Consider the following 56,409-nt stretch of genomic DNA (forward strand, 5'->3'; position numbering starts at 1 on the left):
GAGGAGGTTCTCCAGAGCACTGGGGGTGAAGGAGGGGGGTGCCAGGGGGGCTTTCATCCCCCTCTCCCTCTCTACGCGCACCTGGGCGAGGAGGGTCCTGCTGGTGGGGGATGCGGGGGGCTTCGCCGATCCCCTCACGGGAGGGGGGCTCAACGCCGCCCTCTTCACGGGCTGGCTGGGGGGGAAGGTCTGCGCGGGGGCCCTGAGGAGGGGGGAGGAGAGACTGAGGGAGTACGAAAGGGGTTGGAGAAGAGAACTTTACCTCCGTCACTGGAAGTCCTCTTCCTTGGCCCATCTCTTCTACTATTTTCTTATAAGGCGGAAAAGACTATTTGTCTCTTTGGTGCAACCTTTACTTGAGCCACACTAGCATATTGGCCTTATATAACAAACCGCGAAAGCATCTAGCTCAGTCTTTCTATTCCAGAAAGCATCGTCCCCCACGACGTAAAGCTCAGCAAGTGAGAACGCGTCATCTTTCGACAAATCTAGTCCGAGATTTCTACTTCTTGATAGTATACGGTTTTCTCCAGGACTGAGATTCCCGAAGCTCCAACCTATTATCGATGCATCTTCGAAATAGAAAGCCCTCCCCCCATCCCCAGTATAGGGAGCGGAGGTCGGTAAGTTGTAGTATTTGCGGAAAAACTCTATTATGGGATGATTGTTTTCGCTGAGGTCGTAAGTCAATCCCCATCTCTTAAACCTCTCCACCAGCTCATGCTCGTCCACCCACCAGTACTGCCCCTCGCACTTGGTGGGATAGGGGAGCGTAGGCCAGCCGAAATTCCACATTATATGCTGCCACATGGTCATGGTCGTATCTTGCATGGGGAAGAGCGGTTTAGAAATAAACTCATCCTTCACTTTTATCTTGTAAAAATCTCCATCTACCTCGTCTGTTTTATCAAAAAACCTAGAGGGCCAAAAATTAGTATCGCGGGGTGTCGGTTCAGGGTTTTCCGAGTTGTCTAGCCACATGTACATATTAGCCACAACGTTTTCCACCCTAGTGGTACCTAGGTTGGCAATTCCCAGCGTGACATTCAAGACACCCCCTATGTCTGGGGGGATTATGTCGATACTAATACCAATACTTTCTACCCACGGGGTCAAGAAAGGCAAGTACAGGTCCCTGCCTAAATCTTGGATAAAACCCCCTGGTATGGCCTTGAGGATCTCCATTCTCCTTATCTTGCTCTGAGGAGAGTCTTTGTTTTCTCCGGGAAGGGGAGTATAGTACTTGCTGCTCCACCTTAAATTCTCTACCATACTGATGTTCCAGTTGATTATTTTGGAGTTTTCTACGGCAAATCTCATGTTAGTTTTGGCCATAATGTAGAGAAGAGAAGGGTCGTTTACATGCAGGCACCTATAAATGATGTTATCTATTGCCTCCAGCGCGTTGATGAGGTGGGGCAAGCATCCCTCGTAAATCACGATGAGGGTCTTGCAAAGGTTCTCCGGGACCAGATCTGGCATGTACCGGTGCAGTTCCCAGAGGTTGTTCTCCAGGTACTTGCTGCGAGCCAGGTAGTTGTCGTGAAGGTCCCTCGCTATGGCCTGGAGCTCGTAGGCCAGCCCGCGGGCCTCCTGGAAATTCTTTTTCTTCATGGCCTCCACCGTTGCCTCCTGCCTTCCCAGCATCCTGGCCGCCCTGAGCTGGATGGCCGTATCCACGTACGCCCTTCCAGGAGTGGGCTCTGGAACGATAGCTTCAGCTATCTTGTACCCTATGGGAGTGTAAATGAGCTCTACCTTGTCTCCTACCTTCAGGTTCTCTCCCCAAAAGGAGAGAACTAGGGCCTCCCCTGGGCCGGGGAGGTCGTTCATTCCTCGCTTTACGGGTCCTGTGGCCAAAGCTAGGTCGATCTCGTTCTCCACCCTCACCCCGTTCACCCTCAACTCTATGTTCTGCCACCTGATGTTTTCCAACAAGGTTCCCATGGGTGTTTCCTCCAAGATGTCTGCTCTATAGGCCTTGGTTATTCCCTCTCCGCTGGCATGAACTATAGCAATCCCTCCGTATCCTGGATAGTTGGTCCAGAGTTGCACCACGGTTTGGGGTGGCATGGGGGGAGCCCCCAGTTTCCCCAGACCTTCAATTAGGATTCCACCGGTTAGGAGGGTGGCCACGATGAGGAGGATGGTGGCTATGAGTGGAGAAACGCTTTTGTGACCAAGTTCACTCCTGAGGCACATCTATCAACATCCTCCTCCCCCACCACTTCCGCCGGGTGGAGGTCTTCCAGGACTCCAGTGGATGTTCCAGAAGTACTGCCATTCCCATTCTCCTGTCTTGGGATGCTGGTAGAAGAAATAGTAATCCTCTAACCATATGCGGTTGTCAGCAGCTTTGGGAGGGGTGATTCTTATGTTGTCCACCCAATAGGTCCCTGGGGCGAGGTTTAGTTTATCGGCAGTTCTATGTTCCGGCCTATTTTCTAAACGGGCATAGAGTACAACGTTTCCGTTGTCGGGATAATAAGGAACTTGCAAACCAAAGAAGACCAGCTCCGGACTCAAGTTCTCTAGGTATTTTCTTCCCTGGAGACCAGGCCTGGTCGCCCACCAGTTCTCTAACCTTAGCCTGGCTGTGTACCGATAGGTGTTGTGGTAGCTGTTGTCGTAAACCCTTGTACCCCAAGTGGCTATGAATTTGTTCTCCATCGGAACCAGCCAATTCTCGGGAAATACATATAACATGTTTTCTACACTGCCTGTATATCCTAAATCTTTGGCTCTCTTGAAGTATTTGGAAACCCACCATGCGTTGTCCGTGCTGTACCAGAGAGTGGCGTATCTGGTGAAGTTGTTGGCGTTTTCCCCTCCTACATTGTATACATGAATGACAAACTCAAAAGTCGTGTTGTCTACCCATCGGTAGCTTTTAAGAACAGGGACAATGGCAGGGCGGTAAAAGTCTTCATAAAGATCGTCCATTTCTGGAGAGACCCCAAAGTATGTTAGGGCCTCCACGGGTATTCCAGGATAAGGAGGTTGGGTGAGTAGGTTCTCTATGGTACCTATGAGAGGGAGCAACTGTTTCTTGGTTATATTTTCTGCCACATTTTCTATGGTCCCCTTTCGAGGACCCGTGGTTTGCCAAGTACTCACATAGGAAGGATCCCAAGCCCTTATGATGGGATTTTCCATGTTGTAAATGAGCTCCAGTCCATTCACGACTAAATAGAGGAGCCTGTTTTCCTTAGGTATCCCCCTTCTAGCTTGGTCCCAGCTCTTGTAGGCTATGCAGAGTTTGTAATAGTCACGCTCGCTTACCATATCCAAATAGTAATCCAGCACCCTCATGTCGTTATCCAAGTACCCGCCGGTGCCCTTGCAGGAATTCAGGAGAAGTTGAATTTCTCCAGCTAAATTTTCGATTCTTGGAATATAGCTTCTAGCTCGGTCGAAGTCCTCTTTATACCATCGATAGTTTTCGTTATATCTGACTTCGATGCTGGGAGAGAGGGCATTCACCATTTCCCTCTCCAACGTGCGAAGTTGGAGGGCCCTGAGGGAAATACAGGAGTCCACTAGGTTTTGTCTTATCCAAGTGCTTCCTATTTCAGTACATTCCCAAGGGGGGGCCATGATGGTATTGGCAATAGTCCATGTGCTCGGTTTGTGTATTATGGTCACCCTATCCCCCTCCTTTAGGAAACCTTGCCTGTACGAAAAGACTACCATCCCTCCCCCAGAGGGGAAGGGAAGAAGGGAATTCTTTACCTTCAAACTTGGGGTAAGGGGAGAAACGTAAAGAACGTATTCTAGGTCGTTTTCCGCTGTTAATCCATTTATCCTTACTTCAAGGTTTTTCCATTTTACATTCTCAAAGAGACTACCTAGTTCTGTATCCATCAGGAAGTCTGCGTAGAAAGCTTCTCCTATTTCTTTTCCCGTTACGTTGACTACTCCTATGGCACCCCTTCCAGGAAAATTCCTCCATATTTGAAGTAAGACGTCCGGTAGGTTTTGGAGGTTGGGTCCCCCCACCCTTTCTGCGATCATAGAAACACCTATCCCCAGCACAAAGACCATGGAAACGAGCAAAACGATTCCCAAAAGGGGGGAGACTCCCAGTTTCCTCCTCATCAATTAAAACTTTCTTGTATCTTACTTAATCCCCTTTGCTAGACCGTGAATGGCATAGAGGGCTAGCTCTTCCGCAAAGATTTCCGGTTTCCAAGCCCTTTTCCTCAACTCTAGGAAATTGGTCCTTCTTTTTATCCTTCTAACGGCTAGAAATCTTACACAAGAAGAGAAAACACCTATCAAAAAGAAAGAATCCCCCAGCGAAAATAAAGAGGAAAGGAGAAAGTGTGGAAAGGGCGGGATTTTTAACCATCTGACACTTTTTACTCTCCCCACGTCCAACAGATGTAGGATTTCCAAGTGGAGTTGAAAGAGGAAAAGAAGAGGAAGGAGGAGAAGAGCTCTCCGAGAGGGAGGAAAGGCGAGGGCGAGATGTGCCTGAAGGAAAAGCAGGGGAGAACAGAGGGGAGGTATTAGAAAACCCCATCTCCTCTCTTTGAGTCTGAAGGGAGGTGCGGAGTAGGAAAGGGTGAGGAAGAGAAGGAACAAGAGAGAAAGGAAAGTGGGGAGAGTGGTAAACAGGGCCAAGGGAAGAAGAAGGAGGGGGAGAAAGGCCAAAATGAGAGTCTTCTTTTCACCCATTTTTTTCGTCATTCTTGAGGAGAAGTTCTTCTCACCCTTTAGTTTGAAATCAAAATAGTCGTTGATGGCGTAAGCAGACATGGATCCTCCGGCCACGACTAGAGTATCTATTGTTATGTTCAACGGTTTGAAAGGAGAAAGGGCAAAGCCGAGTAGAGGATAGACCATGAATCTAAGGCAGCTGAGTTTGTTTTTCCACCCTTTAATCCTATAAAAGAGAAGGAGTTCCTTCATCCATCCACATCCTCTTGAGCACGGGCAGGACTTTTTTCCTTCTCTTTCCTGCGACCCAGAAAAGGAGTGAAATTGCGGAGAAGTATATCGTCCAGAGAGCATATCTCAGAGGTCTGGAAGTATGAAAGGCCTTGCGGGTTAGGAAAAGAAAGGCACCCTTGCCTCCAAAATAGAGAAGGGGTAGAAGGAGAAGGGAGAGAAAGAAGGAAGAAACACGCCCGAAACCGAAGGACCTGAAAATTCTGAAGGATATAATCGTTCCCAGGATACCAGTAAGCAATACTCCTGTGGGTATTCCCATCCAGTCCTCATAGAGCTCCAGATAGATCCAATCCCTTAGATTCAGGGAGTAAAAAAGGAAGGCGGGAAAAAGAGGGGTTAGATAAAGGAACATACACGAAAAAACCACATGCTGGATTCTATCGTATGAGATCTTCTTTCCCAAAAGGTTCACACCGTAGTACCCAAGTACGCTGGCATAATAAAAGAGGGCCACCGCACCCATTCCCCCGGAAAGATGGTGGAGCCAAAACTGAAGGTCGGGTTTGTAAACTATTACACCGTCGTGATAAGCGCAGCCCGGGTAGATGAAGTAGTGAAGGGCGTTGTAAGCAAAGCCGAAAAAGAAGGAAAAAAGTACCATAAAGGTTTCGGTGAACTTTCCCCCTTTGAGTTGCTCGGGATGGAAAAGGACCTTTCTCCAAGAGTTTAGGATGGCTCGTAGGGCACTCACAGGTAAACCCACCATCCTGCAAAGAAAAGCTGGGAAGTTAGGGCCCAAAGCCTCACCAGCCAGAAAGGATCGTTGCGTAGTAGACCTTCTGAAAAAAAGAGGGTGGGTAAGAGAAAGGTGACTGTGCAGATCAAGTAGCTTAGGAACCATTCTGGTCCTTTAGGATTGAGAAAGAGAAAAGAGAGAAGAGTGAGGGAGGCTCCGGAGAGGGAAAAAATTAGAGTCCTTTTGGTTCCCAGCTTCGAGGGGAGAGTGGGCTTCCCACTTTTCTTGTCACCCTTCCTTCCCTTCAGATCCTTGAGAGGAGAAAGGAAAAGGGAGAGGAGGGTGAAGAAAAGGGCTATTCCTATGGCTTCACCTGTTAGCGGGGAAAGAGAGAGATATCCGGCGAGGAAGGGAAGAAAGACGTAACCCAAGGAAGAAACCGGATAGGAGGTATACCATCTACCTAGGGGGAAGGGGGGTAGGGAATACAATAAGCCCAGCAGAACCCCCAGCAGGCTTAGAAAGAAGAGAAAGGGACCCAAAAGGAGGGAAAGGGCAGAAAGGGAGAAAAGGAGGATTGAAAGGAGAAGGAGCCCTTTTCCCCCAACTTTTCCGCTGGGGAAGGGTCTCTCGGGATGGCTGATTCTATCCCATTCTACATCACAGTACATGTTGAGGGCCTGTGCTCCTCCCGAAATCCCTATTCCCACCGCGCAGAGAAGAAGGAACTCAGGAAGAGGTACGGCGAGGTTCCTTCCTCCAAGAGCCATTCCTAGGTAGAGGGAGCTGAGTACTATCAGCGAACTGCCCAATTTTAGACACCGGAGGTATTCGCGCACATCTTTCTAAAGGATTTGTAGCATTTAGAGAATGGGGTAATCTTTGATTCTGGTTTTTATCTTAATCCGAGAAAGAGAAAATTGATGTCTTCGAGTCGAGGAATTTCCCCTCTAGTGGCCACCATTTTACTCCTTACGCTGGCCATAGCCTTCGGTATCACCATTTTGGCCAGCTATCTGGCTGCCCTCGCCCCTGCTGGTCCTCCCCCGAGGAGAGTTTCTCTTTCTCTTATATACGAGAACTCTCCCCCAAAACTGATTCTCAAGCATCAATGGGGGGATTATCTCTTTGGAGCCTTCTTGATGAGACAGGAAAACAGAGTGGATGCTAGAACGGCTAAGGGAAAGTTGGAAAATTGGAAGGCAATAGAAGTTAGAGTGAATGGGGCGAAACTTAGCAAGGATAGGGTAGAAGATATGGTGTTAATACAGGAGAACCTCTATTACCAACCCATGGCTCCTATCGTCGTCAACTTGGGTCCAGGAGATGAGGTGAGGCTGGAAAACTGGAAAATCCCGCTCAAGACTGGGGAAATAATAGCAGTAGTATATCTTCCTACTGGGCAAACACTGGTGGAAATGGTAGTGGTGTGAAAGCCAAGTAACGTTGTTTGGATCGGGATAGACTACTCCAGACTGAAATTGAAAAAAGAAAAGAGAGATTAAAGAGATTAGTAAGTTATCGTTTTCTCCACAAGACTCTGATCTTTGGGCACCCACTTGAGTAATACTGTGTCACCAACTGCTAAGGATTTAGAAAGCCTTACCTTTACAATATCACCCACCACAAGGGCGTAGGTTTTACCTATCTTTTTGCCAAGGTCTAGTTGGTTCTCTAAGTTTTCCCACTTCCCTTCTGAGACCAAGTAGATGACCTTATTTTCGATTACCCCATTTACTCTGAGTTCAAGATTTTTCAGAACAGCTATGTTATCCCCATTGTCGAGCTTAACGATTTCAACCGCGTTGATAGCCCTCTCTCCGTAAGTGTGTTTGATAACTATGACATCTCTTCCCGATTGCAGATTGTCCAGCGCCAGTTGTCCGCTGAAGATTACACTTGGCTGTGGAGCCGAGGCAAGAGAAAGCGCTAGGATGGCTGCAACGGCGAAGACTATGGCTATCAGCACGATGGTTGCTATCATGGGTGAGACTCCCTTTTGGTCCATTTTCCACCTCCTTTTTTCTAAAATATTTTAAAGCGGAGAGCTTAAAAAGGTTGGGAAAATTATTCATGGTGGCATGAAAAGGTAACACATGTGGTCCCTCCCACCTTTTAACTCTCGAAGGGGAAAATTGAAAGATGGGGGATTCCAAGGGAGTTTCAGTAATGGTGAGCGTGGTACTCATTTTGTTGGTACTCCTGTTAGCGGGCTCTGCTCTTTTGGTTCTTTATGGGCGCTTGGCCACAAGGAGCTCGGAAGGTAGGCTGCTCAGCTTTCTCCAAACCGAGTTTTTAAATTTACAATCCTCCCTTTGGAAAATGGAAAAGGGAGAAGAATTAGAAGTAAACCTTAGGCTTAGTATTGAAAAACCCCTTCTTTCGGCTTGGGGTGGAAGAGCAGGAAGACTCCAGTTGGTTCCTTCCGGTCCTTTGTATATGAGGAGGATCACCATCACCAACCAGAAGAACTATCCCTTGTCAGACTTCCCGGTAAAAGTGGAACTCACTTCAACCAATTTCGATTTCAGCAAGGTGAAGCCCGATGGAGGGGATATAAGATTCTACAGGGGGGAGGTTCCCCTGAGATATTATATTGAGAGTTGGACTCCATCGAACGCGGTAATATGGGTGAACGTTCCCTATCTCCCTGCTTCTGGGACCGAGAGCATAGAGATGTACTATGGGATGGAAGGTGTGGAGAGTGCCAGCGATCCCTCTGCCCTCTGGTTGATTATGGAGGACATGAGTTCCCCTCCAAAGGGGACTTTGAAAGGCGTGGCGGAATACATTCCGAGTAGGGGATATGTGAGGCTCACTCCCAATAAAGGTAGTCTTAACGGACAGCTGGAGTATAGGCTCAATCCGGGAGAAGGCTTTTTGGCAAAATTCGAGCTTTGGGCGGGACTCTTTACAGAATTTCCTGGAGGGGAGGGGGGAGACGCTACATGGCTTTATGCGTACTGCACCTCGACCCCCACTGACGAGGACAGAAATGCGGGTGGCTATCACTTCATTTTCGATGAATACGATGATCAAATACAAATTAAGTGGGCGGGAAGCACAGTTTTCACAGTGCAGATAACAGATATAGATAACTTAACATGGCATTCCATCGAGATAAGACATTGGAGGAAAGCAGCGGGAGAAAACGAGAACACCGAGATTTGGTATGATGGTGTAAGGGTTTGTTCCCTACAGGATTCTCCTAGATCCAAGACAGGTACTTTTTTTGGTTGGGGAGCTAGAACGGGTGGTACCAACAATGAACACAGGATCAGAAACTTGTATGTGAGAAAATATACTGACCCAGAGCCCTCGGTCGTTTTGGGTTCTGAGGAGAGGATTTTGGAGAGACCTTTTGTGGGCTTGGGCTTTGGTTCCTTGGAGGTGGAAACGAGAGGATGGTTTACCCCCACTACCCGCTTTGTTCTGGAAGGGGGGGCAGTACTGGTAGAAGATGTAAAGGGATGTCGTATGCTCTCTCCCCCTCTCCTTCTGGAGGGAGAAGGAAATACCCTCCTTCTGACTTACTTGCTGTTGGAAGGTCCTTTTTTGGAAGTTTCTTCCCTTGGGGAGAGGAAGCTCAGTTTGAGATGCATCAATATCGGTTATACAGAAATGCCTGTAGGAGGACCTAACAGAGAGAACGTGGTGGTGGATTTGAGTAGCATGGTGAGACCCAAGTACCGGAAGGCCTGGCAAGTGTACTTAGAAGATCTGAGGAATAAGCTCAATTCTAGGGGACTTAATGCCAGCTTGGACACTTTAAATCCACTCAGATTGACCATCTTGGGGACAAATACCTCAGCTGGAATTAAGGATCTCTATTATTACGAGAGGATAATGGAGGTGAAGGTTGAAGCAGTGGCTTAGGCAAGAAGGCCTTTCTCCCATCGTGGGGGCAGTACTGGTGATAGGAATTTTCACGGGCTTAGCCATAACCGTCTATTCCTCTTATTCGAAGGCGGCTTCAAGGAACGAAGAAACGGAGACCCTGAGTTCTCTTCTCAAGAGTTTTCTGCAGTTGAAGGAGGGAATGGAGAAAATGGAGAACGGGACTACCTTGATTTTGCCTTTCAAGCTAAATGTGGGTGGAAAAACAGGTGGTACCCTATGGGTGAGTGGTCCCCCCGCTTGGTGGAACTACAGCTGGACACGCAGGATGCCCATCACCATACAGGGCTATCATCCAGCAGATTATCAGATAAAACTAGTTATCCCCAGGGCCCCCGAGATGAAAACGGATTATGGGGACCTTCGTTTCTTCGAGGAGGAGTGGGGCCTTCCCTTGCCCTACTGGATTGAGAACCGGACCCCGGACAAAGTCATAGTCTGGGTACGCAGATTCAAGGCGAACGACGGAAGAGACAACTTGATATACGTTTACTATGGGAATCCAGACGCGACGGATGCCAGCAACGGGGAGGCTACCTTCCTTCTTTTTGAAGATTTTAATGGTACGGCTTTGGATACCAGCAAGTGGACCTGGCACAATCCTAGGAATGCCTTTGGCTATTCGGTTTCAGGCGGAGAGTTCAGAATATGGACGGTCCAGAAAGGATCATATGCGGATGGTTACAGGGCAGGTATAACTTGTGCCAATGTTTTCCCACAGGATATCGTGGTCGAGAAGAGGTACAAATTTTTATCAGCATATCGTGAGGGTACGCAGTTTTCGCGCAACGATGATAACATGACGGATCTTGGGGGAAGATTCGGAAGCGGGGCAATTTATATTTCTACAGTTCAAGCTTCCATGTGGTACGCTACTGGTACTTCCAGTCAAAACTTTGAGAATTTTGGTATCCTTTCTTCAAACACTTACTACATCCACCAGCTGAGGGTGAGGACCGGATTTTACATCAAGTCCTCCTATCTAGACTCAGCCAGGAACACGTTGTTGACGTCAAGCGAGTATCAGGTCACCTATCTCAGCTGGGATAATCTCAAAAGGTTTGTGGGGGTCTCGGTCTGGCATGATAGCTCGGGAGACGCTACCAACAACGATTTCTATGTAGATTGGATTCTCGTTCGAAGGTGGACTTCTCCTGAGCCCACCGTGAGCTTCGGCTCCCCGCAGAAGGTGGAGTGGGGAGAGTGGGCTGGGAGGATGGGGTTTACCCCCCAAGGTCTTGACATTGGTGATCTGAATTTGGTGGTGGAGGGTGGGGGATTGTTCAGGGTATCGGGAGGAAGCGCTGAGATGCTCTCCCCTCCGGCGCTCCTCAGGATAAGCGAAGTAAGGGAGGAAAACATGGTTAGGTGGGTGAGGGTGGATGTACGCCTTTGCTTGTTTGAGAACCGGGTATTTCAGCTGGCTGCCAATTCACCCGTTTCTCTGCGCTTTGTGTGTACCTCCGATGAGTATTCGATTTACCCTGAGGGCGGAAGGCCCAACAAGGAAAGGGTGGTCTTGAGTCTAGAGAACTGGGTCTCTCCCAATACCAGGCAGGCTTGGAGAAAGTACTTGGAATACTTGGTATCCGTTTTTCCTCCCTACTACGGGCTTTCTCTCGACCCAACCAAGCTCGAGTTAACGGTGGAGGGTTTTGACGACACTCCGGGGGTAAAGGACATCTTGTACTACGAGAGGTATACTAGGATCGGAGTTGGGGTGGTGTGATGGGGAGGGGGGTAATAACGGTGGTGGCGGCCACAGTGCTGGTGCTCCTAGTGGTTATGGCCCTTTTCCTCTTCCTCCCCCCTTTTCTCGAATCCCAGACCAAGAGTGGGGAGATGGCCCAAATGGAGGAAGTGAGGAGAACTTTTTCCGTCCTCCAGAGCTCGCTATATCGGATGGCGGAAGGGGACTCCCTTAGTTTCGTTTTCCCCATGTCTTCTTCTTCCTTTTTTCTCTTCCCCACTGGAAAGGCAGCCTGTTTTTCCTTTGGGGTAAAATGGGAAGAAAATGATTTGGGGAGATTGAAGTACTCTATGGACACCCGTTTTTTCCCCGCCTATACCCTAAGCCTGGAAGGTGGAGGGATATTGCTGGAGCAGAGCGGTTCTTCCGTCATGACCTTTCCGCCTCTCTTGATCAGGGCCTTGGAGATTGGGGAGAATAAGGTGAGGGTGGATGTGGAGTGGATTTATCTGGTAGGGGAGAACATCAGGCTTTCCAAGAGGAGTCCGGTTACCCTTACCTTGACCTGTTTGGAGGAGAGGTATTTGGTATGGGCGGAAGAAAATTGCAATGCGGAGAATGTGGTGGTGGATTTGACGGGAAGGGTTGAGTATGAAAATGTTTGGCAAAAGTATCTAGTGGAATTGAGGGACGAGTTGAATTCGAAGGGTCTAAACGCCACCCTCTCCGGTCTAAAGCTTACCGTTTTGGGCAAAGTCACGTCCCCCGGGATAAAAGATCTTTACTATTTTGAACACCTCAGGAGGGTGGCTGTTTGGTTGGCGTAAGGGGAGTTTCGGTGATGGTGGGGATAATAACCCTCATAGGAATGGCAGTTCTCCTGGCTTCCTCCCTTTCCTTGGCCCTACGAAGCTGGGAAATAAAAGGTCCCCTTCAAGCCTTGTTGGAACTCAAGATGGAGAAGGATAAGTATGGAAGGGAGAATCTCGTTCTCAAGCATTTAGGAGGAGACCCCTTTCCGGAAGCCTTCAGCCTCTCCAACGGGGCCATTTCTTGGAACAACTTGGAGGTGAGAGTGAATGGGGTGAGGGTGGAGGTGGAAGGAGAGGCCCTTTTCAACGGACAGAGTTCCACGCAGGGCAAGGTGAAATTCTCCAGAGGGGATGAACTCTCTTTCCCCCTTTCAGGGCTGAGGGAGGGAGATTCCCTTTCCGTGATTTATAGACCAGGAGGACAAATGCTCTTGGAAATCAAGGTAAGTTAAACTCATTCCTCGGGAAGCTTGTAGGGCATCGTCCCCAGCATGATGGTCTTCCCGTACTGTCCCAGCTTCCTGTCGGCCAAACAGCTGTAGTGGAGGAGGTCCTTCCCCGAACCATCATAGCCCTCCTCCACCATGATCTCCATCTTCTCCCTCGTGATGTCCAGGGGCCAGACCTGTCCCTTCGACCAGTCTATGGGTGGGAAGTCCTTTGGCTTCAGCCACTCTATCGTGGGATCGAAGAGCCACTTCAGCCTCGGCACTTCGTCGTAGGGTGGGACCCTTCCCGTCTTGAAGTCCACACCAGCCTCGGCCTCTAGGAGTTCCTTGTATTCCTTGGGCAGGTTTTCGGGATTTTCCCAGAGGTTTAGCTCTTTCAGCGTGGTCTCTTTGTAGATGGGGGCCGGCATGGCCGTGAGCAGGGCTCTGGGAGGAGGTATTCCATCGTCGAAGGGACGGGCGAACTCCCTGAACATCTTTCCCTCGAGTGTGAGCTTGCGAATGGAATGTAGGAGCGGAGTCTTCTTCGGTGGACTGGAATTCTTCCCCACAGCGTCGCATAATAAACCTTTGGGTCCCCTCAAGTAAAGGCCAGACATTAACCTCACGAAACCTTCCCTAGTGATGATCTTGATGAGATGTTGTTCGGGGACAGGTGGTCCATCGTAGCCATAGTATAAAAATGGCCATCCAAGCCTGTAGTTTTGATTGGCCAGCCATACCTCGGAGATGAAACCGGAAAAGCTCCAGCAGCTCTGTTGGCTTCCTATACCGCTCACACCAGGTGAGAGGGAGAGCACCAAGGGAAACTTAGACCAGCAGGGAAGCATCTCATCCAGGAAATCCCTTACGATGTTTCTGGCAGCGGGGAACCATTCCAGTGGGTTGATTGAGTACTTCTTGGGAAGTTCGAAAAGTCTAAGACCGGTCGTCAAATCTTTGCGGTAGGGCAAATAGGTAAAATTGGTGGGAGAAATGGTGTAGGAGCGCGGGAAGTTCATCCTCTCCTCTTCGGTCATGTGGGAAGCGAGATCCTCACTGACTCCTATGGCCCAATAAAAGGAAGGTTTTCTGTTTCTGAAATGTATACCTTCTGCCCAGTCAAATTCCATCTTCCAAAAGTCCAAATGGAACCAGACAAAGGTAGCGGGATAATCAAAGGGGAAGTTTTGAAGGACGAGGTCGGGTCTCGTGATGAAACCTGGAGGAGCTCCTAGATATCCGAGCCATTCGGTGGTAATGAGTTCTTCCGTTTTTGGATTTTCTTTCAACATCCTTCTCCAAAGGTTGATTCCTTCCCAAACTCTGTAGGCCCATTCCATGAATTCTTCATATGCTAGTCGGTGATAGACCCCTTCTTCCCATCTGTACTTTTCCTTCACCCAATTAGCCATCCATGGTTCTAGCTCCCAGAGCTCGGGAGGAACAAAGCGATTACCCATGCTCAGATGTTTTAACTTTTCAGAAATCTCATCTTGGAGGTAGATTACTTCACTTTTTTTCAATCTGGCAAAGCCCTCCGGACTGAGCGCCAGTTCGAGATGATCTAGGTAAGCCAGGTTACCCCCCCACCCGAACTCCTTATAATAAATGTAAAACTAAAATATATCCCTTTCGGAACATTGAAATTTTGGTACACGAAAAAATGATTCTGTGCACGAAGGATTGAGGCTGGCTCTTGTACAGTTCGCTAGGGGAGAAAAAAGGGAAGAGAACCTCCGTCGTATGGTGGATCTTCTTTCCACGATTTCAAGGGTGGATTTGGTCTGTCTTCCTGAGAATTGGTTGGGAAGGGAAGTGCTAGAGGAGAAGGAATGGGAGGGGGTTCTGGAGGTCTTGGCGGAGATCAGCAGGGACGGAAAATTTTTCCTCCTCACGGGAGGGACCTACTTGAGAGAAGGGAAGAAAATTTTGAGCAAATGCTATGCCCTGAACAACGAGGGAAAAATAGTGGGGCGTTCCGATAAGCTCTTTCCCTCAAAGTCTACGGGAGAGAGGAGCTTTTTGAGCAGGGGGGAAATCTTTGGTCCCCTCAAGCTTGCTGGGACTAAAGTTGGCGTGGTGATTTGTGTGGATGTTCTGTATCCTGAGGTATGTAGGGTACTCTGTTCGAGGGGAGTCCAACTCCTCCTCAACCCCTCCAACATTCCGGAAAACAGGGTGGAGACTTGGAAATATGTGGGGGTGACCAGGGCGTTGGAAAATGGCGTTTTCTTCGCCTTCGTCAACAATACCAGCTCGTATTATCCTGATGGAAGGAGGGTGGTGGGACACAGTTTTGTGGTTTCTCCTAAGGGGGAACTCCTGACAGAAGCTGGTGAAGAAGAAACCATTCTGAAGGTTGGACTCAATTTTTCCCTATTGAAAGAGGCAAGGTCTAGATGGCCTTTCCTTGAGGATACGAGTAAGTGGTGGAGGAGGGAATTTTTTGGCAGTGGATAATTTTTTATACTTCACCCCCTCGTTTTCTTGATATCTTGGACCCGCGCGTCAAAGCGGAAGAAATCTTCGAGAGGGTAAGGGCGGAGGGAAGAAGGGAACTGATGGAGCACGAGGCTAAGGGAGTGTTGGAAGTCTATGGTATTCCTGTCAACTCCACCCTTCTCGCTAGGAATAAACAAGAGGCTCTGGAGTTCGCTAGGAAAATAGGTTATCCCGTGAACCTGAAGATTTGTTCTCCAGATATCCTCCATAAAAGCGATGCCAGAGCGGTGAAAGTGGGTCTTTCCTCCGATTCGGAGGTGGAAAGGGCCTTCGAAGAAGTAATAGCCAATGCCAAAGCCTACCGTTCCGATGCCAGAATTCTGGGCGTAACGGTTTCCCAGTATGTTCCCCAAGGAACGGAGGTCATCATAGGGGGGATGAAGGACCCCACCTTTGGACCGGTCGTGATGTTTGGGCTAGGAGGGATCTGGGTAGAAGTTCTGAAGGATGTAAGCTTTAGGCTGGCCCCCCTGGAAAGAGTGGATGCGGAGGAGATGATAGAGGAAATCAAGGGTTCTTCGGTGCTGAAGGGGCTGAGGGGAAAACCCAAGTCAGACTTGAATGCCCTAATCGAGATGCTGTTGAGGGCGGGAAAACTGCTTTCGGATTTCCCAGAGGAAATCGAGGAGATGGACATAAACCCCATTTTCGTGTTTGAGGAGGGGAAGGGAGCGAAGGCCGTGGATGCGAGGATCATCCTTTCCAGCTGAGCCTACTCCTCAGGAAGCTTGTAGGGCATCGTCCCCAGCATGATGGTCTTCCCGTACTGTCCCAGCTTCCTGTCGGCCAAACAGCTGTAGTGGAGGAGGTCCTTCCCCGAACCATCATAGCCCTCCTCCACCATGATCTCCATCTTCTCCCTCGTGATGTCCAGGGGCCAGACCTGTCCCTTCGACCAGTCTATGGGTGGGAAGTCCTTTGGCTTCAGCCACTCTATCGTGGGATCGAAGAGCCACTTCAGCCTCGGCACTTCGTCGTAGGGTGGGACCCTTCCCGTCTTGAAGTCCACACCAGCCTCGGCCTCTAGGAGTTCCTTGTATTCCTTTGGAAGCAGGGAGGGATCGTTGATGAATTCTCTAAGATTCGCCGGCAGGTAGTTCACACCGGGGGGAAGGGCGGTGAGCATGGCTCTGGGGGGAGGTATTCCCTCATCGAAAGGCTCAGCAAATTCTTTGTACATTTTCCCTTCCAGGATCAGATCCCTTATTCCGTGGAGGAAGGGAGTTTTCCTCCTAGGGGTAACTAGCTTGGTCACAGCATCGCATAGAATTCCACCGGGTCCGGTCAAGAAGAGTTCGGCCATTCTCCTCAGCCAGTTTTCCCTGGGGAGATCCTTCATTTCCTCCAGTTGAGAGGGGAAGGGAAGATAGGTGAAAGGGGAAAAGGGTACACCCCACCTTTCCGCATTGAAGGAAAGCCAAGGATCCCCCCAGAATTGGGAAATGGCCCAGAAGTTTTGTTGGGTGCTTGTACCCAAATTTCCGGGAGAGATGGCAACGTAAAGGTCAGCATGTACCCACTTCTGGAACTTTTCCCATCTGAGGTCCAGCAGCAAGTCTCGAAGGGGCCTCAACCATTCCGTGGTATTGTAGGGGCATCCCTTGGGTAGCTCCCTCAGTCTCAGCCCCGTGGTGATTTCTCTCCTTTCAAGGACATAGGTGGGGTCATCCGGTGCCGATACGAAGTCGCTGGGCTTGGCCAATTTTTCCCTATCCTCCAAGTCGAAGTGTTCGTAGATTTCCTTAGTTACTCCCACCAACCAGCACTGGGCGGGCACACCTTCCTCCACATGGTATCCATGGAGAGCTTCAAATTCCCCCGTCCAAAAGTTCGGGTGGGTGTAGACTACGGTGGTGTGTCTTCCGTAGAGGAGGACGGTGGAGGAGAAGCCCAATTCCAACCTCACCAAGTAGGCAGGGGGTTGTCCGGAGTAACAGAGCCATTTGGCTTCTATTGATTCTTCTGGACTCACCCTTCCTATCCTTTCACCCATCCTTATGGCATTCAGTTCCCGATAGGACCATTCAATAAGGGTCTCGTATTCCATCTTATGGCACTCCTGAAGACTGAGGGACTTTCTTTCCCTCAACCAGTTGACTATCCAGGGGTTCACCACCCATCCTTCCGGCAAAAGGTGCTCGGTACCGGGGGGGTTCAAATCCCTGAAGGCGTTGGCTATTTCCTCCCTTATTTTCAGCTTTTCTCCCATCCTCCGGAGAAAATCTTCGTAAGAAGGAGGGGAAAGGAGTTTTTTGACCCTCTCGGAGTGAATGCCCACAGGAAAAATAGGATGAAAGGGGTTTAATCCTATCGGATAGCTATATTTCGCTCTTGAGCACGATGGCTTCCTTCACCCTTCCCTGCCTTATCTCATGTAATCCCTCGCTGGCTAGCAGGGCTGCCCTTTCCGCGGTTCTAGCCCTCCCCACTCCTGCTTTGAGTCCCACTCCCAACTTCCTCTTCACTTTGGAGAAAATGAGGGAAAGGTCCTCCAGCGCCAGACCGTTGGAGGGTGCCATGAAGTTGTCCCCTCCCGTGTAGAATACGAGACACTTCTTAGGGAGGAGGAGTTCCATCAGGGCAAGATGGGTGCGCTGGATGAGCAGGTGAGTATCGTAAATGGGCTCGGTGTCGGTGAGGCGAGTGGAGTGGTTGAGGTCCAAGTGTGCTATCTGGACCACTCCCTTTTCAGGGGACTCAAGTGTTTCACCCGCTACCTTTCCCTTCCTCTCTCCGGAGCGGCTGCTCCCCAGCCCCTGTAAGAACTTGCTGGCCCTGCACTGGGCGTCATAGGGGGTCTCGGCTACCCCTACCCCCATGCTCACGGTTACTGGAAACTTCCGGTTGATCCTCTCCACTATCTTGCGGTGCTCTTGGAGGGAGATGCCGTTGGAAATGGCTAAGAGGTTATCCTGCCTTGCCTGGAACACCAAACCCTTTCTTTTCTTGAATTCCCTTTCCAGTGAGGAGAAGATCTCAGCCTGTAATACCTGCAGTTCCGCCTCCGGATGGGGCTTGGGTGTAACCGTCCAGGGTCCGTAGTTATCCAGCTGGATTAGGGTGAGCTGGAGCATCCTTTTACTCTTTCACGGGCTTTTTTATCGTTTTGGGAGTTCCTTTGGGTAGTCAGGGAAGATTTTACCCACGATCCTCTTATCTTTTTTGATGAGGGTCTATCTGGAGACCTACGGCTGCACGGCCAACAGGGGAGATGGGGAAATTTTGGCAGGTCTCCTGAAGGAGGCAGGACACGAGGTAGTGGAGGGATGGGAAGGGGCGGAAGTCCTCCTCCTGAATACTTGTGTGGTCAAGGGGGAGACCAAGAAAAGGATGTTGCGAAGGATGGAGGAGTTCGCCAAAACGGGAAAACCCGTAGTGGTGGCAGGCTGTCTCCCCCTCGTGGATCTTCCCTCCGTCATGGAAAGGCATCCGGCATCCGTCATCTCCTGTCGCTCCCTTCTCTGCGTGGTGGAGGCTGTGGAGAGGGCGGCGAGGGGGGAAAGGGGAGTACTCCTCCTCGATGGGAAGCCCCCTGAGAAACCCGATCTTCCCAAGCTTCGCTCCAGTCCCGTGAGTGCCATCGTGCAGATAGGAGAAGGCTGTCTTTCTTCCTGTACCTTCTGCTCGGTGAGGCTGGCGAGGGGAAGGCTGAGGAGTTTTCCTCCGGAGAAACTCGTGGAGGAAGTAAGAGAGGCGGTGGGAAAGGGATACAGGGAGATCCTCCTCACCTCCCAAGACAACGCGGCCTATGGGAGGGAAAGGGGATGGGATTTGCCCTCCCTTCTCGGAGAGATAGTGAGGGTGGAAGGGAAGTTCAAGGTTAGGGTGGGTATGATGAATCCCGAAAACGTCAAGACCATCCTTCCAAAACTGGTGGAAGTCTACCGTAATGAGAAGGTCTACCGCTTCCTCCATCTCCCCCTCCAGTCAGGTGACAATAGGGTATTGAGGATGATGGGAAGGAGGTATACCGTGGAAGAGTTTTTGGAAGAAGTGAAGGCTTTCAGGGAAGAGTTCCCTGACCTCTGTTTGGTAACGGACGTGATAGTGGGCTTCCCTACCGAGACGGAAGAGGAATTCCGTCGGACGATAAAGGTGCTGGAGGAACTCAAGCCCGATAGGGTGAACCTCTCCCGCTTCTCCCCCATGCCCGGCACCCCTGCTTCCCGTCTTCCCCCCCTGCCAGGAAGGGAGGTGGCGAGGAGGTCAAGGATCCTCAGTTCCCTTTGTCTCTCCCTTTCCTTGGAGGCGAACAGGAAGTACGTGGGGTGGGAAGGTGAAGCCCTCATCACGGAGGAAGGATGGAAAGGCGGATGGGTGGCTAGGCTTCCCAACTACAAACTCGCGGTCCTTTCCGAAGGAAAGCCTGGAGAATTCGTGAGGATCAGGATAAGGGAGGCCAAACCCACTTATTTGCTGGCGGAGAGGATAGGGTGATGAAGCCTCCATGTGCCTTGACGATAGCGGGCTCGGATTCGAGCGGTGGGGCTGGAATCCAGGCGGATTTGGCCACCTTTAGGGCCTTGGGAGTGCATGGGGCCTGTGTCCTCACCTCCCTCACCGCCCAGAACACCGAGGGGGTCAGGGAAATCATGGAGGTCCCCCCCAAGTTCGTGGAAAAGCAGCTGGAGACCGTGTTGGAGGATCTGTCGATCGAATGGGGAAAGACGGGCATGATCCATACGGAGGAGGTGAGGGAGGTAGTACTGGCTGCGGTGAAGAAGTATCGACTGAAGCTCGTGGTAGATCCGGTGAGAAGGGCTTCCACGGGGGCGGAGCTGGCGAAGGGGAGGATGGAGGACCTCATAGGGGAGGCGGAGGTGGTGACCCCCAACCTTTCCGAAGCGGAAGAGCTCTCGGGTATGAGGATAAGTTCCTTGGAGGAGATGAAGAGGGCGGCCAGGAAGATAAGTGAGCTGGGGCCCCGTGCCGTTTTGCTCAAGGGGGGGCATCTGGAGGGTAAAAAGGTCTTCGACGTCTTCTACAGTGAAGGGGAGACGAGGATCTTCGAGGCTCCCCGTTTACCCTTTTCCTTTCACGGAACGGGCTGCATCCTTTCAGCCTCCCTCACCGCCCTACTGGCGAAGGGAAAAGAAATGGGAGAAGCAGTGGAGGAAGCCATAGGTTTCTTGAGGGGTTTGCTGGAAAAGGGAAGAAAGGTAGGAAGAGGAAACCTCCTCGTCCTGGACCCTGTCCTTCCGCTAAGGGAGGAGGCCGGGAAATGGAGGGCTACCGAGGAGGTATGGAAGGCGGCTCAACTCCTTTGTTCGGAGCCAAGCTTCGCTTCCCTTCTCCCCGAGGTGGGTACCAACGTGGTGATGGTTCCAGAGGGAGCCAGAGGGATTTCCGACGTAATAGGTCTTTCCGGTAGGATCGTAAAGGTGGAAGGAAAGCCGTATCTCACGGGCTTCCCCAGGCCAGGGGGTTCGGAGCATGTGGCCAGGCTGGTGCTCACCGCCAGTTCCTTTGATCCCTCCCTTCGGGCGGGTTTGAACCTCCGCTTTTCTCCCGTCCTTTTAAGGGCCTGTAGGAAGCTGGGATTGGAGGTGGGGGAGTTCAGGAGGGAGGAGGAACCGAAGGGGGTGAAGACGATGGAGTGGGCCATTAAATACGTGGTGAAAAAGAAAGGTAGGGTGCCCAAGGTGATCGTGGATAGGGGTGGAAAGGGAAAGGAGGCCATGATCAGACTCCTGGGCAAGACACCCATGGAAGTGGTCGAGCTGACCCTGCGTTTGTTGAAGGAGGTGGGAGAACGGGAAGGGTGAGACAGGTTTATGTGAAGAGGGCCGCCAGACAGCTCCTCGAGCTCTACCCAGATCGCTTCACCACGGACTTCCTCCATAACAGGAAAGTTCTGGATGAGCTTTTGGAGGTGGAAAGCAAACCCCTGAAGAACCGCATAGCTGGCTATCTCACCTCCCTGATGAAACAGAAAGCCATGAGTTAAAAATAGGCACAGGCACAGGTCCGGAGATCGAGAGGGGTTCGGGCGATTAGTGCCGGTGGGCTGAGCATCTCGCCCTTTCGGGCTCGATGCGTACACCCCCGGTCTATCAACGGGGTCTTCTAGCCCCAGCCCTTCGCCTTCCGCCCCTTTCGGAGCGGAAGGACACGGTGCCTGTTTTCGGGGGCCGCTTCGGCCTTAGATGCTTTCAGGCCTTATCGGCTGGCGCGTGGCTACCCGGCGATGCCCTGTCGGACAACCGGTACACTAGAGGCGCCGGCGTCCCGTTCCTCTCGTACTAGGGACACCTTCCCCTCAGGCACCGGGCACCCCCGAAAGATAGCATCCGACCTGTCTCGCGACGGTCTAAACCCAGCTCACGTTCCCTTTTGATGGGCGAACAACCCCACCCTTGGCCGCTTATGCACGGCCAGGATAGGAAGAACCGACATCGCAGAGCTTTGGCTCCGGACTATTTCTCCACCCCGCTCTTCGCGGGGGCCGGCGTATGTCAGAACGCACCGTGCGTTCTGACTCATCTGCCTTTCGGCATCAGTCTCTACGGGGTGGGAAGCTTGTACTCGAACTCAGGCAGGATATAGGGTTTGACCAACTCTAGAAATCTCCGGTTGTGTCTTTTCAGCAGGCGCAGTCTGTGATACTCGCCATCCCTGTTCAGGTTGAAAATCAGGTGGAACTTTCGAAGTGCCTTGATCAGGCGAAACTGTTCTTCCACGCTGAACGCTTGGGTGTTGAGGTAGATCGCGTTCTTCGACTTGCTGCCATCGTCCATGAACCAGACCGCCAAGGCGAACGGCGTCAGCATCTTTCCTATTCGTTCTGGTACAGTTTTCCTCTCGTTTCTGTAGAAGTCCCTGTAGAGCTCGTCCAGCTCTGGATGGGTTTTGGTGACCAGCTTATAGTATTCCCTTTCGTTCCTGTGATGGTAGATCTTCGGACAGGCCAGTTCTCCCAGGATCCTGTGTTTCCACTCCACGTAGAACTTGCGCTTGGGACTCTGCGAGAACTCGAAGACCACCTTTTTTCCGTGCTTCCGCAGGTGTCCGTCCCCCAGCAGTGAACCTATCAGGAGTTCCCTCTGGATCTCCGTGAGTTCCATCTTCCCACTTCCCTCGGAGTTACTCCCCTTATTTTTTACCCGCGAGGGGAGCTCCTCCGATATTAGCCGGTGCTTTGGACGGCATTGCTGCCGCCATACCCCAAAGTTGAGGTAGCAAACCGCGGGGTCGATATGGACTCTCGCCCGCGACCACTCTGTTATCCCCGGGGTACCTTTTCTGTCATCCGGAGCCCTCACCAAGAGGGACATCCGGGTTCGCTAGGCCCGGCTTTCGCCCCTGCGCGCCTTGGTAGTGAGCGCGCAGTCAGGCCGGCTTTTGGCCTTGTCCTTGGCGGCGGAGTTCTGACCCGCCTAAGCCGACCTTTGGACCCCCTCGATATCTTTTCGAGGGGCTGCCGCCCCAGCGAAACTGCCCACCTGCCGTTGTCCCCCTGACGGGGTTAGGGGCACGGTTAGGAGTGGGCGGTGTTACATCGGCGCCTCCGCCGGACCCGAAGATCCGGCTTCCACGGCTCCCGCCTACCCTCTGCACCCGCAACCGCGTCCCAGCGACAGGCTGCAGTAAAGGTCCACGGGGTCTTCGTTTCCCTTCGGGGGACCCCGGCATGTTCGCCGGCAAGCGGGTTCACCGGGTTGCAGGCCGGGACAGTGGGGGGCTCGTTGATTCCTTCATGCAAGCCGCCAATTAAGCGGCAAGGTATTACGCTACCTTAAGCTCCCTTCCTCACATGTCGGAAGGTGGACCATATCATCGCCCTCCTCGGGCGCCTGGCGTATGGTCTCTGAGGATCCCCCTTCAACGAGCCTTTCCAGTTTTTCCCTCTTTTCGGGATGTCTGAATCCTATGGCATCCCTGAACTTTTTCACTCTCTCCAAGCCTTTTATGACCAGCGAGAACTGCGGATTTTTCCCCCATGCCCTCGGTTTTTTGACGGAAATCGCACTTTCAATCCCTGCTTCCAGAAGAATTCCATGTAGCTGTCCGATGAGAGGCCTGGCGATCATGTCGATCCCGACATATGGATAGCTGTAGGTTTTTCCCCCATGCTTTTGTTTGTCGACTCCACAGTAGCCTTCTGCATCGAAGAGCCCCCTTGCCACCTCCAGCCTTGAGACTTTGTCCTCCGTGAAAGTCTTCGGAATTCTGAGGGTGGTGAGTTTCCTTCCCTTCGGGTACCCGATTTTCACGAAGAACTTATGGATATCCTTGCGGTTGGTACTGACTATCCAACAGTTCGGCGAACCCCTGTTCACCCTCGGCTTGAAGTTGAAGATCCTTTCGACGGTCTTTGCGATGCTTTCCGCAAATTCCCTGTTCTTATCCCTGCAAAACACCGTGTACGAATTTCCATAGACACCTCCGTCACCGAGCATTACACCAACGAGGTAAGCTAGGGACTCTGTCATCACTGTCGATTTAAGAGGGACTCTGTTATTTCGTTTCCGGCCCTCTGGGGTTTCCTGCGGGTCGACCTCATCGGAGATGGACTTTGTTACCCTTTTTCGGGTAGCCCATCTCCCCTCACGTCTTCCCCGCATACAGCCAGGTTTTACAACCCCCTTCTCGAGGGTTATAGTTACCCCCGCCCATTGGCGGCGCTTCGGCCGGTTGTACCCGGCTTTCACGTACCGCCTGTAGGCAGAATTCAGCTCCCGTACTCACCCTTTCGGGCTAGCGGGAACCTACGTTTTTATTAAACAGTCGGCCCCCCCTGGTCACTGCGACCTGCCCTCCGCAGGGCAGGCACCCCTTCTCCCGAAGTTACGGGGCCAACTTGCCGAATTCCCTGGCCTGCTGTCTCCCGTCACACCTTAGGCTTCTCACCTAGGGGCACCTGTGTCGGATCTAGGTACGGTCACCCAGGATCCCATTTCCGGTCCCCCTTTTCACGGGCCCCGGAGATGAACCGAACCCGCCTAACGGCAGGCCCATCCCGCCCTCATCCGGTTCTCTCCATTACGGAACTCCCCGGACTTCGACGGTTGGATGGGGCGACGGCCCCACTCGGTCTGCCCCGAGGCGTCGGAGGACCGGCCTGCGTTGCCGCCGGTACCTGGGTGGTTCCGGAATATTAACCGGATTCCCTTTCGGCGGCCTCTGGTTGAGGGCCGCCTCAGGACCGACTAACCCTCGGCTGACGACCATTGCCGAGGAACCCGGGCCCCTTCGGCGGTGGGGATTCTCACCCCACTAGGCTGTTACTACCACCAGGATCCTCGTTCCCACGCGGTCCACCCGACCTCACGGCCGGGCTTCTCCCCACGCGGGACGCCCCCCTACCGGATCAGGCTACTGAACTTCGCCTGCCCCGGGGTCTCGGCAGCTGGCTTAAGCCCCGTTCATCTTCGGTGCCCCCACCCTCGACGGGTCCGCTTTTACGCGTTGTTTAAAGGGTGGCTGCTTCTGAGCCTACCTCCCCGCTGTCTCAGGGTGGAGACGCCCTTTGGATTTCTGCACTTAGCCAGCATTTGGGGGCCTTAACCCCGGTCTGGGTTGTTCCCCTCTCGGAGCGGGAGCTTACCCCCCGCACCCCGTCTCCGGCGGTCTACGGCGCCGGTCGCTTCGGAGTTCGACAGCGAGGGCAAGGGTTTCCCCCTGTCACCCCGCAATCGGTGCTCTACACGACCGGCTACCTCGCGCCGGGCCTGACTGCGGCCAGCTTCGGGGGGAACCAGCTGTCACCGGGCTTGATGGGTCTTTCGCCACTAGCCCAGGGTCATCCGACCGAATTGCACGTCAAGACCGGTTCGGCCCTCCACCCCATAGAGGGGCTTCAGCCTGCCCTGGACTAGATCGCCCGGTTTCGGGTCTCACCGCCGTGACTCCGGGCGCTGTTAACACCCCGTCCCTCGCCCTTTCGGGCTGCGGACCGTCGCTTTCGCTCCGGCTCCGGGGTTTCAACCCCTTAACCTCGCCACGACGGTGAACTCCCTGGCCCGTGATTCAAGACGGACGGTACGACCCCGATCCCCCTCCCTCGTACCACCGCCTCACGGCGGCTTCCTTCGGGAGGGCTCACCTCTTTCGAGCCGTACCTTACTGTCGCCACCTGGTTTCAGGCTCTTTTCACCCCCCTTCCGGGGTACTTTTCAGCTTTCCCTCGCGGTACTGCGTTCGCTATCGGTCTCGAGACGTATTTAGGGTTGGGAGTTGGTGCCTCCCAGCTTCGGACGCCAATCCCAAGGCGCCCTACTCAGGATCCCTCCCCTCGTATCCTGCACAGTTACCCCTACGGGGCTTTCACCCTCTACGGCGCGCCATTCCAGGCGACTTCGGGTTCCCGTGCGAGGAATTGGGGGAGGTCCTACAACTCCACATCCCCGACGACTTTCGCCGCCGGGTTCGGTTTGCCCTGTGCCCTCTTCACTCGCCGTTACTGAGGGCATCGCTTTTGCTTTCTCTTCCTCCCGGTACTGAGATGTTTCACTTCCCGGGGTTCCCGTTCGCAGCTCCCAAAAGAGCCGCGAACGCAGGGGGTTAACCCCTGCAGGATTCCCATTCGGTGATCCCGGGTTCTACGGCTGCCTGCGCCTCGCCCGGGCTTTTCGCAGCTTGCCACGACCTTCTTCGGCGCTCGAGCCGAGCCATCCCCCAGGTGGCTTGGTTCCCCGCTCGACGGCTTCCGGACCTGTGCCTGGCCTCATCAGCTTTTAGCCTGAGCCCTTCGCGCGAGAAGCGCTCTCTCTTCCCGCGCTGCATGCTGGTGGACCCGCCGGGATTCGAACCCGGGGCCTTCGGCTTGCAAAGCCGACGCTCTACCACTGAGCTACGGGCCCAAGAGAAGTCCGGGCCTCCGCCAGATATATACGTAGGAGGTGATCGAGCCGCAGGTTCCCCTACGGCTACCTTGTTACGACTTAGCCCCAGTCATCCACCCCGCAAACGACGCCCCCAACTTGGAAGCGCCTATTGCGGAGCGGACTCCCGTGGCTTGACGGGCGGTGTGTGCAAGGAGCAGGGACGTATTCACCGCGGGATAGTGGCCCGCGATTACTAGGGATTCCACCTTCACGAGGGCGAGTTTCAGCCCTCGATCCGAACTAAGCGCGGGTTTAGGGGATTGGCTCCCCCTTACGGGGTGGCATCCCATTGTCCCGCGCATTGTGACCCGCGTGTAGCCCAGGGGTTTCGGGGCATACGGACCTACCGTCGCCCTCTCCTTCCTCTGGCTTAGCGCCAGCGGTCCCCCTAGAGTGCCCGGCTTTCCCACCGATGGCAACTAGGGGCGAGGGTCTCGCTCGTTGCCTCACTTAAGAGGACGCCTCACGGTACGAGCTGACGACGGCCATGCACCACCTCTCAGCTAGTCGAGCAAGGTCTTCAGCCTGGCCTTCATCCAGCTGTCTCCCCTGGTGAGTTGTCCGGCGTTGAATCCAATTGAACCGCAGGTCCCACCCCTTGTGGTGCTCCCCCGCCAATTCCTTTAAGTTTCAGCCTTGCGGCCGTACTCCCCAGGCGGCGGGCTTAACGGCTTCCCTCCGACACTGGGAGCCCTCAAGGGACTCCCAACATCTGGCCCGCATCCTTTACTGCTGGGACTACCGGGGTATCTAATCCCGTTCGCTCCCCCAGCCTTCGCCCCTCACCGTCGGGACCGTTCTCGTCCGGCGCCTTCGCCACGGGTGGTCCTCCGAGGATCAACGCATTTCACCGCTACCCCCGGAGTACCCCGGACGTCTCCCGGCCCCTAGGCCGGTAGTTTCCCCCGCAAGCCGAACCGTTAGGCGGTCCGATTTCACGGGGGACTTGCCGGCCCGGCTACGAGCGCTTTAGGCCCAATAATCGCGACCACCACTTGGGCTGCTGGTATTACCGCGGCGGCTGGCACCAGCCTTGCCCAGCCCTTATTCCCGGAGCTTTTTACACTCCGGAAAAGCCGCCGATCGTGAGACCAGCGGCACTGGGGGTCCCCCCGTCACGCTTTCGCGCATTGCGGAGTTTTCGCGCCTGCTGCGCCCCGTAGGGCCTGGGGCCTTGTCTCAGTCCCCATCTCCGGGCTCCGACTCCCATCGCCCGTACCCGTCGTAGGCTTGGTGGTCCGTTACACCACCAACTACCTGATAGGCCGCAGTCCCATCCTCGGGCGCCGGAGCTTTCGGTGAGGGCGCATTCCAGCCTCCCTCACCTATGGGGTATTATCCTCAGTTTCCCGAGGTTATCCCCCACCCGAGGGTAGGTTGACTACGTGTTACTGAGCCGTGCGCGGGGCCACGGTCAGAGACCGCGCCCTCCACTTGCATGGCTTAGTCGGACCCCCATAGCAGTGGCCTCCGGCAGGATCAACCGGAGTTAGGTGGCCGCAAGACCTTTAGGCGGAGGCCTCGGACCTCTCTCGGACCCGAACTCTCCAGTGGCCTGGGTTTTTCGGGCCCACATACTGATTCCACACCCGGAATTCGACCCTTCATCGCTGGTTAAACACCCGGCTCCCGGCCGACGCCTTGAGGGTGTGGAGCCAATAGTATGTAAGGGAGAAGCCATACTTAAGGCTTGTCCTGAAAGGAATCCGCCGGGGGTTCTCTGGGACGGTTCTTTATCCTCTGGGGAAAAAAGAGGGGAAATGGATCAGGAAATAGATGTTTCCGTGGTCGTCCCCACCTACAACGAGGCTGGAAATCTCCCTCCCTTGATCAGGCGGTTGGCAAGGGCCTTGAGGGGCAGGAGGTGGGAAGTGGTGGTGGTGGATGATGGTTCCCCAGATGGTACGGGGAAGGTAGCGGAGATCTTGGCCAGGAAGTATCCTGTCAGGCTGGTTCAGCGTGGGAAGAGGGGTGGTCTCTCCTCTGCAGTGGTGGAAGGATGGCGGCATGCGGGAGGCAGGGTCCTGGTGGTGATGGATGCCGATCTCCAGCATCCACCCGAGCTGGTTCCAGAGCTGGTGATGAAAGTGGAGGAGGGGAACGATTTGGTCCTGGCCTGCAGGACGCGATGGGTGGGATGGAGGGGGGCTGCCTCCAAGTTGATGGGCGAACTGGTGAGGACCCTTTTGCACCTTCCCGTGCGGGATCCCCATTCGGGCTTCTTCGCCCTACGCCGGGTGGTTGGGAGGATAAAACCGAGGGGGTACAAAATCCTCCTGGAATGTCTGGTGAGGGGGAGGTACAGAAGGGTGGCTGAAGTTTTCTACTCCCAAGGGAAAAGGAAATGGGGGAGGAGCAAATGGGGGGTGAGGGAGGGGTGGGAGTACCTGCGGCAGCTTCTGGATCTCTTAGGGTATTCAAAGGGGGGAAGATGAACCGGGTCCGGAGATAGTGGAGGATATGGACCCACTACCTCAGGTACAAACTGGCCTCTCCCCCCCTTTCTTTTGCCAACTATTTCATCACCGTGAGATGCAATTTGAAGTGTATTTACTGCCCAGTGAGAACGGATACAGGCTCCAAAATCTTTGATTACTGTTCCTCTTCCAGGCAAGAACTCAGCACGGAGGAGGCTAAGAGGGCAATGGAGGAACTGGGAAAGCTTGGCACCCTCTGGATTTCCTTCAGCGGAGGCGAGCCCCTCCTACGTCCAGATCTGGAAGAAATAGCCGATAAGGCTAGGAGGGAAGGGATGTTTACCATCTTGGACACCAATGCCACCCTCATAACCAAAAAGGAGGGCGAGAACCCTCTCCAGAGTTTTCGACAGTGCAGTGGTATCCCGTCAGGGGATGGAAAGGAAGAACGATGAGATGAGGGGGAAGGGCACCTGGGGGAGGACAGAGGGGAATAGAGTTTCTGAAGGAGAGCGGGTGTGAGGTGGGGGTGAACTTCATCCTGACCAACCTCAACCTGGGGAAAATAGAGGAAGTAGTGAACTTTCTGAGGGAAAGGGTGGATCATCTCTTTTTCAACCCCGTTTGTGAGGCCAAGGGTTCATGCCCACCAGGGAACAGGTGAGGTGGTTGGAAGGCAAGCTTTTTTGAGCTGAAGAGGGAGCACGGGAGTTTCCTTTCCAATTCCCCAGAGCATTTGCGGGCCATCGTGAGGTACCTTCGGGGGGGAGGGTGGTGGAGTGCGAACCCTTCACCCTGCATGTTTCCCTCATGCCCAACGGAGATCTCTGCGGATGCTTTTACCCTTTTCCGGTGGGGAAAGTGGGGGGGAAGATTTGGAGGAGGTCAGACTGAGGGGGAAGGAGAAAAGGGAGGAACTCTGGCGGGAATGCGGTGGATGTGCCAACTCCTCCTATTTCCACGTCACCAGGCTCTTCAGGGGATCTCCCTTTACCTGCTGGAAAGAAGATTTTCCCCCTAGGCAGAACCATTATGTTTTCCTAAGGTCAATATCCCACTTCCCCAAGCGGGGCCCCACATCGAGACGGAACCTCATCCTATAAGCGGTCCACTGCGCGGAGCAGCATGGGTCATTAAAGATTGGCGACCTGCGATTTAAAAAGGAGGTGCCCTCAGTTTCCCTCAGTTTTCTTTATGGAAAAGAAGAACAGTGAATGATGAGGTTCCTCCGCCTCAGGGCTTGGAGATTTCCCTTCTTCCACAGGATGATCTGGCTTCTTTCACCCCTCCTCTACTTCGTCTTCAGCAGGGACCTCTTTTCCTCCTTCCTTCCCACTTTTTTTCTCCTCCTCCCCTTTCTCTTTCTATACGGTGCCTTCTCGGTGCTGATCAACGACTATTTTGATTTCCCTTTCGATCTCGCGGCGGGCAAGGAGGTTGAACCCCTCTCGCGCACGGAGATCCTCCTCCTCTCCTCCCTTACCCTTTCGGCCTGCCTGGGGCTCTCCTTCCTATTATCCCCCAGTTTGTCCTTCCTCCCCCTGCTTGGCCTGATCCTGGCCTTCCTTTACTCGGTGAAGGGAATAAGACTAAAGGAGAGGGGATGGATGGGAGTGGGAACGGACGTGGGTATAGAGTTCCTCCCCCTCCTCTTCTCCATCCTCCTCCTGCGCCTCCCCCGATGGGATCCCGATGTGTTTCTCTTCCTCCTTCTCTACATCTCCGTCCAGCTGACCTCCCAAGTGGAGCACCAGCTGAAGGACTTGGAGAGGGACAGGAGGGTGGGACTGAAAACGCTGGTTACCGAAAGGGGGGAGGAATTCGGCCTGAGGCTCCTTCGCTTCTTTTCTTCCCTCTCCTTCCTCCTCCTCTTTCCACTCCTATTCTGGTTTTCCTCTCTCCCCTGGTTCAGCCCGCTCTTTCTCTTCTTTCTCCTTTTCTCCCTCTTCCACCCCAAATGGAACCCTGAATTTCCCCAAGCCCATAGGGTCTCCCCCCTCTTCGCCGATATCTTCTACCTCTTCCTCTTCCAAATTTTCCCCCTTTATCTCTCCCTTCTCATGGTATGGACCCATCCTTTCTTCCTTCCCCTCCTCCCCCCCATCCTCCTCCTCGATTGCAGGTTCCTGTTCATGTCCTGGAGGTGGATAAGGAGATGGGTTTGAAACTGGCGGTTTGCCACGATCTCCTCAGCGTGAAGGGGGGTGCGGAAAGGGTAGTCCTTACGGTGGCGAGGGCCTTCAGGGCCGAGGTTTTCACTCTCCTCTACGATCCCTCCCAGGCCTTCGAGGAGGCCAGGGGGCTGAAGATCCACACCCTCGGCGACTGGAAGCTGCCCCAGGATCGGAGGTTCTATCCCTGGATTTATCCCTTCTTCCACGGCTGGGGAATCCTGAAGTTCCTCGGATTAGACCTGAGGGGATACGATGCCGTTTTCACCAGCGGGAAGCTCGGTATCTTCGCCAAGGGAGAGGTAACCCTCCACTACTGCCATTCCCCTCCTCGTTTCCTCTACGACCTTCGCCCCATCGTTTCCCTCTATCTGGGAAGGAGGTACGGATCGCCGGTGAGGGCCCTCGCCGAACTCTGGTGGAGGGGGTGGAGGAGGATGGACGAATGGGCGGCAAGGAGACCGAACCTAATTTTGGCCAACTCCTTGGAGGTAAAGAAAAGGATCTGGAGGTACTACGGGAGGGAGGCGGAGGTCGTCTATCCTCCCGTAAAAGTGGAGAAGTTCAGGATGAAGGGGGGAGGGGAATACTTCTTGGCGGTCCAGAGGCCAAGCCCGGAGAAGAGGATAGAGCTCCTCCTCAGGATCTTCAAGAGGCTGCCGGGCGAGAGATTGGTGCTGGTGGGCAGCTACATAGATCCCGACTACACGGCATGGCTTGAAGAAAAGATGAGGGGGATGGGGAACGTGAGCTGGCTGAAGGAGGTGAGCGAGAGAGAACTGGTGGAGCTGTATGCTGGATGCAAAGCCCTCGTGCACACAGCCAGGAGGGAGGATTTTGGCATGGCGCCCGTGGAGGCCATGGCCTCTGGCAAGCCCGTGATAGCCGTGAACGAAGGGGGGGTGAGGGAAACGGTGGTGCATGGGAAGACGGGCCTGCTGGTTGATCCCCCCTACCTGAAGAACTTCGTGAGGATCCTCAAGGGCTTCGATCCTTCCCTCTTCTCCCCCAGGGAATGCAGGAGGAGGGCGGAGGAGTTCTCTGAGGAGAGGTTCGTGAGGAGGATGAAAGAACTGCTGGGGAGGATGCTCGGATGAGTTTTTCCATAAGAAGGGAGCTGAGGGAGAGCGTGGAGTTCCTGATCCGTCCTGGGAAGGTGATGGAGGGGATGGGGATGCTCCCCCTTTCCTTCTCCCTTCCCTTCCTCTTCATCCTGCGTTATTTCCACTTCTACCTCCATGGTCTGCTGGTCCATCTCCCCTTTTACCGCGCCGAGTATCCCAACCTCCTTTCCTTTTTCTGGCATGAGTTCGATCTTTGGCAGGGTTTCCTCCTCCCCGCAGCCCTCTTCTCGCTCTCAGCCGTCCTCTGGTGGATCGGGAGAGTGATGGGGAGGGAGGTGGACTACAGGATGGCGGAGCACGGAGCTTTTCACGTGCTCGTGGCGGGAGTTCTCCTGGTTCCCTTCGACGCCATCCATCTCTGGTTGTCCCCCACCTATTTCTGGGGGCACTGCATGCACCTTTCCCTGCTCCTTCAGTTGCTTCTCCTCCCCTATTGGATGAGCGTGTGGGCGGAGAAGTCTCTTGGGGTGAAGAAGAGATACTCTTTCCTCCCTTCTCTCCTTTTTCCCCTCTCCATCAAGTACGCTGACTGGCTAGTCTTCTCCCCGCCCTTCTTCCTCCTGCTCGCCTACCTTGTTCTCACCCTTTTTTTCCTCACCGGGGAGAGAGAAAGGTTGGGGGTGGCACTTGGTCTTTCCCTCTGTCTCTGGCTGTTTGGCTGAGCTGCTGTATCGAGTGATGAGCAGACCACCCTTCTGCCATCTTTTCCGTCTCTGGTACCTGAAACGCCGGCTTCTCCCCCGTCCCCACTTCATCCTCTTTCCCACCTTCAGATGCAATTATTACGGGAGATGCCCTTACTGCCACCTCTTGGACATGGGTTTCCCCCGCCTCTACCCGGAGGACCTGTCCGTGGAGAAGGCCGTGGATTCCTTCCTCCGCTTTTCCGATTCGGAGCTGGACGTGTCGGGAGGGGAGCCCTTCCTCTGGCGGGGAATCAGGGAATTCGTGGAAGAGGTGGGGAAGGAGAACAGGGTGGGTGTGACCACCAACCTCTCCTGGGAGGTGGAGAGGGAGAGGGAATGGCTATCCGGTTTCAGCTCCATAACGGCCAGCTATCATCCCGAGGCGGTTGGGTTGGAGGAGTTCTTGAAAAAAGTGGTGCTGCTCCGCTCCATCCATCCAAAGGTGAAGGTAAACGTGGTGGCCTATCCCCCTCTCCTCCATCGGGTGGGGGAGGCGGTGGAGAGGTTCAGGAGGGAGGGAATTTTCGTCCACGTGGATCCCTATCTCTCCCCCTACACCAAGGGAGAAAGGGAATGGGTGAGGCTTCTCTTGGTGAGCAAGAGGAAGGTGGAGTTCCCGCCGGCGGGCCTGAAGAAATGCGATGCGGGCAGAAGACATTTCGTGGTCCTGCCCGATGGGAGCGTCTACACCTGCTGGAACGGATGCATGCTGGAACACCTCCTAGGCCCTTCCGTGCTGGGGCGTTCCTACCGGTTAGGGAATTTGCTGGAAGGTACTTTCTCTCCCTTGCGGGAGGAACTCGAATGTTGGCTCCCCTGTTCTGCCGGCTGCGATTTGGACTATGTGAAGCAGCGAACCATCACAGAGGTTAAATCCATGGGGAAAGAGAGGATGGATTGGTGAGGGCCTTTGCGGAGGTGGCGGCCGGGGCGGCGCTCCTTCTCTCCCTCCTTCTCCTTTCCCCGCTCAGTGCCCTCACTTTCACGGACACCATCAACGCCGATTTCGCCCAGGGAATCCACGAGAACACGGAGAACGTGAACGACGACCTCAGGCTCAAGGTAGGCTACCTGCAGGGCAGGTTCACCTCAAGGGTCTTCGACGCGGGGCAGTTACAAGTCTGGGATACCCTTTCCTGGAATGCCACCCTTCCCACCCTCATGGTGAGCGTGGAGAACGACAACGTGGGGGCGGAGCCCACCACGCTGGTGGACGGGACCGTCAGGATGGGGAGGATTACGGGGGGCTCCCTCTTGGACACCCGTACGGCGAACGGGGTTTACGAAAATATAACGGAGGAGGCGGGAGCCCCCTACGGGGGGATGGTGAACCTCATTCTCTTCTGGGATGGAGCCTCCATCCCCTCCGGCTGGACCTGCATCTCCGATGATGCGGGGGAACCCTTTTACTACAGGTTTCCCATGGGGGGATCTACCTACGGGAGCACGGGAGGAACGGAGACCCACACCCACTCCAGCACCTCCTCCTGCGGGGGTCCCTCCGCCACCCTCCAGAGGAACTCGGGAAGTGCCGTGACCACCGCCACCAGTACCCACACCCACACTCCGACCGTCACCGTTGCCACCGAAAATCATCTCCCCCCCTACTACGACCTGAAGGTGATCAGGTACAACTCCGGGATTCCCTCCATCCTGCCGGCGGGCGTGATAGCCCTTTTCCCCTCCACCTCCCTCCCCCCGGGCTGGTCCCTCTACACGGCGGCGGATAACCGCTTCCTCAGGGGGGCCCCTTCGGCAGGGGGTATGGGGGGAAACCCCACCCACACCCATAGCGTGAGCGTGAGCACTGGGGGCCCCTCCTCTACGGTCGGGCTGGCCACGGACCCCTGTGATGACTCCACCGCTTATCCCACCAGCACCCACACCCACACCGGGTCGGGTACCACCTCGTCCGCCACCAACCTTCCACCCTACATAACGGTGGTCCTGGGCAAGGCCGGCTCCGACACCCCTATACCCGGGGGGATGATAGGGATGTTCGACGGCATTCCAAGCGGTAACTGGACGGTTCTCCCATCCTTCAACGGGAGGTTCCCGATGGAGAACCTCACCGCCGGATACGGGGTCACGGGAGGGAGCTCCACCCACAACCATTCCGACCTGAGTATTACCACCGGGACGGGTGCCACCGCTTCGGCCAACCTGGATGCGGGAACCGCCGTCACCTTCGCCAGCGGTACCCACACCCACACCGTCACGGTTTCCTTCACCGAGAGCTCCCACCTTCCCCCTTACGTCACGGTGATCTTCGCCCAGGCCACCTGCGGGCTCCGCTGGCAGCAGAACATAGAGAATGTTACGACGGGCTACTCCAACTACCAGCTGCAGGTGAAGGGTAAGACGAGCGGTGATTCCGAAAATGTGAGGGTATACGTGTGGAAGAGCGGCGAAAACTCCTGGGAGTACGTGGGGGACCTCACGGGAACTGAAACGACCCTCACTAAGAACATCCCAGCTTCGGAGCTTTCCTCCTACCTGAGCGGGACCAGCCTGCTGGTCAAGTACGAGTCGGCAGACAACACAGATCTCTCCCCCACCACCCTTCATGTGGACCTCTGCATACTGGTGGAGGGTGTGCTTTACCAGAGCTACGTGAAGTTCAGGGTTAAGGTAAGTGCCGATGGCTCAACATGGAGTGAGGAGCTTGGTCCAGACGGCACCCCCAACACCTTCTTCACTTCCTCCCCCGCCAACCTGGATACCATTCCGGAAAACCGGTACATCCGCTACGTGGCGTACCTCTCCAGTGAGCATTCCCAGCTCACGGGTGCCAACGGTCCAAAGGTACACGATGTGACCATCACCTCCCTCACCGCCGGACAGGCCAACGTGTTCACCATGGAGGCCGAGAACGTGGGGTGGGAGAGTGCCACCCTCACCGCCAGGCTCCTCTACGTGGATCCAACTGCGGTGGTGAGGTTCCAGTACATGCCGGAGGGTGGCACTTGGGTGAGCACCCCCTGGAAAAGCTGGCAGGGAAGCTGGTACTGGTATCCACTCACGGGCCTGCAGGAGAACAAGAAGTACTACTTCCAGGCGCAGGTGAGATACGGCGGACAGGTCTATGGGGGTGGAATCAGAACCTTCAAAACCCTCTCCAGCAAGCCCTATGCCATCACCCTGAAGGCCACGGAGGTGGACAACTCCTCCGCCGTGCTCAACGCCAGGATTTACTACGCCAACTACGACAGCGTGAGCATAAGGTTCTGGTACCAGAAGGATGGGGTCTGGACGGCCACCCCTCTCGTTTCCGGCTACAGGGGCACCACCTACAGCTACAGGGTCACGGGCCTTACCGCGAACACGCTCTACTACTTCAAGGCCGAAATCACCTACGATTCCACGTCCGAGAACGCCAACGTGGAGACCTTCACCACCTTCTCCTCCAAGACCACCGGCATGGCCTACGATGGTGGTATGGGCTTTGGTTCCTACCCTTCGGGCTGGCATGGGGTAAGGATGACCCCGCCTTCCGGTACGACGGGTCTGAAACTGGAGCTCCTCACCTCTTCATCCTTCTCCGCCCATCACACCCTTCGGGTGGTGAGGGACAACGGGGAGCTGCTTTACGCGGGCCACGTCCTCTCCGACAACGGGAGGAGCAAGGTGGTGAGCGTGAGGTTCTGGAAGAGCACGGCTGGGGAGAGCGTGTACGTGGAGCTTTACGATCCCTACGGTTTCGCCTACAGGACCAAGGGCACCAAGGCCTCCCTAGGAGGGGCCACATACGCCTATTCCTATCTGGACCGTGCCGGAAAGAACCTGAAGTACTACGACAGGGCTTGCGGCGTGAACGTGCTAGAGATTTACACGTGATGGGGCCAGGGCCGGGAGCTCCGCCGGTCTTACCGGATTCGAACCCGGGTCACGGGATCCACAGTCCCGGATGCTGACCGCTACACCACCCTGGCCATTTTTCTGGGAAAAGATGAGGTAAAAAAGGATGGGATTGACGCGGGTTCTAAAAGTGGTGTTACCCACTCCTCTTCCCTTCAACCAGTTTCCGCAGGGTCTCCACGGCTTCCGGATTGAGGAGGGTAGAAGTATCACCCACGGGAGCGTTAACGAGGAGGGCTTTTAAGATCCTGCGCATGATCTTTCCGCTCCTTGTCCTTGGGAGGTCGGGAGCGAAGACGATCTCTTCGGGGGTGGCTATGGGCCCTATTTTCTCCCTCACTAGGGCCCTGAGTTCTTCCTCCAGCTCCTTCGAGGGAGCCCTACCTTCTTTCAAGACCACATAGGCTACGGGAACTTCACCCTTTAGGTCGTGTGGCTTGGGCACCACCGCGCTCTCCACCACGAAGGGATGGGTATTGAGCACATCCTCCATCTCCGCGGTGGAGAGACGATGTCCTGCCACCTTCATCACATCGTCCACCCTGCCCGTCACCCTGATGCATCCGTAAAGGGTTCTGATGGCCCCGTCGGAAGGGAAGTAATAGCGATAGTTGTACTTCAGCCAGTAAGTTTCCCTATACTTTTCATCCGCCTTATAAAGACCCCTGAGCATGGCTGGGGCCAGGGGAGGTACTTGCACCAGATATCCCGAGTCCGTCGGATTTCCTTCCTCGTCCACGATTTCCATGTGTACGCCGGGGAAGGGTCTTCCCGCCACCGTGGGGATGAAGGGCCCTATTCCTGGGAGGGACATGATCAGGGTTCCACCGGTCTCCGTTTGCCACCAGGTGTCCGTGATGGGGCATCTCCCTCCCCCTATTTTGTAGAAGTACCAAAGCCAAGTCTCCCTATCTATGGGTTCTCCCACGGTTCCAAGCAACCTGAGGGAGCTGAGATCGTGCTTCTTCACCCACTCCTCCCCCCACCTAGCGAACATCCTGATGGCGGTGGGGGCGGTATAGAAGATGGTGACCTTGAATTTCTCTATGATTTCCCAGAAGCGGTCGGGGGCTGGGTAATCGGGAGCCCCCTCGTAGATGAGAAGGGTGGCACCGTTCAGGAGGGGACCATAGCATGCGTAGGTATGTCCCGTTACCCATCCTATGTCAGCAGTGCACCAGAAGAGATCGTCATCGTGGAGGTCGAATACCCACTTGGAGGTCCAGTAAGCTTGGGTGAGGTAACCACCCGTGGTATGGATTACACCTTTCGGCCTTCCCGTGGTACCGCTGGTGTAGAGGAGGAAGAGCATGTCTTCGCTGTCCATGTGCTCTGGAGGACACCAGGGATCGGCTTCTTCCATCAGTTCGTGCCACCACAAGTCCCTCCCCTTTTCCATTTTCACTTCGTTCCCCGCCCTCCTCACCACCACCACCTTCTCCACACTGGTTCCCTTGATGGCTTCGTCTGCATTGGCCTTGAGGTCCACCACTTTCCCCCTCCTGTAGTAGCCATCGCAGGTGATCAGTACTTTAGCTTCCGAATCTTCCAGTCTAACCCTCAGGGCCTCGGGGGCAAAGGCGGAGAAGACTACCGTGTGTGGAGCTCCTATCCTGGAGCAAGCAAGGATGGCCGGATAGAGTTCGGGAATCATCGGGAGATAGATTCCCACCCTGTCCCCCTTCTTCACCCCCAGACTCTTCAAAACGTTGGCAAACTTATTGACTTGGAGGAAAAGTTCGTTGTAGGTAAGTACCCTTGGTTTTTCATGGGGTGGCTCGGGAACCCACACCACCGCCCTTTTGTTTCCCTTTCCTGCCTTTACGTGCCTGTCCACCGCGTTGTAGCTGGCGTTGATCTTTCCTCCTATGAACCACTTCACGTAGGGAGGGTTCCACTCGTGGGCTTTCTCCCAGCGTTTAAACCATTCCAGTCCCTCGGCCGCCAGTTTTTCCCAGAAGGCTACCCTATCTTTGGCGGCCTCCTCGTAAATGTTGGGATCACTCACCCAGGCCTTCTTCTTCATCTCCTCGGAAGGCCACCAGACGTTTTTCTCCTTCGGATCCTCTACTACCCATTGAGTCGGCATTTTATCTTATTCCTCGAGTGAACTCCTTTAAAAGGATTGCTGAGTGCCCGGAGGGATATATGTAAGATATATTACTGCGGGAAGAAAGAAGAATGGTGCCGGCGAGCTGGTGGGCAGCTGCCGGGCGGTAACGCCTGAGGAAATTCCACCCCTCAAGCGGGTACCGCGAGTCCGTGAGGACTGGGCCGAGAGGCCCGACCCTGGCACAGAAACGATACCCGCCGGCTTCTCGAGGAGGATGAGGCGGAAACGCTGAGAGGGGGTCGGGGGATGAAACGGCCATTCCGCGGGAGGCAAGGGCAAAAGACCGTCTATGAGCACCCGCTCGAGACGGGTGGTAGCCCGCTAAGCCCAATGCTGCCTAGAACAGAAGGTGGATTACGGCCAGGACGCCGGCACTCCATCACCCTTTTATCCCGTAGACGGGAGGATGAGATGTATGGGAAAGAAGTGGGGTCATTACGCCATCGGTGGAAGGAGCCAGCCGGTGCCCTGTGTTTACTGCGGGCGTCTAACTCCCAGAATAAAGGCTATCCCCGTGCAAAAGGGTTCTTGGTTGGATCCCAAAGCCATTCCAGGTCTGGATCGCAGAAAAGTCTTCATCCCCTCTAGAAAGGCTTATGCATGCATTTCCTGTGCCAAGCACAGGGGAATCCTGTGATCAGGCCCTCCTCTCCTTGGCCTTGGGCCTCAGTCCGGTGTAGCCACACTTCCTACACTTGGTAGCTCTCCAAGCATTGTGGGCATTGCATTTCATGCAGATCTTCACGTTGAAGAGCCTCCTCTCGGCAACTTCGAACCTCGCCATCCTATCCCTCCTTCAGGGTCTTGAATACTAAGGGTAGCTTATCTATTAAATCTGAGGCGGTGAAGCCGTAACCCTTTTCCCTAAGGCAGAGATCGCCCGCCGCCCCGTTCACGTAGGCCCCCGCCCAGGCCGCTTCAAAGGGGCTCAGCCCTTGGGCCATCAGCCCACCCACCACCCCAGAGAGGACATCCCCCGTCCCCCCCACCGTCATGCCAGGATTTCCCGTCCGGTTGAGGAAGACTTTCCCCTCTGGGGAAGAGATAAAGTCTATCCTTCCCTTGAGCAGGATCACGCAGCCCAGTCTTCTGGCTTCCTCCCCTACCGTCTTCGCTCTCCCTTCCAGATCTTTTGGTACTTCTCTTTCCGTGACCGCCTTGAACTCTCCAGCGTGGGGGGTGAGCACCACCTTCATTCCCCTCCACTCCTTTCCCCTCACGGCTTTGAGGGCGTCGGCATCCAAGAGAACGGGGAGATCGGGATGTTCTCTCCGTACCTCCTCCAAGAGGGAGAGGACGGCTTTCCTTGTTTCCTCCAACCCCCCCAATCCCGGCCCCAAGATGAGGGTATCGCACTTCTCCAGCTCCGGGAAGAGGTGGGGAAGGGCTTCTGGGGTCAAATCCTCGCAGGGGAGTTTCACGGTGATGAGATCGGGAGAGAAGGTGTTGATGAGTTTGGCCGTTTCCCTTGGAGAGGCCACGGTAGCCAAGTCCACCCCGGATCTGAGGGCGGAAAGGGCGGCTAGGGCCGGAGCACCCACGTACCTCGAGCTTCCCCCCACCACCAAAACCCTCCCGTTTTCCCCCTTGTGCGAATCGGGTCTTCTGTGGGGGAGTACCTTTCTGACCATGGCTTTGGTTACGTATTTCAAGACCATCCTTCCTTCTCTCCGTTGGACAGAATATAACTTCGTAAAGGATTAAATACCGCGGAAGGGAAGAAAAGGGGTAAAAAAGAAAAAGGAGGGATGGAATGGATTTTGAACTGACCGAGGAACAGCGGATGTTCAAGGAAACCCTGAGGGAGTTCTTGAACAAGGAATTTCCTGAGTCCTATGTGAACAAGAGGGATGCCCAGGGACCGCTCACCAGGGAGGAAGCGATACAGATCATGAAGAAGTTCAAGAGCATAGGAATAGGTCTCGATCCGGAGAACATCAGAATGATGATGGATCCAATGATTTTCTGTATCTTCGCTGAGGAAGTGGGAAGGGTCTGGCCCAGCCTTCTACCCCTCTTTGGGATGGGGGCCATTCCCGCCCTTTTCGCTCCCTTTGCCGATGAGGACGTGAAGGACAGGATCCTGAGGAGGATGGAGAGATGCGAGTTCATAGGATGCTTCGCCGAAACTGAGCCTGAAGCGGGTTGCGACACCTCCAACATAAAGACCACTGCTAAGCTGGAGGGCGATCATTACGTCATCAACGGAAGGAAGACTTGGATAAGCAATGCACCCATCGCCGACACCGCCTGGGTGGGAGCCAAAGACCTGGAGACGGGGGCGGAGACTTTCTTCCTCGTGGAAAAAGAAATTTCGGGCTGGGAGACGAACGAACTCCACAAGATAGGGTGGAAGGCCTCCCCGACCGGGGAGATGTTCTTCGACAACTGCAAGGTGCCCAAGAACAACGAGATGATGGTGCTGGTGCAGAGGGCCTTCGAACAGGGAGGACTCCCCGTATCCGAGGGCTACATGAAGCTCTTGACCTCCGTTTCCCCCGTCACGGCCATGCTCACCATGCCCAGAGCGGGGATGTGCCTGATGTCGGTGGGGATAGCGGAAGCCGCTTTCGAGAAGGCCGTGGAATATGCCAAGGTGCGTGTACAATTCGGGAAGCCCATCGGTAAGTTCCAACTGATTCAGGAGATGCTCTACAAGATGAACGTACTGATAGAGACGGCTAGGTTGCTGGGATACAGGGCAGTATACGCCATCACCAAGGGAGATCCGGATGCCAGGAGGCTCTCCGCCATGGCGAAAGCATATGGTGGAGAGGCAGCGGTGAAGGTAACCTACATGGCCATGCAGATCTTCGGGGGACTGGGACTTTCTGAGGAGATGCCCTTGGAGAGGTACTTCCGTGATGCTAGGATGCAGACGGTCCCAGATGGAACCACCGAGATCATGAAGCTGATCACGGGATACTCCATCCTAGGAAAGGGCTTTTCTGCCTACGCCTGAAACATCTTATTTTTTTTCTTCCCCTGTTTTCCCCCCTCGAGGTAGCAAAAGTTAAATAAGCAAAGGGCGGTATAAGTTGTAAATTTTTTGGCCTGGGGAAAAAGTGATCGAAATAAGGTTCCACGGGAGGGGTGGACAGGGGGCTGTTACGGCGGCCCGCATGTTAGCGGAAGCCGCCTTTTTAGAAGGTAAATATGCTCAGGCCTTTCCCTTCTTCGGGGCGGAGAGAAGGGGAGCACCCGTGGTTTCCTTCGCGAGGATCGATACCAAACCCGTGAGGATAAGGAGTCAGATCTATGAGCCGGATCACGTGGTGGTGCTCGATAGCACCCTGCTCAAGACCGTCAACGTCACGGAGGGTCTAAAGCCAGGAGGTCTCTTGGTTGTGAACGCCAAGCAAAATCCGAAGCTGAGTGCTGGGAGGACGGTTTGGGTGGATGCCACCTCCATAGCAGTGGAGGAAATAGGGGCGCCCATTACCAACATGGCCATGCTGGGAGCCTATGTGAGGGCTTCGGGGGAAGTGAGCTTGGAGTCGGTTCTTACCGTGGTGGGAAGGTACTTCAAGGGAAAGCTGGGGGAGAGGAACCTGAGGGCCATAAGGAGGGCCTACGAGGAGGCGAGGGAATGAAGCTACTGCCAGGAATAGTGATAGATAGACCCGGAAGCAGTGTGGAATATTTGACCTCCGGATGGAGGTACCTACGTCCGGTGAGGGAGAGGAAAACCGCTCCTTGTGTTTCCGCCTGTCCGATAGAAAACGACATCCCTAGGATCCTTTGGTTGGTTAAAAGGGGAAGACTGGAGGAAGCTTGGAAGACCCTCAAGTCGACCAACCCCTTTCCCTCGATATGCGGGAGGGTGTGTTATCGTTTTTGTGAAGGGGCTTGCAACAGGAAGGATTTCGATGAGGCCATAGCCGTGAGGAGCGTGGAGCGTTTCCTGGGAGATCTCGGAAGGGAAAAGGGCTGGAGGGTGGAGCCGGGAAGGGCCACTGGACATTCGGTGGCGATAGTCGGTGGTGGTCCTTCAGGTCTCTCCTGCGCCTACCATTTGAGACTCAGGGGGCATGAGGTGAGGATCTTCGAAGCCAAGGAAAAGGAGGGTGGTTTGATGGCCTGGGGTATCTCGGAGGAACTCCTCCCCAGGGAGGTCCTGGAGGAAGAACTCTCCCTCCTAAGGGGGATGGGGGTGGAGGTGGAGAGGAGGGAGGTGAAGGGGAGGGGAGAGCTCAAGGGCTATGGGGCGTTGGTGTTGGCTACGGGGAGGAGCCCCCTTCCCGAAGGGTTGGCGGAAGGACTGAAAAGGAAGGGGGAAAAGGTGGAAGGGGACAAATGGGGGAGGACGGAGATAGGAGGACTTTTCGTTACGGGTGAGCTGGCGGCAGGGGTAAGGAGGGGGGTGGCCTGGGCCATAGGCTCTGGAAGGAGGACGGCCTTAGCAGTGGATGCTTTCCTCAAGGGTAGGGAGGTGGAGGAAGAAGGGGTGCCGCCCATCCTCGGTCTGGAGGAGATCAGACTGGACTACTTCAACTTTTCTCCTAGGGTGGGAGGGAGGGAAGGTCCCTCTTCGGAGGAAGAAGTGGAGGCGGAGGCTGGAAGGTGCTTCAGTTGTGGCATGTGCAACGGATGTGATAATTGCTGGATTTTCTGTCCGGAGGGATGTATCGTGAAGGAGGGGGAAACCGAATACAGGACGGATGAGAACTATTGTAAGGGATGCGGGATCTGTGCCCAAGAATGCCCTAGGGGCGTGATAAGGATGGAGGAGGAGGGATGAAGCTATTACTCAACGGAAACGAGGCCGCGGCCTTGGCGGCCAAGCTCGCTAGGGTTCAAGTGATTTCCGCCTATCCCATCACCCCCCAGACGGTGGTGGTGGAAACCCTAGCCAAGTACGTGGCCGATGGGGAGTTGGATGCCGAGTTCGTGAAGGTGGAATCGGAGCATAGTGCCTTGAGCGTTTGCTTGGGTGCCTCCGCCGCGGGTGCAAGGGCCTTCACCGCCACCTCCTCCCAGGGTCTCATGCTGATGAGTGAAATCCTGTACGTGGTCTCGGGCATGAGGCTTCCGGTGGTGATGGCCAATGCCAATCGTTCCCTCTCCGCCCCCCTGAGTATCTGGAACGATCAGCAGGATTCCCTCTCGGTCAGAGACAGTGGCTGGATCCAGCTCTACTGTGAGAACAACCAGGAGATCCTCGATCTCCTTCTCCAGGCCTTCCTCTTGGCGGAGCGCATTTCCCTGCCCGCGATGGTTTGCTACGATGGGTACATCCTTTCCCACACGGCCGAGGCCGTGGAGGTACCAGAACAGGCTGAGGTGGATGCCTTCCTTCCCCCCTATTCTCCGGCTTTCAAGTTGGATCCTTCCCGCCCCCTCACGATGGGTCCCGTGGGAGTACCGGAGGTTTACATGGAGGCAAGGTATCTACAGCATCGTGACATGCGAAGGGCTAAAGAGGAATTCGTGAGGGTGACGGAAGAATTCCGGAGGAGGTTCGGGAGGAAATACGGAATTCTGGAGGAGTATAGGACGGAAGATGCTGAGCTCCTCCTCTTCACGATGGGATCCTTGATGGGAACGGTCAGGGAGGCGGTGGACAGGTGCAGGGAAAAGGGGGAAAAGGTGGGGGCGGTGAAGCTCACCCTCTACCGCCCCTTCCCGGAACAGGAGGTCGTGAGGGCACTCTCTAGGGGTAAGGTGGTGGGGATACTCGAGAAAGATATCTCCACAGGATGGATGGGTGCCCTCTATACGGATACCGTGGCTGCCTTCGCGAACGAGTCCAAGAGACCCCTTTTCCAGAACTTCATCTTGGGTTTGGGGAGTAGGGATGTGAGGGTGGAAGATGTGGAAGGGATCGTGGCGAGGCTCAAGAAGGTGGTGGAGGAAGGAAGGGTGGAAGAAAACCCCTGTTGGATAGGGGTAAAGAAGGAGCTGGTGGAATGATACCCGAAGAAGAGCTTCTGGCACCAGGACATCGTGCCTGTCCTGGATGTGGTGAGGTCATGGCCCTCAGGTGGATCCTGAAGGCCTTGGGGAGGGAGATAATCGTGGTGCAGGCCACCGGTTGTATGGAGGTCACCACCACTCCCTATCCCCAGACTTCTTGGAGGGTCCCCTGGATTCACGGGGCCTTCGAGAACGCGGCTGCCATCGCCTCGGGGGTGGAGGTGGCCCTCAAGAGGCTGGGGAGGAAGGGGGTGAAGGTGGTGGCCATAGCGGGGGACGGGGGGACGGCAGACATAGGGCTCCAGGCCCTTTCCGGAATGATGGAGAGGGGACACAACGTGCTCTATGTGTGCACCGACAATGAGGCCTACATGAACACGGGCATACAGAGGAGCGGGACCACCCCCTTCGGTGCTTGGACCACCACCACCCCTGCGGGAAAACTCTGGAAGGGAGAGGATAGGCCCAAAAAGGATGTACCTTCCATAGCTTTGGCCCACCGCATTCCCTATGTGGCCACTGCCTCCGTGGGATATCCCAAGGATCTCTTCTGGAAGGTGAGGAAGGCGGCGAGCGTGGAGGGACCCTCCTATCTCCATGTCCACTGTCCTTGCCCCACCGGTTGGAGACACGATTCCTCCCTTACGGTGAGGATAGCGAGGTTGGCCGTAGAGACGGGTTGTTGGATCCTCTGGGAGGCCGAGGGGGGGAGGATCAAGTTAACCTTCAGACCGAAGCGGAGGAAGCCCGTGAGGGAGTACCTCAGGCTCCAGGGGAGGTTCTCCCATCTGACGGAAGAGGAGGTGGAGAGGATTCAGAGGGAAGTGGATGAACGCTGCAGGGAGCTGAATTTGGGCTGGTATGGATAATCTATGAGCCCACGAAGATGGGACGGAGGGAAAGCCTCCTGGGGAGGGTTAGGGGACGGTGTGGGAAGCCTTCACACTTCTTCCTTATTTCCTCCGCCAGCTCCTCCACCCCATACTCCCTCACTTCCGAACCCCTCACCCTCACGGAAAGCTTCCCGCTCTCCATTTCCCTGTTCCCCACCACTGCTATGTAGGGAATCCACTCCCTCTCCGCCTCCCTGATCTTTCTCGCCACAGTCCAATCCCTATCGTCTACGTCGGCCCTCACCCCTTTCCCTTCTAGGAATTCCGCATCCCCAAGGCAGCGCTCCAAGTGACGGTCCCCCACGGGAATCAGCCTGACCTGTGTGGGGGAGAGCCAGAGGGGAAGGGAGGGGGGTTTTCCCTCCCTCCTCATCCTCTCCGCGTTCTCGAGTAGGGCATAGATCCAGCGTTCTATGGATCCCATGGAGGAATGGAGGATCACGCATCCCTTCTTCTTTCCCTGGTCGTCCGTGTAGAGGATCCCATACCTCTCGGAATCTTCCAGATCGAGCTGGACGGTGGAGAGCTGGGAGTTCCCTCCCTCCGGATCCAAGAACTGGAGCTCGTGCTTCATCACCCAGTAATGCTTCCTTCCAGGCAGGAGCTCCAAGAGCGCCGGTCTTCCCTCTTCCCTCACCAACTCCAGAATGAAGTTCCTGTGTTCTAGGTAGAATTCCTCCACCACCCTGAAGACCAACGCGTAGGGAAGACCCATCCTACGGACGGGTTCCAAAAAGAGACGGAAGAGGAGCTTGTACTCCTCTAGGGCCTGGGGGAGATCGGAACAGAAGCAATGGAGGTCGGGCATGGTGAAGGAACGGAGGCGTTTGAGTCCCACGCATTCCCCGCTCTGCTCCAACCTGAAGGAGGGGGAGAGCTCGAAGACCCTGAGGGGAAGCTGTCGGTAGCTGAGCTGGGCTTCCTTCATCATCCTGAAGAGGCCGAAATCACCTGCAAACCTCAGCAGGAGGGTCTTACCGGGAAGCTTGATCCTGTAATCCTTAGCCAGGAACTTGGCCGCCTGCGCACCTATATCCTTCTCTTCCAGCCTGTAGAGGAGGGGTGTCTGGATGAAGAGGGCCCCCACGCTTCTAGCCAGTTGGGCGGCATAATCCTCGAGCAGGGATTTCAATAGTTCACCCTTTGGATAGAAGCGGAAATGCCCCACATCGCTTGCCGGTTCGTAATCCACCAGCTCCAACCTCCGCATGAGGTGCAGGTGAGCTGGTTCCTCCCCTCTTCCCCCCCTTTCCGCGAGCAGGTATTGTTTTAGGAAGGGATTTCCTTCCAGGAGCTTGCAGGCTTCGAGCCTTTCCGGATCCACCCTCTCCTCCCTCCCGTCGGGGGAGAGAACCCTCAGCTCCCCCCCCTCCTCCCTCTCGCTGGAAAGGGGGGCGGGCTCGGGCGAGATGGTTCTCGAGAGTTCGCTCAAGGGATGTCCTTTACATCGGAGGGTGAAGGCCTTGTACCATCCGAAGGGGACATGGAGGACTTCGAGTCCCTTCTCGGTGAGTTTCTCCCTGAGTCCCTTCAGGATCCTCAGGGCAATGTCGGGGGAGGAAAGGGAGGGACTGAGGTGGGCATAGGGATAGACCGCCACCCTCCCCACCCCCAGTTTTTTGCATAGGTCCAGGATTTCCTCCGAGGCCTTGGAGATAACCACCTCTGGATTCCTACCATCCTCCTCCTCCACCGCTGTGAAGGCCACCAGCACTTCTTCCACCCTTCCCTCCCCCTTTCCTTCCTCCACCTCCTCCGCCATCGGGGTGGGCTGGAGGGCCTTGAATTCCAGGAAATCGGCGTGGATGAGGAGCAGACGCATCCGGCTGGAGTCTTCCGGGAGGGATATTTACTTATCGCTCCAAACCACGGAGGAGGTGGAAGGACGGAAAAAAGGGTGATAAGGGCGGAGTGCCTTTCCTGTGGCTACGAGGACTACCGGATGTCCTCCCTCGGTCTCGGAGAGCTGTTGAAGGACAGGTGTCCCAAATGCGGTGGAGACTTAGCCGTTACGGGGAAGGAACTTCCCAGAGAGTGGGAGGAGGTACTCTCCGAGGTGGAGAAGGAGTTCTTGGTGGTGGATTTCGTGTTCGGTAAGGGGGAAGGGGAGCTCGAAGTGGAGGCTAGACCGAATTCCTCCTTCTCCAGACTCCTGCGTGCCCTGAGGCCCAAGAGGAAGATCTGTGCCCTCAGGAGAAGGGACGGGAGCCTTTACCTCAGGATCTTTACCCTCCCTCCTCCCAAGAGGGAAAAACCCTACCTCCCCTCCCTCCTCCTCGGGCTGACGCTCCTTTCGGTTTTCGGATCCAGCTACTTCTTTCTTTTCGGAGAAACGACGAAGGCCATGCTCTTCTCCATAAGTCTGATGGGAATCCTGGCTTCGCATGAACTCGGCCACGGGATCGCCGCTAGGAGAAACGGAGTGGAGGCTTCCCCCCCATACTTCATCCCAGCACCCACCTATCTGGGCACGTTGGGAGCGGTGGTGAGGGTGAGGAGCCCCATCCCTTCTAGGAATGCCCTGGTAGAGGTAGGGGCCTATGGGCCCTTGCTTGGTTTCCTGGCGGCCCTCTCCGTCAGTTTGCTGGGACTCCTCTGGGGAGGGAAGGGAGAAACGGGTTTCCTCACGACTCCGGTTCTCCTCTTCCTGAGGTCACTGGTCGGGAGGGGGTCCGACAATCCCCTCGTTCTCGCGGGTTCGGTAATGATGGTCATCACCTTCCTCAACCTCCTCCCTGCAGGGCAGCTGGATGGGGGACACGTGGCGAGGGGGCTCATGAATACTAGGAACCACCACACCCTCACGAAGATCGTGGGTCTGGGTCTTCTTTTCTCGGGCCTCCTTCTACCCTACTATCCCTTCTTTTGGGTCTGGGGCTTCCTCATCCTCCTCTTTTTCGGTCGTCCACATGCTGGGGTGCTGGACGATCTTTCCCCCCTCTCCTCCTCCCACCGTTTTCTGGCCTTCGCGACCTTCCTCCTCCTTCCCCTCACCTTTCCCCTGCCCGAGGTATGGGTATGAAGGGAAAGCTGCTCTGCGTGGAGGGATTGGATGGATGCGGCAAGAGCACGCAGGTGGACCTCTTGGCGAAGTGGTTGCGTTCTTTGGGCTATCCTGTTTTGCGTACGGCGGAACCGACCAAGGGATCCATAGGAAGACTCATAAGGAAGGGGCTGAGGGAAGGGGGCCTGACCGCCGAGGTGGAGGCCCTCCTCTTCGCCGCCGATAGGATGGACCATGCCTCCCGTCTGCTTTTCCCCGCCCTGAGGGAGGGAAAGATGGTGGTGAGTGAAAGGGGCCTTTACTCTTCCATAGCCTACCAGTGCGCAAGGGGTTTGAAGGAGGAATGGATAAGGGAGCTCAACAGGTTTTCCCCCCTTCCAGACCTCACCCTTTTCTTGGACCTCCCCCCAGAGGAATGTTTGAAGAGGATGGAGGGGAAGAAACTGGATCTCTTTGAGAGGGATTTGGAGTTCCAGAGGAAGGTCAGGGAGAAATACTTGGAGTTGGTCGGGAGGGGGGAGATGGAGAGGATAGAGGGGAGGGGATCGGTGGGGGAGGTACATGAAAGGATGAAGGAAGCGGTGTTGCGGTGGTTAGGGAGGTGAAGGAATGGTTCTAGAAAGATTGGGAAAGGCCCTGCATGGAGCCCTTCAAAAGCTCGCCAGGGCCCCGCATTTGGATGAGGAAACGGTGAAGGAGCTCGTGAGGGATCTCCAGAGGGCCCTTCTACAGGCGGATGTGAACGTTCAGCTGGTCCTCGACCTCACGAAGAGGTTGGAGGAACGCCTCAGGAAGGAGGTCCCCCCGCCGGGGATGAGCAGAAGGGAACATGCGGTGAAGATAGTTTACGAGGAACTCTCCAGTCTATTGGGGAAACCCTCTTCCTTTGAGCTGAAGAGGGGAGGACCTACCGTGGTCCTCATGGTGGGTCTTCAGGGGAGCGGTAAAACCACTTCCGTGGCCAAGCTAGCCTACCACTTCAAGAAAAAGGGCTTTAGGGTGGGAATCGTATGTGCCGATACCTTCAGGGCTGGAGCCTATGAGCAACTTTTCCAGCTCGGTCAGAAGGCTGGAGTGGAAGTTTGGGGGGACCCCACGGCAAAGGATTCGGTTGAGCTCGCCAGGAGGGGGGTGGAGGAACTTAGGAAGAAATGCGACCTGATCCTCGTGGATTCGGCGGGGAGACACAAGGAGGAGAGGGGACTGATGGAGGAGATGAAGAAGATGGTGGAAGAACTGCAGCCGGATGAGGTGATGCTGGTGGTGGATGGCACCCTGGGACAGCAGGCTAGGGATCAGGCGGAGGCCTTCAGGAAGGTGGCACCCTTGGGCTCCATCCTCGTGACCAAGCTCGATGGGACGGCGAAGGGTGGAGGAGCCCTTTCGGCCGTGGCGGCCACGGGTGCACCCATCAAGTTCATAGGGACGGGGGAACACCTGGAGGACCTAGAACCCTTTTCTCCCCCGAAGTTCATGGCGAGGCTTTTGGGAATGGGGGACTTGGAGACTTTCTTCAGGAGGATGGAGGAGACGATGGGGGAAAAGGCCGGGGAGGAGATGAAGGAAGCCCTCAGGGGAAAGCTCACCCTCAAAATGGTTTACGAGCAGTTGGAGGCCATGAGCAAGATGGGTCCCCTGAAAAAGATAGCCAACCTCCTTCCCGGGGTGGGGGTCTCCCTTTCGGAAGAGCAGTTGAGGGTGGGGGAGGAAAAACTGAAACGTTTCAAGGTGATCATGCAATCGATGACACCCCAGGAACTGGAAAACCCCGAGATCCTCAACGCTTCCAGGATAAGGAGGATAGCCAAGGGATCTGGTACGAGCGAGGCGGAAGTGAGGGAACTTTTGAAGCAATATGAGCTCATGAAGAAGATGCTGAAAATGCTTGGGAAGGGGAGACTGCCCAGGGTGGGGCCTCTGGGAAAGCTGGTGAAAGAACTGGAAAAGAGGGGGAGATAGGTTTTTGAGGCATCCAGTTCCACTTTTTTGCGATATGACCAAGGCTAGGAAGAAGCTCACCAAGAAGAGGGGAGAGGCCCTCACGGCTGGGAGGATCATGGGAGGTTTTGAGATGGGGGAAAGGGTGGTGTTGAAGATAGAGCCCAGCGTGCAGAAGGGGAGGCCCCATCCGAGGTACCAGGGAAGGGTGGGAGTGGTGGTGGGTAGGAGGGGAAGGGCCTACGAGGTGGAGATTACCGATGGAGGGAAAAGGAAAAGGATTATTATTTTGCCTGAGCACCTGCAAAGGGTGGGTGAGTGATAGGTTCTGGGATAGTTTCGGAAAGACCGGTTACGCTGGCTGAGGTCCTGCAGCTCCTCGAGGAGATAAAGAAGGAAAGGGAGCTCAGGTACGAACAGCGCTTGGATTACGATTATGCCCAGAAGTTCGTGAGGGTGAAGCCGGATGGGGCCGCCAAACTGGTGGAGGAATTGATGAAGAACTTCGAGCTCAGGGAGACGGTGGCGGTCCAGCTGGTGGATCTGATGCCCGAGACCCCTGAGGAAGTGGAAATGCTTCTCTCGAAGGAGAGGAAAAGACTGAGTCCAGAGGAGACCAAGAAGTTGTTGGAGCTCCTCGACCAATATAGGAAGTGAAGAAGGGGAGGAGACTTTGGCTCAGAAGAAGTTTGAGGATTACGGGATAGTGTTGGACTTCCTCCCACAGGGCCATCCGAACGATCCCAGACCCATCCATCTCAGGGAGCCTGTGGTCCAGCTTTTGGGCGAAGACTTCTTCACCCTCTTGGAAGTGGTGCCCAAGAAGGGGATGAAGTTCGAGGTGCAGGAAAGGGTGTTCATAGGTAAGGGGGAGAGGGAAAAGGTGGAGAGGATCAGGAGGAGAATAGGTTACGAGGATTTGACGGCGGCGGCCAAGGCGGTGCTCCCGGAAGCGGTGAGGAAGCTCGTGGAAAGCCATCCCGAGAGGTTCTTGGATTTTTTCAACAAGGCAGGTCCTGTGACCACGAGGTTCCACCAGTTAGAGCTCATTCCTGGAATAGGAAAGAAACTCATGTGGAGTATCTTGGAGGAGAGGGAGAAGGCCCCCTTTTCCAGCTTGGAGGATCTCAAGAACAGGGTGAAAGGCCTGGGGGACCTGAAGGAGATGGTGGCCAACAGGATCCTGAAAGAACTGAAGGGTGAGGACAGGTACAGGATTTTCGTTAGGCCACCCTCGAAGAAGGCTGAGGAAGAGGAGGTCTAGGGGGCCTTAGGGCTCTCCGGACATGCCTTTCGGCCGGGAAAGGGGGAAGGTTACTCACGGATGGTCTCCAGCAGGCTTAGGAGGTTCCAGATGGAGGTCCTAGCGTGCATGGGAATGTTGGGGTCGTTGCTGGCTTCCTCGAGCATGCTGGCGGCGAAGGCAGCCCTCACGGAAGGTTCTTCACCCTTTTTCAACAGGGTCTCCCTAGCTTGGCTGGCAAGCCTTCTGATGTTTCTGGGGACCGAGGGATCCCCGGCCAAGTTCAAGAGCAGTTCGCTGGCTTTTTTGAGCTTCGCCTCCGTCTCGGAGGACAAGGACATCACCAGAATAATAAAGGTGGGAGGGTTAAAAGGGAGAGGGGATGAAGTGTCGGAGAAGGAACTGAGCAAGGCAGTGGAGGCCCTCTTCTCCGGGGCGAGGATGCTTTCCATCCATTGTGGGGAATGTAGAGGTCCCCTCTTCGAAAAGGATGGAAAGGTTTTCTGTCCTTCATGTGGGGAGAAAGAAAAAAAGAAGCCGGAGAGTGATTTGAAGGAGACCCTCAAGAAAAAGCTGGAGGAGCTGAAGAGCAGGCTGGAGACCGAAAAGGATCACGATCAGATGATGAAGATCCTCAAGGAAATCGAAGCGCTGGTAGAGGTGCTCAAAAAACTTGAGGGTTCATGAGGTTATTTCTTGAGGAGGGCATCCACCTCCTCGTCCGTGAGTTCCCTGTATCCCTTCCCATCCACCACGGACACCACCACTTTGTCTCCCGTGGCCGCATCCCTTTCTATGGCCGTTTGGATGGCCTCCACCGCCAGTTTTTCCCCTTCTAGGAGGCTCAGGCCCTTTCTGTAGTTCCTCTCGAGCACTCCGTAGGCCACTTGGGCCCCCGTTCCCCCGCTGGCGAAATCCTCCTCCTCCACCCTCCCCCCAGCCGGATCGAGGGTGAGGAGGACACATCCCTCCTCTTCGAAACCACACAGGATACCCTCCAGGAGATAGGGATACCACCTCCTGCTCTGGAGAACATTGGAGGCGATCTGCGCCAGACCCCTCGTGGAAATGGATCTCCCGTGTTCTATCCTGTAGAGGTTGGCCTCGGCTTGGAGGATGCTCACTAGACTCTGGATGTCCCCCGGGGCTCCTGAGAAGGCAGCCCCCAATTTCTCCTCCAGCTTGAAGATCTTCCTAGCCCTTTTGCTCAGGACCAGATAATATCCCACTGCCCTGGTATCGGAGGCGAGCACTGCCCCCTCCTTGGTCTTCAGCCCCACGATCGTTCCTGCGAAGTATTCCATCCCTCTTCCTTTGCACCCCCGCCTTTTAATCCCTACAGTGGGCAAAAGAATCAAATCGCCACTTTCCCAGAGAGGGGGGAATGAGGATATATTTGGTCCAGCATGCCGAGGCAAAACCCGAGGAGGAAGATCCTGCTAGGCCCCTTTCGAAGAAGGGGGAGGAAGAGGCAGTTAAGGTGGCCAAGTTCTTGGCGAAGTTCGTCAGGGTCTCCAAAATCCTTCACAGCGGTAAGTTGAGGGCCCTCCAAACGGCCAAAATCCTGGCGGAGGAGCTCCTCCCCACGGAGATGCGGGAGGCACTAGGCCTGACCCCCTTGGATGATCCCCTTCCTTGGGTGGAGGAATTGAAGAGAACGGAAGAGGATCTCATGCTCGTGGGACATATGCCCCATCTGGGTAAGCTGGCCTCCCTCCTCCTTTCGGGGGAAGAGGGAAGGGTGAAGCTGGGTTTCAAACCTGGAACGGTGGTTTGCCTGGAGAAAGAAGGGGAAAAGTGGGTGCTGAAATGGATGCTCTCTCCAGAAATCCTCTAACTCCAAGGGGGCAGGGAGGTTGAGGAAGCTTTTGGCAGGAGTGGACTTGGGTGCCACCAACCTTAGGGTGGCCCTTTCGGACGGGAAAAAACTGCTCGTGGAGAGGAAGGAGAAAACCCTCCTCGTGGATCCCTTCTCCCCTTCCCGCCAGATCCTCTCCCTCCTTCGTTCGATGCTTTTCAAAGGGGGGAGTTTGGAGGGGGTGGGTTTGGCATCCGTGGGACCCTTGGACCTCAAGAGGGGAGAAGTGAGGAACTCACCCAACCTTCCCTTCAAGCGGGTCCCCCTCGTCAAACCCTTGGAGGAGGAGTTGGAGGTTCCCGTGATCCTGCTGAACGACTGTTCGGCCGCTGTCGTGGGGGAAAGGGAATTCGGCGCGGGCAGGGGTGTGGATGATCTCGTTTATGTGGGGATAGGGACGGGAATAGGGGGTGGGGCTTATGTGGATGGACACCTCCTCTGGGGAAAGGAGGGAAATGCGGTGGAGATAGGTCATCTCGTCGTGGATTCTTCCGGAAGACTGGAATGCGGATGTGGGAGGAGGGGACATTGGGAGGCTTATTGTTCGGGAACGGGCCTTCCAAAGCTAGTGGATTGGAGACTAAAAAGGGGGGAGGGGAAGGGAAGCATGCTAAGGAAACGATGGAAAGATGGTTTGAAGGCTGAGGACTTTTTCGAAGCGGTGAGGGCAGGTGATTCCTTTGCCCTCAAGGTGCTAGAAGAAGTGGGGAGGTTGAACGGAATAGGTTTCACCTCCTTGGTGGAGGCCTACGATCCTTCCCTCATCACCGTGGGAGGAACCGTGGCCTTGAAGAATGCGAAATGGCTTCTTCCCCCCGTGAGGAGGTGGATGAGGAGGGAGGCCTACAACCGTCCTCCAACCGTGAGACTCACCCCCCTCGGTGAAAGGGCTGGTTTATACGGGGCAGTGGGAATCATCCGGCAGGAAGTGAGGAAATGATGGAAGAAATAGGAAAGGTGGATAAGGGGGGGATGCTGGCCGAGCTCCTGCGCTTCCCGGAGAGGTGCGGGGAGGCCCTTTCGCTGGAAGTGAGGACGGGGAAAAGGAGGGTGGGAAAGGTGGTGCTCGCGGGTATGGGGGGTTCGGCCATCGCGGGGGATCTCCTGAGGGATTGGTTGGTTCCTCCCTTTCCCTTCGAGGTCTGTAGGGACTACCATCTCCCACGATGGGTGGGGAGGGATACCCTCGTCCTGGCCGTGAGCTATTCCGGTAACACGGAGGAGACCCTAAGTTGTCTTTCCGAAGCTCTCGAGAGGGGGGCGGAGGTGGTGGGGATTTCCTCTGGGGGAAGGTTGGAGGAGAAGTGTTTGGAGGAGGGAATCCCCCATGTGAAGGTACCGGGGGGAATGATGCCCAGGGTGGCCCTCCCCTTCCTCCTCTTCCCTTCCTTCAGCGTGTTGAGGAAAAAGGGTCTGGTGGAGGTGGGGAGGGAGGAACTGGAGGAGGCCTGGGAAAGGTTGGGAAGGCTGAGGAGGAGGTTGGCACCGGGGGTGAAGGGAAATCCGGCGGAGGAGGCTGCGGAAAGGCTCAAGGGAACCCTTCCCTTCATTTATGCCCCAGGCGGGATAGCCGGAGTGGCCCTCAGGCTGAAGACCCAGCTGAACGAGAACAGCAAAGTACCTGCAAAGGTGGAGCTCCTTCCCGAGCTCTGCCACAACGAGATCGTGGGGCTACGTTCTTCCCCCCCTTTTGTGTCCTTCATCCTCCTGAGGAGCGGGGAGGAGAACCGGAGGATGGAGGTGAGGATGGAGTTCCTCAAGGAGCTCCTGAGGGGAAGGAAGGTGGTGGAGTTCAGGGGGGAAGGGAGGGGGAGGCTGGCACGCCTCCTCACCCTGGTCTACTTCGGCGACTTCCTTTCCTTCTACCTCGCGGTGAAGAGGGGGGTGGATCCCACACCCGTCCCGGAAATAGAGGAGCTCAAGAAAAGGCTCTCCTCCCTTTAGAGGAGTTCCACCCTTTTCCCCCTCTCGCTCGGTACGATCCTCCTCCTTCCCCCCGGGAAGTCCCTCTTGAGTTCCTCCCCATCGAAGAGTCTGTCCAGGAAGACGGCTAGGGCTGCCACTTCCGAGTGGGGCTGGTTGCCCACCGCCACGTTGTAGTCCGCCAGCTCGAACATCTCCCCCGGAACCTTCTCCGCCCCCACGACCACCAGCAGGTCCCTTCCCTTCACGAGTGGAAGGATTTCTTCCAAGGGCCTGCCGTACATCGTCAGGTGTACCACCTTTCCCCCCTCCTTCTTCCACTCTTCCACCGCTTCCTTCCACGGCTTTCCCCCCTTCACCCAGAAACTCCCTCCCCATTCCCTCCCCAACTCCTCCATCCTCCTCTCCAGCTCCGGATCCCTCCAGTCGGCGAGGATCATTCCGTCAGCCCCGAAGGCCCTAGCGGTCAAGGCCACGTGCGTGGTGAGCCTCTGATCCCTGAAGGGGCGATGGCCCATCCTCAGCACCACAACCCTCATCTTCCCAACACTTTTTTTCCCATTCTTCCGTTAAGGTTGATGCATCCCCTCTCCCGGTATCTCAGGGCCCTCTCCGAGCTTTCCCGCCTCCGTAGGGAGGGGGGGAGGTTGCGCTTCGGCCTTTCCTCCGTGAGTGCCTCGGATATAGCGGCCCAGTTCTACTGCGAGCGTAAGGTGGAATTCAGGTACACGGTGGGGAGGATCCGGACGCAGGAAATGATGGAGGGGGAAAACAGACATGCCAAGCTGGTGGAAAAGGCGGTACGGAAGACACCCGAGGAAATCCTGCGTTCCGCCCTCGAGGGAAAACCCGTTTGGGCCACGGAACTCTTCTTGGCTTCCAGCTTTGGAGGCGTGTTCGTGACGGGGAAACCCGATGCCCTCGTCTTCGAGGGGGGGAGACCCATCAGGGTGGTGGAGTACAAGTTCACGGAGGCTAGGACTCCAGCCCATTACCATCATGTCCAGGCAAGGGTTTACTGTCTCCTCCTCCGTTCGTTGGGAATGGACACTTCCCATCTGAAGTATGTCATTTTCCTCCTCCCTCCCTCCTCTTCCCCACCCTTCGACAGGATTTCCAAGCTCGTGCTCGAAGGAGGGGGGGAGGAGGGAGTCTTCCTCTTCGAACCGGATTGGGAAAGGGGGAGGAGAGAACTGATATGGGCCTTACAGTATTGGAAGGGGAGGAGGGAGGCCCAGCCCACCGCCACCAAGATCAGGTGTGAATCCTGTGAGTACAGGGAAAGGTGTCTTCCGGTGGGGTAAATGTATGCCCTTCTCCAGCTCCCCATAGGTTTCTTCGTGGGTCTTTCAGGTTCCCTCCTTCCAGGCCCCATGCTCGTCTACGTGGTGGCCAAGTCTTCCGTGGAGGGAGCGGGGGTGGGACCGAGGGTAGTGGTTGGACATCTCCTCACCGAGGCCCTCTTCCTCTCGCTC

53 protein-coding genes, 2 tRNA genes, 2 rRNA genes and 1 other RNA gene (1 of these 58 only partly in view) are annotated in these 56,409 nt (G+C 55.2%); 38 read left to right on the top strand and 20 right to left on the bottom strand.

The genetic code is table 11. From position 1 onward, the window contains the following. On the top strand, positions 1–370 hold a 370-nt coding region (locus QXG22_04755; GenBank protein MEM0359299.1), incomplete at its 5' end, for a hypothetical protein. Here QXG22_04755 and QXG22_04760 read toward each other — a convergent pair. Genes QXG22_04760 through QXG22_04780 form a run of 5 tightly spaced genes read right to left on the bottom strand, consistent with a single transcriptional unit; the run spans position 367 to position 6,471 of the window. Further along, positions 367–2,202: a hypothetical protein gene (locus tag QXG22_04760; protein ID MEM0359300.1), complete on the bottom strand. Its 1,836-nt coding sequence runs from the start codon at positions 2,200–2,202 to the stop codon at positions 367–369. The two genes, QXG22_04755 and QXG22_04760, sit on opposite strands and share 4 nt — an antisense overlap. 3 nt (positions 2,203–2,205) lie before the next feature. Further along, the gene (locus QXG22_04765; protein ID MEM0359301.1) at positions 2,206–4,098 is read right to left on the bottom strand and encodes a hypothetical protein; all 1,893 of its coding nucleotides are present in this window, start codon (positions 4,096–4,098) and stop codon (positions 2,206–2,208) included. A gap of 21 nt (positions 4,099–4,119) precedes the next feature. Continuing rightward, complete coding sequence (locus tag QXG22_04770; GenBank protein ID MEM0359302.1) at positions 4,120–4,848, bottom strand: hypothetical protein; 729 nt, start codon at positions 4,846–4,848, stop codon at positions 4,120–4,122. A 40-nt stretch (positions 4,849–4,888) separates the two neighbouring features. Beyond that, positions 4,889–5,647, bottom strand: coding sequence for a hypothetical protein (locus QXG22_04775; GenBank protein ID MEM0359303.1), 759 nt, complete (start codon positions 5,645–5,647; stop codon positions 4,889–4,891). Then, positions 5,644–6,471, bottom strand: a complete 828-nt coding sequence (locus QXG22_04780; protein MEM0359304.1) for a UbiA family prenyltransferase — start codon at positions 6,469–6,471, stop codon at positions 5,644–5,646. Before QXG22_04780 ends, QXG22_04775 begins: the two co-directional genes overlap by 4 nt. Before the next feature lie 84 nt (positions 6,472–6,555). Here QXG22_04780 and QXG22_04785 point away from each other — a divergent pair, with 84 nt between their 5' ends. Further along, positions 6,556–7,065, top strand: coding sequence for a hypothetical protein (locus QXG22_04785; GenBank protein ID MEM0359305.1), 510 nt, complete (start codon positions 6,556–6,558; stop codon positions 7,063–7,065). A gap of 77 nt (positions 7,066–7,142) precedes the next feature. Here QXG22_04785 and QXG22_04790 read toward each other — a convergent pair whose 3' ends face one another. Beyond that, entirely contained in the window at positions 7,143–7,640 is a 498-nt protein-coding gene (locus QXG22_04790) for an archaellin/type IV pilin N-terminal domain-containing protein (protein ID MEM0359306.1), read from the bottom strand. A gap of 314 nt (positions 7,641–7,954) precedes the next feature. Between QXG22_04790 and QXG22_04795 the strand changes: the two genes are divergently transcribed. From QXG22_04795 to QXG22_04810, 4 genes are read left to right on the top strand one after another with little or no spacing between them, the layout of a single operon-like run. Beyond that, positions 7,955–9,508 carry a DUF2341 domain-containing protein gene (locus tag QXG22_04795; protein MEM0359307.1) on the top strand — a complete coding sequence of 518 codons (1,554 nt, stop codon included), beginning with the start codon at positions 7,955–7,957 and terminating at the stop codon, positions 9,506–9,508. Next, a complete protein-coding gene (locus tag QXG22_04800) occupies positions 9,492–11,258 on the top strand; it encodes a DUF2341 domain-containing protein (GenBank protein MEM0359308.1) in 1,767 nt (588 codons plus the stop codon). Before QXG22_04795 ends, QXG22_04800 begins: the two co-directional genes overlap by 17 nt. Then, positions 11,258–12,046, top strand: coding sequence for a hypothetical protein (locus QXG22_04805; protein ID MEM0359309.1), 789 nt, complete (start codon positions 11,258–11,260; stop codon positions 12,044–12,046). Before QXG22_04800 ends, QXG22_04805 begins: the two co-directional genes overlap by 1 nt. Next, the gene (locus QXG22_04810) at positions 12,034–12,483 is read left to right on the top strand and encodes a type IV pilin (GenBank protein ID MEM0359310.1); all 450 of its coding nucleotides are present in this window, start codon (positions 12,034–12,036) and stop codon (positions 12,481–12,483) included. Before QXG22_04805 ends, QXG22_04810 begins: the two co-directional genes overlap by 13 nt. Before the next feature lie 2 nt (positions 12,484–12,485). Here QXG22_04810 and QXG22_04815 read toward each other — a convergent pair whose 3' ends face one another. Beyond that, positions 12,486–13,985 (bottom strand): hypothetical protein, encoded by a 1,500-nt coding sequence (locus QXG22_04815; protein ID MEM0359311.1) that lies wholly within the window; start codon positions 13,983–13,985, stop codon positions 12,486–12,488. 160 nt (positions 13,986–14,145) lie between these two features. On the opposite strand from QXG22_04815, the gene QXG22_04820 reads away from it, so the two are divergent. Together QXG22_04820 and QXG22_04825 are read left to right on the top strand one after the other, a co-directional pair. Next, complete coding sequence (locus QXG22_04820) at positions 14,146–14,922, top strand: carbon-nitrogen hydrolase family protein (GenBank protein ID MEM0359312.1); 777 nt, start codon at positions 14,146–14,148, stop codon at positions 14,920–14,922. A gap of 35 nt (positions 14,923–14,957) precedes the next feature. Continuing rightward, positions 14,958–15,674 (top strand): acetate--CoA ligase family protein, encoded by a 717-nt coding sequence (locus tag QXG22_04825; protein ID MEM0359313.1) that lies wholly within the window; start codon positions 14,958–14,960, stop codon positions 15,672–15,674. Between the two features lie 2 nt (positions 15,675–15,676). Here QXG22_04825 and QXG22_04830 read toward each other — a convergent pair whose 3' ends face one another. Both QXG22_04830 and QXG22_04835 read right to left on the bottom strand, forming a co-directional pair. Beyond that, entirely contained in the window at positions 15,677–17,173 is a 1,497-nt protein-coding gene (locus tag QXG22_04830) for a hypothetical protein (GenBank protein MEM0359314.1), read from the bottom strand. 109 nt (positions 17,174–17,282) lie between these two features. Continuing rightward, entirely contained in the window at positions 17,283–18,038 is a 756-nt protein-coding gene (locus tag QXG22_04835) for a GTP cyclohydrolase IIa (GenBank protein ID MEM0359315.1), read from the bottom strand. A gap of 91 nt (positions 18,039–18,129) precedes the next feature. Between QXG22_04835 and QXG22_04840 the strand changes: the two genes are divergently transcribed. Genes QXG22_04840 through QXG22_04850 form a run of 3 tightly spaced genes read left to right on the top strand, consistent with a single transcriptional unit; the run spans position 18,130 to position 20,911 of the window. Then, positions 18,130–19,401 carry a tRNA (N(6)-L-threonylcarbamoyladenosine(37)-C(2))-methylthiotransferase gene (locus QXG22_04840; GenBank protein ID MEM0359316.1) on the top strand — a complete coding sequence of 424 codons (1,272 nt, stop codon included), beginning with the start codon at positions 18,130–18,132 and terminating at the stop codon, positions 19,399–19,401. Next, on the top strand, positions 19,401–20,729 hold the full coding sequence (thiD, locus tag QXG22_04845) for a bifunctional hydroxymethylpyrimidine kinase/phosphomethylpyrimidine kinase (protein ID MEM0359317.1): 1,329 nt from the start codon (positions 19,401–19,403) through the stop codon (positions 20,727–20,729). The genes QXG22_04840 and thiD overlap by 1 nt, the downstream gene beginning before the upstream one ends. After that, the gene (locus QXG22_04850) at positions 20,726–20,911 is read left to right on the top strand and encodes a 30S ribosomal protein S17e (GenBank protein MEM0359318.1); all 186 of its coding nucleotides are present in this window, start codon (positions 20,726–20,728) and stop codon (positions 20,909–20,911) included. Before thiD ends, QXG22_04850 begins: the two co-directional genes overlap by 4 nt. A gap of 26 nt (positions 20,912–20,937) precedes the next feature. On the opposite strand, the gene QXG22_04855 is transcribed toward QXG22_04850, so the two are convergent. The 3 genes from QXG22_04855 to QXG22_04865 all read right to left on the bottom strand — a co-directional run bounded on the left by QXG22_04855 (position 20,938) and on the right by QXG22_04865 (position 27,280). Next, positions 20,938–25,606 (bottom strand): 23S ribosomal RNA (locus QXG22_04855). 85 nt (positions 25,607–25,691) lie between these two features. Further along, positions 25,692–25,766: transfer RNA gene (locus tag QXG22_04860), tRNA-Ala, on the bottom strand. Positions 25,767–25,800: 34 nt separating this feature from the next. Further along, positions 25,801–27,280: ribosomal RNA gene (locus QXG22_04865) — 16S ribosomal RNA — on the bottom strand. The 16S and 23S rRNA genes sit together here with 1 tRNA gene alongside, the layout of an rRNA operon. Before the next feature lie 270 nt (positions 27,281–27,550). On the opposite strand from QXG22_04865, the gene QXG22_04870 reads away from it, so the two are divergent. From QXG22_04870 to QXG22_04905, 8 genes are all read left to right on the top strand, one after another. Continuing rightward, complete coding sequence (locus QXG22_04870; protein MEM0359319.1) at positions 27,551–28,225, top strand: polyprenol monophosphomannose synthase; 675 nt, start codon at positions 27,551–27,553, stop codon at positions 28,223–28,225. Between the two features lie 92 nt (positions 28,226–28,317). Further along, positions 28,318–28,662 (top strand): radical SAM protein, encoded by a 345-nt coding sequence (locus tag QXG22_04875; protein ID MEM0359320.1) that lies wholly within the window; start codon positions 28,318–28,320, stop codon positions 28,660–28,662. A 74-nt stretch (positions 28,663–28,736) separates the two neighbouring features. Next, on the top strand, positions 28,737–28,871 hold the full coding sequence (locus tag QXG22_04880) for a hypothetical protein (GenBank protein ID MEM0359321.1): 135 nt from the start codon (positions 28,737–28,739) through the stop codon (positions 28,869–28,871). Positions 28,872–29,424: 553 nt separating this feature from the next. Further along, the gene (locus tag QXG22_04885; protein ID MEM0359322.1) at positions 29,425–30,372 is read left to right on the top strand and encodes a UbiA family prenyltransferase; all 948 of its coding nucleotides are present in this window, start codon (positions 29,425–29,427) and stop codon (positions 30,370–30,372) included. Then, a complete protein-coding gene (locus QXG22_04890; GenBank protein MEM0359323.1) occupies positions 30,324–31,475 on the top strand; it encodes a glycosyltransferase in 1,152 nt (383 codons plus the stop codon). Before QXG22_04885 ends, QXG22_04890 begins: the two co-directional genes overlap by 49 nt. Then, positions 31,472–32,164: a hypothetical protein gene (locus tag QXG22_04895; protein MEM0359324.1), complete on the top strand. Its 693-nt coding sequence runs from the start codon at positions 31,472–31,474 to the stop codon at positions 32,162–32,164. The genes QXG22_04890 and QXG22_04895 overlap by 4 nt, the downstream gene beginning before the upstream one ends. Beyond that, entirely contained in the window at positions 32,157–33,092 is a 936-nt protein-coding gene (locus QXG22_04900; protein MEM0359325.1) for a hypothetical protein, read from the top strand. Before QXG22_04895 ends, QXG22_04900 begins: the two co-directional genes overlap by 8 nt. Beyond that, positions 33,089–36,025 carry a hypothetical protein gene (locus QXG22_04905; protein ID MEM0359326.1) on the top strand — a complete coding sequence of 979 codons (2,937 nt, stop codon included), beginning with the start codon at positions 33,089–33,091 and terminating at the stop codon, positions 36,023–36,025. The genes QXG22_04900 and QXG22_04905 overlap by 4 nt, the downstream gene beginning before the upstream one ends. Here QXG22_04905 and QXG22_04910 read toward each other — a convergent pair. Next, positions 36,026–36,120, bottom strand: a tRNA-His gene (locus tag QXG22_04910). It lies immediately after the preceding gene. Between the two features lie 62 nt (positions 36,121–36,182). Next, complete coding sequence (gene acs, locus QXG22_04915; GenBank protein ID MEM0359327.1) at positions 36,183–38,135, bottom strand: acetate--CoA ligase; 1,953 nt, start codon at positions 38,133–38,135, stop codon at positions 36,183–36,185. Positions 38,136–38,236: 101 nt separating this feature from the next. Here acs and rnpB point away from each other — a divergent pair. Both rnpB and QXG22_04925 read left to right on the top strand, forming a co-directional pair. Continuing rightward, positions 38,237–38,528, top strand: an RNA gene (rnpB, locus tag QXG22_04920) — RNase P RNA component. Between the two features lie 46 nt (positions 38,529–38,574). Continuing rightward, complete coding sequence (locus tag QXG22_04925; GenBank protein MEM0359328.1) at positions 38,575–38,796, top strand: hypothetical protein; 222 nt, start codon at positions 38,575–38,577, stop codon at positions 38,794–38,796. On the opposite strand, the gene QXG22_04930 is transcribed toward QXG22_04925, so the two are convergent. Together QXG22_04930 and QXG22_04935 are read right to left on the bottom strand one after the other, a co-directional pair. Continuing rightward, positions 38,797–38,943, bottom strand: a complete 147-nt coding sequence (locus QXG22_04930) for a 50S ribosomal protein L40e (GenBank protein ID MEM0359329.1) — start codon at positions 38,941–38,943, stop codon at positions 38,797–38,799. Between the two features lies 1 nt (position 38,944). Continuing rightward, on the bottom strand, positions 38,945–39,817 hold the full coding sequence (locus QXG22_04935; GenBank protein ID MEM0359330.1) for an NAD(P)H-hydrate dehydratase: 873 nt from the start codon (positions 39,815–39,817) through the stop codon (positions 38,945–38,947). 95 nt (positions 39,818–39,912) lie between these two features. Between QXG22_04935 and QXG22_04940 the strand changes: the two genes are divergently transcribed. From QXG22_04940 to porB, 5 genes are all read left to right on the top strand, one after another. Next, positions 39,913–41,121, top strand: a complete 1,209-nt coding sequence (locus QXG22_04940; protein ID MEM0359331.1) for an acyl-CoA dehydrogenase family protein — start codon at positions 39,913–39,915, stop codon at positions 41,119–41,121. A 103-nt stretch (positions 41,122–41,224) separates the two neighbouring features. After that, on the top strand, positions 41,225–41,752 hold the full coding sequence (locus QXG22_04945; protein ID MEM0359332.1) for a pyruvate ferredoxin oxidoreductase subunit gamma: 528 nt from the start codon (positions 41,225–41,227) through the stop codon (positions 41,750–41,752). Beyond that, a complete protein-coding gene (locus tag QXG22_04950; protein ID MEM0359333.1) occupies positions 41,749–42,900 on the top strand; it encodes an FAD-dependent oxidoreductase in 1,152 nt (383 codons plus the stop codon). The genes QXG22_04945 and QXG22_04950 overlap by 4 nt, the downstream gene beginning before the upstream one ends. Next, positions 42,897–44,072 carry a hypothetical protein gene (locus tag QXG22_04955; protein ID MEM0359334.1) on the top strand — a complete coding sequence of 392 codons (1,176 nt, stop codon included), beginning with the start codon at positions 42,897–42,899 and terminating at the stop codon, positions 44,070–44,072. Before QXG22_04950 ends, QXG22_04955 begins: the two co-directional genes overlap by 4 nt. Continuing rightward, entirely contained in the window at positions 44,069–44,944 is an 876-nt protein-coding gene (gene porB / locus QXG22_04960; GenBank protein MEM0359335.1) for a pyruvate synthase subunit PorB, read from the top strand. Before QXG22_04955 ends, porB begins: the two co-directional genes overlap by 4 nt. Position 44,945: 1 nt before the next feature. On the opposite strand, the gene QXG22_04965 is transcribed toward porB, so the two are convergent. Beyond that, positions 44,946–46,790, bottom strand: a complete 1,845-nt coding sequence (locus QXG22_04965) for a threonine--tRNA ligase (protein ID MEM0359336.1) — start codon at positions 46,788–46,790, stop codon at positions 44,946–44,948. A gap of 75 nt (positions 46,791–46,865) precedes the next feature. On the opposite strand from QXG22_04965, the gene QXG22_04970 reads away from it, so the two are divergent. From QXG22_04970 to QXG22_04995, 6 genes are read left to right on the top strand one after another with little or no spacing between them, the layout of a single operon-like run. After that, positions 46,866–47,990, top strand: coding sequence for a site-2 protease family protein (locus QXG22_04970; protein MEM0359337.1), 1,125 nt, complete (start codon positions 46,866–46,868; stop codon positions 47,988–47,990). After that, on the top strand, positions 47,987–48,577 hold the full coding sequence (gene tmk, locus QXG22_04975; GenBank protein ID MEM0359338.1) for a dTMP kinase: 591 nt from the start codon (positions 47,987–47,989) through the stop codon (positions 48,575–48,577). The genes QXG22_04970 and tmk overlap by 4 nt, the downstream gene beginning before the upstream one ends. 4 nt (positions 48,578–48,581) lie before the next feature. Further along, complete coding sequence (locus QXG22_04980; GenBank protein ID MEM0359339.1) at positions 48,582–49,931, top strand: signal recognition particle protein Srp54; 1,350 nt, start codon at positions 48,582–48,584, stop codon at positions 49,929–49,931. A gap of 34 nt (positions 49,932–49,965) precedes the next feature. After that, complete coding sequence (locus tag QXG22_04985) at positions 49,966–50,232, top strand: 50S ribosomal protein L21e (protein ID MEM0359340.1); 267 nt, start codon at positions 49,966–49,968, stop codon at positions 50,230–50,232. Beyond that, a complete protein-coding gene (locus QXG22_04990) occupies positions 50,229–50,567 on the top strand; it encodes an RNA polymerase Rpb4 family protein (GenBank protein MEM0359341.1) in 339 nt (112 codons plus the stop codon). The genes QXG22_04985 and QXG22_04990 overlap by 4 nt, the downstream gene beginning before the upstream one ends. 16 nt (positions 50,568–50,583) lie before the next feature. After that, positions 50,584–51,174 (top strand): DUF655 domain-containing protein, encoded by a 591-nt coding sequence (locus QXG22_04995; protein MEM0359342.1) that lies wholly within the window; start codon positions 50,584–50,586, stop codon positions 51,172–51,174. A gap of 50 nt (positions 51,175–51,224) precedes the next feature. Here QXG22_04995 and QXG22_05000 read toward each other — a convergent pair whose 3' ends face one another. Further along, a complete protein-coding gene (locus tag QXG22_05000; GenBank protein MEM0359343.1) occupies positions 51,225–51,494 on the bottom strand; it encodes a UPF0147 family protein in 270 nt (89 codons plus the stop codon). 46 nt (positions 51,495–51,540) lie between these two features. Here QXG22_05000 and QXG22_05005 point away from each other — a divergent pair, with 46 nt between their 5' ends. Next, positions 51,541–51,840 carry an Sjogren's syndrome/scleroderma autoantigen 1 family protein gene (locus QXG22_05005; GenBank protein ID MEM0359344.1) on the top strand — a complete coding sequence of 100 codons (300 nt, stop codon included), beginning with the start codon at positions 51,541–51,543 and terminating at the stop codon, positions 51,838–51,840. A gap of 2 nt (positions 51,841–51,842) precedes the next feature. On the opposite strand, the gene QXG22_05010 is transcribed toward QXG22_05005, so the two are convergent. Beyond that, the gene (locus QXG22_05010; protein MEM0359345.1) at positions 51,843–52,457 is read right to left on the bottom strand and encodes a hypothetical protein; all 615 of its coding nucleotides are present in this window, start codon (positions 52,455–52,457) and stop codon (positions 51,843–51,845) included. Between the two features lie 80 nt (positions 52,458–52,537). Between QXG22_05010 and sixA the strand changes: the two genes are divergently transcribed. Genes sixA through QXG22_05025 form a run of 3 tightly spaced genes read left to right on the top strand, consistent with a single transcriptional unit; the run spans position 52,538 to position 54,955 of the window. Next, entirely contained in the window at positions 52,538–52,990 is a 453-nt protein-coding gene (sixA, locus tag QXG22_05015; protein ID MEM0359346.1) for a phosphohistidine phosphatase SixA, read from the top strand. Positions 52,991–53,009: 19 nt separating this feature from the next. Beyond that, positions 53,010–53,951 (top strand): ROK family protein, encoded by a 942-nt coding sequence (locus tag QXG22_05020; protein ID MEM0359347.1) that lies wholly within the window; start codon positions 53,010–53,012, stop codon positions 53,949–53,951. Next, the gene (locus tag QXG22_05025) at positions 53,948–54,955 is read left to right on the top strand and encodes a bifunctional phosphoglucose/phosphomannose isomerase (GenBank protein ID MEM0359348.1); all 1,008 of its coding nucleotides are present in this window, start codon (positions 53,948–53,950) and stop codon (positions 54,953–54,955) included. The genes QXG22_05020 and QXG22_05025 overlap by 4 nt, the downstream gene beginning before the upstream one ends. Here QXG22_05025 and QXG22_05030 read toward each other — a convergent pair. After that, complete coding sequence (locus tag QXG22_05030; GenBank protein ID MEM0359349.1) at positions 54,952–55,473, bottom strand: tRNA (cytidine(56)-2'-O)-methyltransferase; 522 nt, start codon at positions 55,471–55,473, stop codon at positions 54,952–54,954. The genes QXG22_05025 and QXG22_05030 overlap by 4 nt on opposite strands. 39 nt (positions 55,474–55,512) lie before the next feature. Between QXG22_05030 and QXG22_05035 the strand changes: the two genes are divergently transcribed. Further along, positions 55,513–56,238 carry a PD-(D/E)XK nuclease family protein gene (locus tag QXG22_05035; protein MEM0359350.1) on the top strand — a complete coding sequence of 242 codons (726 nt, stop codon included), beginning with the start codon at positions 55,513–55,515 and terminating at the stop codon, positions 56,236–56,238. Beyond that, a protein-coding gene (locus QXG22_05040; protein ID MEM0359351.1) for a LysE family transporter crosses the window boundary here: on the top strand, positions 56,239–56,409 show its beginning. 462 nt of this gene lie beyond the right edge of the window; only the first 171 of its 633 coding nucleotides appear in the window; the start codon lies at positions 56,239–56,241; the stop codon falls past the right edge of the window.

This window comes from Candidatus Hadarchaeales archaeon, from assembly GCA_038736355.1.
Taxonomy (GTDB): Archaea; Hadarchaeota; Hadarchaeia; order Hadarchaeales; family WYZ-LMO6; genus WYZ-LMO6.

What these genes read in the sequence shown, in the direction of transcription:
- QXG22_04885 (MEM0359322.1), top strand. Translation starts at nt 29,425, where the DNA reads ATGAGGTTCCTCCGCCTCAGGGCTTGGAGATTTCCCTTCTTCCACAGG.
- QXG22_04980 (MEM0359339.1), top strand. Translation starts at nt 48,582, where the DNA reads ATGGTTCTAGAAAGATTGGGAAAGGCCCTGCATGGAGCCCTTCAAAAG.
- QXG22_04930 (MEM0359329.1), bottom strand. Translation starts at nt 38,943, where the DNA reads ATGGCGAGGTTCGAAGTTGCCGAGAGGAGGCTCTTCAACGTGAAGATC.
- QXG22_05000 (MEM0359343.1), bottom strand. Translation starts at nt 51,494, where the DNA reads ATGTCCTTGTCCTCCGAGACGGAGGCGAAGCTCAAAAAAGCCAGCGAA.
- QXG22_04830 (MEM0359314.1), bottom strand. Translation starts at nt 17,173, where the DNA reads ATGGGAGAAAAGCTGAAAATAAGGGAGGAAATAGCCAACGCCTTCAGG.
- QXG22_04940 (MEM0359331.1), top strand. Translation starts at nt 39,913, where the DNA reads ATGGATTTTGAACTGACCGAGGAACAGCGGATGTTCAAGGAAACCCTG.
- acs (MEM0359327.1), bottom strand. Translation starts at nt 38,135, where the DNA reads ATGCCGACTCAATGGGTAGTAGAGGATCCGAAGGAGAAAAACGTCTGG.
- QXG22_04765 (MEM0359301.1), bottom strand. Translation starts at nt 4,098, where the DNA reads ATGAGGAGGAAACTGGGAGTCTCCCCCCTTTTGGGAATCGTTTTGCTC.
- QXG22_04950 (MEM0359333.1), top strand. Translation starts at nt 41,749, where the DNA reads ATGAAGCTACTGCCAGGAATAGTGATAGATAGACCCGGAAGCAGTGTG.
- sixA (MEM0359346.1), top strand. Translation starts at nt 52,538, where the DNA reads ATGAGGATATATTTGGTCCAGCATGCCGAGGCAAAACCCGAGGAGGAA.
- QXG22_05010 (MEM0359345.1), bottom strand. Translation starts at nt 52,457, where the DNA reads ATGGAATACTTCGCAGGAACGATCGTGGGGCTGAAGACCAAGGAGGGG.
- QXG22_04840 (MEM0359316.1), top strand. Translation starts at nt 18,130, where the DNA reads ATGAGGGTCTATCTGGAGACCTACGGCTGCACGGCCAACAGGGGAGAT.
- QXG22_04895 (MEM0359324.1), top strand. Translation starts at nt 31,472, where the DNA reads ATGAGTTTTTCCATAAGAAGGGAGCTGAGGGAGAGCGTGGAGTTCCTG.
- QXG22_04985 (MEM0359340.1), top strand. Translation starts at nt 49,966, where the DNA reads ATGACCAAGGCTAGGAAGAAGCTCACCAAGAAGAGGGGAGAGGCCCTC.
- QXG22_04790 (MEM0359306.1), bottom strand. Translation starts at nt 7,640, where the DNA reads ATGGACCAAAAGGGAGTCTCACCCATGATAGCAACCATCGTGCTGATA.
- QXG22_04965 (MEM0359336.1), bottom strand. Translation starts at nt 46,790, where the DNA reads ATGCGTCTGCTCCTCATCCACGCCGATTTCCTGGAATTCAAGGCCCTC.
- QXG22_04770 (MEM0359302.1), bottom strand. Translation starts at nt 4,848, where the DNA reads ATGGTCTATCCTCTACTCGGCTTTGCCCTTTCTCCTTTCAAACCGTTG.
- QXG22_05030 (MEM0359349.1), bottom strand. Translation starts at nt 55,473, where the DNA reads ATGAGGGTTGTGGTGCTGAGGATGGGCCATCGCCCCTTCAGGGATCAG.
- thiD (MEM0359317.1), top strand. Translation starts at nt 19,401, where the DNA reads ATGAAGCCTCCATGTGCCTTGACGATAGCGGGCTCGGATTCGAGCGGT.
- QXG22_05035 (MEM0359350.1), top strand. Translation starts at nt 55,513, where the DNA reads ATGCATCCCCTCTCCCGGTATCTCAGGGCCCTCTCCGAGCTTTCCCGC.
- QXG22_04955 (MEM0359334.1), top strand. Translation starts at nt 42,897, where the DNA reads ATGAAGCTATTACTCAACGGAAACGAGGCCGCGGCCTTGGCGGCCAAG.
- QXG22_04870 (MEM0359319.1), top strand. Translation starts at nt 27,551, where the DNA reads ATGGATCAGGAAATAGATGTTTCCGTGGTCGTCCCCACCTACAACGAG.
- QXG22_04805 (MEM0359309.1), top strand. Translation starts at nt 11,258, where the DNA reads ATGGGGAGGGGGGTAATAACGGTGGTGGCGGCCACAGTGCTGGTGCTC.
- QXG22_04760 (MEM0359300.1), bottom strand. Translation starts at nt 2,202, where the DNA reads ATGTGCCTCAGGAGTGAACTTGGTCACAAAAGCGTTTCTCCACTCATA.
- QXG22_04925 (MEM0359328.1), top strand. Translation starts at nt 38,575, where the DNA reads ATGGGAAAGAAGTGGGGTCATTACGCCATCGGTGGAAGGAGCCAGCCG.
- porB (MEM0359335.1), top strand. Translation starts at nt 44,069, where the DNA reads ATGATACCCGAAGAAGAGCTTCTGGCACCAGGACATCGTGCCTGTCCT.
- tmk (MEM0359338.1), top strand. Translation starts at nt 47,987, where the DNA reads ATGAAGGGAAAGCTGCTCTGCGTGGAGGGATTGGATGGATGCGGCAAG.
- QXG22_05025 (MEM0359348.1), top strand. Translation starts at nt 53,948, where the DNA reads ATGATGGAAGAAATAGGAAAGGTGGATAAGGGGGGGATGCTGGCCGAG.
- QXG22_04835 (MEM0359315.1), bottom strand. Translation starts at nt 18,038, where the DNA reads ATGCTCCAGCTCACCCTAATCCAGCTGGATAACTACGGACCCTGGACG.
- QXG22_04785 (MEM0359305.1), top strand. Translation starts at nt 6,556, where the DNA reads ATGTCTTCGAGTCGAGGAATTTCCCCTCTAGTGGCCACCATTTTACTC.
- QXG22_04935 (MEM0359330.1), bottom strand. Translation starts at nt 39,817, where the DNA reads ATGGTCTTGAAATACGTAACCAAAGCCATGGTCAGAAAGGTACTCCCC.
- QXG22_04795 (MEM0359307.1), top strand. Translation starts at nt 7,955, where the DNA reads ATGGAAAAGGGAGAAGAATTAGAAGTAAACCTTAGGCTTAGTATTGAA.